The sequence below is a fragment of the Roseomonas sp. HF4 genome (assembly GCF_005222755.1).
Lineage (GTDB): Bacteria > Pseudomonadota > Alphaproteobacteria > Acetobacterales > Acetobacteraceae > Neoroseomonas.
In genome coordinates, this window is record NZ_STGD01000007.1 from 221,411 (window position 1) to 274,811 (window position 53,401).

Below are 53,401 nucleotides of genomic sequence, written 5' to 3' on the forward strand. Positions count from 1 at the left end.
GGCTCGACATGCTGCGCCCGCGCCTCGCCACAGCGGTCGTGATTGGCTTTCACCGCGCCGCGACGGCGCCGGCCGAGGTGGCAGGTTGGCCCGCCATCGGCCTCGGACAGACTGCGGATGCGCGGCTCGGCCAGCGCGTGCTGTCGGTGCTGCGCGCGCGCATGCTGTTGCGCCGGCTCCGACCGCAGCTGGCCGGCGCGACCGTTGTGATCGCACGGCAGCTGGAGATGCTGGTCCTGGCGCGGAGCGCACGCGACCTCTACGCACGCGATGCCGTGCTGGCATACGAGTGCCTTGACATCCACCGCCTGATGGTGGGGCGGTCGCCGGTCAGCACCGCGCTGCGCGGACTCGAAGGGCATCTGCTGCGGGGTGTCGATCTGTTGATCGTCAGTTCGCCTGCCTTCATCCGGGAGCACCTGTCCGCCGCACACGGCCTGCGCCTGCCGCCGGTCTGCCTGGTCGAGAACAAGGTCCTGCGAAGCGACCATGCCGCGCTTCCCGCGCCGGTGACGAAGCCGCCCGGGCCACCCTGGCGCATAGGATGGTATGGCGTGCTGCGATGCCGGCGCAGCCTCCTCCTCCTGGCCGCCCTGGCGCGGCAGCTACCGGGCCAGGTCGTCGTGGATCTGCGCGGTCGCCCGTCCCGCGCCGCCATCCCGGACTTCGACGCCATCGTCGCGGCGGCGCCGGGCCTGAACTTCCTCGGCGCATATGACCGCCGGCGCGATCTGGCCGACATCTACGGCGCCGTACATTTCACCTGGGCGATCGATTTCTATGAGAGTGACGCGAACTCACGCTGGCTGCTGCCGAACCGGCTCTATGAAGGCGGACTGCACGGCGCCGTTCCAATCGCGCTCGCAGCCGTCGAGACCGGACGCTGGCTGGCAGCGCAGGATGCCGGCATGCTGATCGAGGAACCACTCTCTGACGCATTGCTGCGATATTTTTCCGACCTGCGACAGGACGCATATGTGATTGCCGCGGCGCGGGTCGCCAGTGTCCCGCGTGGTGCCTGGCTGGATGAAGGCCAGGACGGCGAACGACTCGCAGCGGCGTTGCGTATCCGACGCCACGCGCGGCGCCAGGCCACCTCAGCCGGTCCGTTGGAGCCGACGCCCCGCTGAGCGATCGGGAACGACGATCGACCCCGCAACCAGCTTCTCCAGCCGATCGCAATAACCCTCGAGGCTATGGCTCGCCTCGATCCCGGCGCGCGCGTTCCGCCCCATCGCGGCCGCCGCCTCCGGATGGTCGAGCAGGTGGCGGATGGTTGAACGCAGACCCTTCACATCGTGCGGTTGCGTGAACAGGCCAGTGATGCCCGGCACGAGAAAATCGGGCGGTACCTCGGTGCGTGTCGCAACCACGGCGCGGCTCATCGCCATCGCCTCGGCGATGACGGCGTAGCCGCAGGCATGCCTTGCCGGATGCAAGGGCACGACGACGAAGCGCGCGCGGCGATAGAGTTCCCGCAGGCCGGCATAGTCTCCGTAGGACCGGATCTCGACATTCGCGGGCCATTGCGTGGGAACACCGGCGGCCGCGACCGGAACCCAGGTGCTGTCGGCGGCGATCCGGAGATCCACCGGGAGCTCGCGTGTCGCAGCGGCCAGCGTCGTGTAGTCGCGATTGGCCGCGCCCGCGCTGGCGATCGGCCCATCATGCGCGAAGGGAGCACCGGCAAAGTAGTGCGTATCCACGCCGTATCCGGTGGCGTGGCACCGCGCATCCGGAATGCCGAGGACGGATTGCGTACGCGCGCGCAGGGATTCAGACAGGCAGTGAAAGTGCACGTGCCCAAGGCGCCGCAGCACGGGCGCCAGCAACCGAAGCTTCCGCGACTCCAGGTGATGCCCGTGGAACATCATATGGATCGGAATGCGGGATCGCCGCGTGAGGGACAGGAGGGCGAGCGGGATCCCGATATCCTCCCCCGATGCAAGGATCGCGTCGAAGCCGTGCGCGCGCTCCAGCACGAGCGCCGCAAGGCCCAGGCGGGGCCATCCGAGCCGGCGCAACAGCTTCGGGATGCGCCCGCCCTCCTTCCCAGGCGACGAAAGGGACAGCAATTCGCCGCCGAAGCGCGCCAGGAAGGCCTGGAACTCCGCGCGCGGGCGCGGCGCCTCGTTCGCGGATCGCGGCGGGTGGGCGCCGGACAGCACCCAGGCATAGCGCGGCGATGCCATGCGCGTGCTGCCCGTCTCCGATCCGCATTCGTCCATCAGAGGCACGCGCGTGGCTGCCGCTGCACGGGTGCGCGCCAGGACAGGAGCGGCTCCCGGCTGCGCGTGGCGCCCGATCGCGCGACGCGGGCGTAGTCGGCCCCATAGGCGGCAATGACGAAGAGCAGGAAGGTCCCGATTGCAAAGGGGTAGGGTGCGTCCACCTCGCCGAAGGTGCGGGCGACGAGGCAAAAGAGCGCAGCGACAAGCGCAGCAGTGGCCGGCGTTCGGTCCGCCATCGCCAGGCGCAGCATGCGCTGGACCGCGAACGCGATTGTGAGCAGCAGCGCAGCAACGCCAAGCCACCCGACCTCGACCGCGAATTCCAGCACCGTATTGTGGAAGTGGAACCCCATGCGAGAGCCGATCCCGAAATCCCGCCAGATCGATTCCACCAACGGGTCCCCCTGCAGCCAGAAGGCGTAGTAGCCGGTACCAAGCAGCGGACGCTTGTCGATCTCGGCCCAGGCAGTCCGCCACAGAACGGTGCGACCCGTCAGCGTGGCGTCCTTGCCGAGCACTTCGGTCACGAAGCCCGTCATCGCCTCGCCCAGCGTGCCGTTCATCGCGAGTACCAGGACGACCACGACCGCCGGTGCGGCGAGAACGCCGAGGCTCGCCCCCAGCAGCAGGCGCTCGCGCGACCGCAATCTCGCGAAGATGGCCGTGAGCACCAGCACGCCGAGGGACGCGATGGTGGTCAGCAGCGCACCGGCTGAGCGCGCCATGAGCAGCAGCGGAATGCTCAGCAGGAAGGACACCACGGCGAGCAGCCTGAACGGCCTGCCCTGGCCGCGATCCATCAGTACCGCGGCGGAGAAGATCGCGAGCAGCGACATGAACAGGGCCATCGTGTTCTTGCCCGCGAAGATGCCCAGGAACACGGTGGCTCCGGTCATGCCATCCACGCCGTAGCGGCCGAAGGCGAGCGACAGCAGGGCACCGAACAGCAGGCTGACCGACATTGCCGAGACGAAGGCGCGCGGCCGAAGGAAGCCCGCCGCCAACGAGGCGATTCCGACGGTCAGCAGCAACTGGACCGCCGCCCGCAACGTGACCTGGGGCGCTTGCGACCACACCACCGAAAGCAGCGCGACGGCCGGCACGACCCAGATCCCGGCCGAGCGGAACACGAGGCGCATGCACAGGCTGGCATGCGGCGCCACGACCAGGCCCCAGGCCAGGAGAAACAGCAGTGCGCCCAGCGAGGACCCGCCGAGCGTGACGATCAACCCGATGACGCTCAGGACTGTCGCCAGCCACGCCAGGTCGGCCGCGGGCCCGTCGCGGCCGGTGTCGAGGCAATGCTGACGCATGAAATCGTCCTCTCCGCCGACGGGCGCGGCCTTGGCGATGGGCGGGCAGCCAGCGCCCTTCCCGACCTCAATGCCGGCGGGGCGTCAGGGTTTCCTGCTGAGCATCCGGGAGTCAGATGCCGGGTGGCGCAGAAGATTCGGTCGGCGATGGCTCGGGCGCGCGAAGCAGGCTGCGGATGGCGCGCGCCAAGTCCTCGAGCTTCGCCGGCTTGTGCAGTCGCACGCAGTTCGGCAGGGCGATGTCGCGCAGCGTTGCGGGCGATATATCGCCCGTCAGGATCACGGCCGGGATCCGCTGCCGCAGCCGCTCGCGCAGGGTCACCGCGACCTCGGGACCATCCATGCCGTTCGGGAGGTTGTAGTCCGCCAGCAGGAGATCCGGTCGGAGCGCTCCCTCCGTCACCAGCTTCAACGCGCTGACGCCATCGCGCGCGGTTTCCGCGCGAAATCCCTCCTGCAGCAGGAAGAATTTCAGGGCATCGCACAACTCGGGGTCATCCTCGACGACGAGGATGGTGGCGCCTTGAGAGACGTCTTTCGCCGCGTCGACCGCCTTCGGCGCTGCGTGAACGGGTGGCGGATCCGCCTCCGCAGACGGTAGCGCAACTTCGATCGTGAAGCACGAACCCTTGCCGACCCGCGAGCGAACTCCGATCCGGCCGCCCAGCAGCGCCGCCATGCGCCGCGCGATCGAGAGACCGAGGCCAAGCCCCCGGCCGCGCTCGCGTGCAGGGTTCGCGAGTTGGTGGTACTCGTCGAAGATCGTATCGGTGGCTTCGTCGGGGATACCGATACCGGTATCCCATACCTCGATACGAAGGTTCCTGCCACGTCGGCGGCATCCGAGCAGGACCTTTCCGCGCGTGGTGAACTTCAGTGCATTCGCGAGAAGGTTGCGCAGGATCTGCTCGAGCAGCCGCGGGTCGCTGTCGATCTTGAGGCTGCAGGGCACGACGCGCAGTTCCAGCCCTTGGGCCTCGGCGAGATAGGTGAATTCATTCCTCAACTGCTCGAACACGGCGTTGATGGGGAAGCGCACGATTTCGGGCCGAATGGTGCCGGCCTCGATCTGGTTGATGTCGAGCAGCGTGTTGAGCATGCCCGACATCGCGCCCAGCGTTTCGCCCAGGCGGGTGACGAACTTCCTTGCATCCTCGCTCTCGACTGTCCTGGCCAGCAGTCCCTGAAGCAGCGAGAGCGTCTGCAGCGGCTGACGCAGATCATGGCTGGCGGCTGCGAGGAAGCGCGACTTCAAGGCATTTGCCAGTTCCGCCTGCCGCTTCGCTTCCTCCAGCGCCTCGGCGGCGCGCTTGCGTTCGGTGATGTCGACGAAGGTGATGACGACGCCTTCCACTCCGCCACCCTCGGTCCGGTACGGCAGGATCCGGCGGAGCAACCATGAATCCTTCGCACCCGTGATTTCCCGCTCCAGCGCCGCGTGCGACTGCAGTACCGTCCGGGCGTCGGTCAGCAGGTCCGGATCCGCGGCCAGCAGCTTCAGGTCCCTGAGCGGCCGGCCGATATCGCCGGGGATCACGCTGACCACGTCCTTGGTGGCCGGGGTGAAGAAGCGGATTCTCAGCGCGCTATCGAGGAACAGCGTCGCGACATCGGTGCTGTAGAGCACGTTCTGCAGGTCGTTGGACGTCGTGCGCTGCCGCTCGAGCGTTTCCTGCAGCTGGGTGTTGAGGGCCGTCAGCTCCTCGTTCAGGGATTGCAGCTCTTCCTTGGAGGTGAGCAGCTCCTCATTCGCCGACTGATACTCCTCGCTGGCCGACAGCGCTTCCTCATTGATCGCCTTCAGTTCCTCGTTCGAAATCTCGAGGTTGTGGATCGCGCCCTGCAGCTCCGCGCGCGTCGCGTCCAGGTCGTGCTGCAACTCAGCCAGGTTGGGCTGGTCCTTCGGCGCGGCTGCGCCGTCGTTCTTCTGCGTTGCCTTCGGCTCCTCCACGAAGCAGACCAGCAGCAGCTCCTCGGTGTCGCGCCGCGCCGGCTGGACGTCGATGCTGAAATGGAGCGTCTGACCGTTGTGCTTCACCTGGCCGCCGGAAACCACGACCCGCGCCTTGTCCTGATTGACCTTCTGGATCGCTGCTCTGAGCTTCGTGCGCACGCCGCGCGGCGCCATCGCCAGCAGGTCCTGTGTCGGCGGCCCGGAGGGCACGCGCAGGAAGCGCTCGGTCGGCCCCAACGAGTAGAGGCATTCCTGCTTGTGATCGATGAGCACCGCCGCGGGGGCGAAGGCGTCCATGATCATCCGGCGGCAAAGCTCGGCATAGCTGGCGCTGCGCGCCGCTGTGTGTCCCTTCTCGGGTGCCGGGCCCGCACGCTCGCCAATGCCGGGACGAATCAGGAAGTCCAGTTCGCCCGGCCGTCTGCGACCGACATGCCTGTAGACGCGCGCCGCCTTGGATACGGGCTCGAAGCGGCCGCCAACGCTGCCGACGGTCTCTGCGTTGCCGAGCAGGAGGATGCCGTCCTTGCGCAGGGCGAAGTGGAACAATGCGATGACCTTCGCCTGCGCTTCGGGGCTCAGGTAGATCAGGAGATTGCGGCAGGACACCATGTCGAGGCGCGAGAACGGCGCGTCGGCCAGCACGTCCTGGACCGTGAAGATGATCATGGCGCGCAGCTCGGGCGTGACCCGGTAGGAATTTCCCTCCTTGATGAAGAAGCGCGAGAGCCGTTCGGGTGAAACGTCCGCGGCGATCGCTTCCGGGTAGAGGCCGTCCCGCGCACTCGCCACCGCGTCGGCATCGGCATCGGAGGCGAAGATCTGGATCCTCACGTTGCGTTGCGTCGCCGCGATTTGCTCGCGGAACAGCATCGCGAGGGAATAGGCCTCCTCCCCGGTGCTGCACCCCGGAACCCAGACCCGCATGGGCTGATCGACCGGCTGTCGCTCGACCAGGTCGGGGATGACGTGCTCGGCGAGGTACTCGAAGACCTGCTGGTCGCGGAAGAAGCTGGTGACGTGGATGAGCAGGTCCTTGGAAAGCAATTCGAGTTCGGCCGGATTGCTGCGCAGGAGTTCGAGATACCGGTCCTCGGCGCCGATCTCGAATTCGGCCATCGCCATCCGCCGCGCGATCCGTCGCCGCAACGTGCCGGGCTTGTAGAGGGAGAAGTCGTGCGGCGTCTTCTCGCGCAGCAACGCGACGATCTCGGGCACATGGTCTCGCGCCGGCCCGTCCGGCGTCGCCAGAATGGGCCCGGACGTCGGCGCTCCTCGCCGCTGATACTCGAGCAGTGCGGTCGGGATGTCGGCCACCAAGCGCACCAGATCGACCGCGCCGGTGTCGATGGCGCTGCGCGGCATGCCGTCGAACGCGGCCTCCTCGGGGTCCTGCGCGATGACCAGCCCGCCCGCGTTCCTGACGGCGGCGATGCCGAGGCTGCCGTCCGTCCCCGTGCCCGACAGGACCACGCAGGCAGCCTGGATGCCGGCTTCCGCGGCGAGCGAATGCAGCAGGAAGTCGAACGGAAGGCGCGCGCCGTGCCGCGCCTGCGGATCGGAAAGATGCAGGACGCCCTGACCGACGGACAGGTAGGCGCCAGGCGGGATGACATAGAGGTGGTCAGGTGCGATCGGCATGCCGTCTCGCGCCTGCAGCACCGTCAGGGGGGTGTGCGGCGCGAGTAGTTCGACCAACATGCTCTCATGCACCGGATCGAGGTGCTGGACCAGGATGAGGGCCATGCCGGACCCACCGGGCATGGCATGGAGAAGGTTCCTGCAGGCATCGAGGCCGCCGGCCGAAGCGCCGATCGCGACGATCAGGAGCCTCCCGTCGTCATCCGCCCGTTGCTCCGCCGAAGCCGGGCCAAGCGGGGGCCGCGGCATTGCGGCCTTTGCCTCGTGCGATCGGATTGTGGGATGCCGGGTGGGGTGCTTCAGGACGTCCTCGCATCACCATGTTGGATGGACAGCAGGCCAGCATGCCGATCTCCGGCGCCGCCAGCCTCCGCGAAACTGATGGATACCATCAATCTGGGCGGCGATCTGAATGCATTCGTGTAGGCTCGTCGGAGATTTCTTCCTGGTGCCAGCACCTGCACTGAGGCGTGAGGCGTGGTTTGCGATATAGTGCCCCGGCTTCGGCCTCGGCCCGCCGCAGCCGCCGGGGACCGGAATGAAGGATCGACGCAACAATTCCGCGCATTGGGACCGCGACACCTGTCGTGTCCTGGGTGCATCAGGAGGCCGCATGACGACATGGGTGCAAACGGGCGCGGCGCCGGGCGGAAGCCGCTGATGAAGCGTCTGCGCGTCATCGTCGTCGAGGACAACGCCGTTATCGGGATGCTGCTGACCGAACTGATCACCGCAATGGGTCACGAGGTCTGCGCCCTTGAGCGGACCGAGGATGATGCCGTGTCGAAGACCCTGCGATGCAGGCCGGATCTCATGATCGTCGATGCACAGTTGGGCAAGGGCAGTGGCGTCGCCGCAGTCGAGGCGGTGCTTCGGACCAGGTCCGTTCCCCACATCTTCATCAGCGGCGCCGCGGTCGATGTGCATCGGACCGACAGTATCGTGTTGCGGAAGCCATTCATCGAATCCGACCTGGCGCTGGCGATTGAACGCGCTGTGGGCACCGCCGCTGCCTGACGCGGCGACGGTGCGGCTGGCGCGACAGGCATCACGCCGCGCCGCCTTCCGTCCGGATCTGAGGACGCATCACCGCGTCACCGGCTGAGTAGCCCAGAAACCCCGGTGGGGGTTGCTGGGGGGGCGGACCCCGCACCCGCCGTCGCCTTTGGTCTAGTTGATGACCCGATCGACGGAGCGGCTGATGGATGTGCCGGGAGGGTTTCCGCGCCGGCCATCGGATTGCGCGGGGTAGGCCCCTGAATTGTTGGTCCCCGCCGCACGATCGACGGCGCGTTCAGCGGCCGTCCCAGGGGGATTCCCCGGGGTACCCTCGCTCGGCCCGGCGCAGCCTGCCGCACCGAGCAGCATCAGGCTTGTCGCGATGATTCGGAGGTCGGTCATGGGAATGTCCTTATGTGGGGTGTCGTGGCGATAATCCGGCATCGGACGAATGGTCTCCGTGCCTGACGCAAGTGCCGCCGGCCTTCTCGCACGACATGCCGGCATGCGTGTCGGAGCGACCGAACGGCGCGGGGTTGCCCCCGCGCCGTCCCGTGGTCAGCCGGCGGCGTAGATCACCGAGGACGCAGCATCGAGTACTCGAAGGCGGGCCGACGCTGGAGGGACTCCTTCGTCGCGCCCGACAGCACGATGTGCTCGTTGGCACCGTTCCAACGCAGATCCGCCAGCGGCACGGTGACCAGCCGACCACCCATGCCGAGGAAGCCGCCGACCTGGATGATGGCCACGGGGCCCGATGGCGGGGGGGCCACTGCCGGCGGCGCGCCCGGAACCAGGGGCACCGTCGTCGACGCGGCCGGCGCCGCTGCCGTTGCGGCCGAACGGGGCATCGACATGCCCGATGGCGGCGTGATGAGGATGTCCTCGACCTCGCCGATCGCCTCATCGCGCTCATTGTAGATGCTGGCGCCGATGATCTGGCTCATCCGCGGCCGCGCCACGATGGCGGAGCCCGCTGGCGCCAGTGCTGCCGGAGCGCCCGTCGCCGGCGCGGCGGCCGATCCCGTCGCGCGGTCCACCGCGCGGCCGACGGCCGTGCCCGGCGGGTTGCCCGGCGCCCCATCCGGGACCGCCGGCGTGGCCGCCGGACGGCTCGCCGCCGCGGGCGGTGTCGGGGTCGACTGCGCCAGCGCGATCATCGGCGAGACCATCAGGCCGGCGGCGAGGGTCATCGGCATCAACTGCAGTCGCAGATTCTGGTTGGGCTTCATGGACGTGTCCTTGATGTTGGAGGCACGCGCACCGCGCAATTGCGGAGTGCTCCCGACTTCAACGACGCTGGGGCAGCGAAGTTGCGTCGCTCGACCGCGACGATGGTGTCTGGCGCTCCGCCGATCGGGACCGGGCAGCTCGCCCGCTGGCGCGCCACCGGCCTTCGCCGGAACTCTGCAGGAATGCTGCCGTCTTCGACGACGCGACTGCATCAGCGCGCACCGCCGATCACGTTGTCGCGCCATGACGATGGGGATGTCGAGGCGAGCAATTGCCGGCGCGGCGGCGGACCACGAACACGACGGGATCCCTGGCCGGCGCGAGCACCGCGGGTGAAGCCGAACCCGAAAGGCTCGCGAAAGGGCAATGTCGCAACCCGAACCCACCAAGGCGACTGCCTCGCCCTGCCGGCACGACCCCTGAGGGCCCCGCGTGCCGTCCAGCCCGGTCGCTGCCGGGCGTCGCAGTTGCGCCGGCCCCGCGGGGGGGCTGTGCGGGGCCGGCGCGGCCGGTCGGAATGGTGGCTGTCTTCAGCTCGCCCAACCACGACCGACAACCAGGGAAACGACGAAGAGGATGAGGAAGACCACGAACAGCACCTTCGCGATGCCGCTGGCGGCCGACGAAATGCCACCGAAGCCGAGCACGCCCGCAACGATGGCCACCACCAGGAAGATAAGGGTCCAGTACAGCATGGCGCTCTCCGGAAAGGCTGTGCATCCGTAACGTCCGCTACCGCCCTCGGTGCGCGGCACGCCGCCGGAGGCAGCCTCCGGCGGCGCCGTCAGCCCTGCGACAGGGTCAGGAGGAGAGGCCGCTCTCCCAGGCCTTCACCTGCTCCTCGGCCTTCTCCTTCGCGATGCCGTAGCGCTCCTGGATGCGGCCGACCAGCTGGTCGCGCTTGCCTTCGACGACCGTCAGGTCGTCGTCGGTCAGCTTGCCCCACTGCTCACGGACCTTCCCGTTCATCTGCTTCCAGTTGCCGGCGATCTGGTCCCAGTTCATCGCGGTACTCCTCTTCCGTTGGCACCGCCGGTTCGGCGATACGTCAGGAACGCCAACGGGGTCGTTGGGTTGCGGCACAAGCCTCCGGGGTCACCCGATTGGCGGCCGGCCCGCCGTGATCGCCTGGTAGGTCGCCACGGCCAGCGCCAGAGGCTGGAAGGGCTTGGTGACAAGGAATGCCGGCTCGATCCGCTCCGCGGTCAGCAGCCGCTCGGGATAGGCCGTGACGAAGATGACCGGGACGGCCACGGCCTGCTGAATTCGCGCGACGGCGGCGATGCCGTCCCCGCCGCGCCCAAGGTTGATGTCCGCCAGGATCAGGCCGGGACGATGCCGTGCGGCGAGTGCCACGGCGTCTGCCTCGTTCGCCGTCACGGCCACGACCCGGTGGCCGCAGGCCTCGACCAGGCGCCGGATATCCATGGCGATGACGGGCTCGTCCTCGATGATGATCACGTCGGTCACGGTTGCGGCGTGAAGTGCGGCGCGCGCCGCCTCGATCTCGGCGCCGGCGTCCTCGGCGGTGATGCCGACCACCATCGCGGCGTCTGGCAGGCGCAGGTCCTCGAGCGCGGTGAGGAGCAGGAGCTGCCGCTGGCGTGCGGACATGAGTCCGCCCTCGCTCGGCGCCGGCGCAGCCTGCGAAATCGCCGCGTAGAGAGCCAGCCGCGGCGGCATGTCGGGGATCGCGCCGCGCAGCACCTTGGCCACCAGCGCGTCACCGCTGTCCTGCGCGCCGGTCAGAGCGCGCGCGTAACGTCGCGCCTGGGGCAGCGCGTGCCGAAGGTCCGCATGTCCGGACTCGTTCACAGTGTCGCCTCCGATGGGTTCGCGCCTATGGTCGTCGACATGCATGCCTCGCGCCGCGCCGTTGCATGACGGACGGTCCAGTCGATTTTCGCAATGCTTTAGTGGCGCTCATGCCGCAGATGCGCGCATTCGCGCGTCTCCTGGCTCGTGACCGGGCGCGTGCGGACGACCTGGTGCAGGATGCCGTCCTGCGCGCGATGACGCAGGAGGCACAATGGAAGCCGGGCTCGGACCTGCGCGCCTGGGTGTTCCGCATCCTGCGCAACGGATTCCTCGGCCAATTGCGCCGGGGCGGCACGGAACAGCGGGTGCTGCTGCGGTTCGACGCGGCGGCCTCCTCCGCTCCGGCACAACTCGACACGGCCGAGCTGCGCGAACTTGACCGCGCGCTCGACGATCTGCCGGCGACGCAGCGCGAGGCGCTCGTGCTGGTCGCGGCACTCGGCCTCTCGATCGACGAGGCGGCCGTGATCAGCGGCGTCCGGGCCGGCACGGTGAAGGCGCGTATCTCCCGCGCCCGCGCGACGCTCGCGCAACGTTTCCAGGGCACGGATTGACATGCGCGGCCGACCGCGCGGCGAGGGAGGCTGCATCGCACCGTCAATGCGTGAGACTTCGCAAGGTTGCATCGCCGCGGCTCGGCACCGGGATGCCACAATCGACAACGGGCGATGCAACCAACCGGCGGGCTTGTGCATTGAAGCCTCATGCCGCTGTACACAGACGCGCGCGCCCTGGCGCCAGGCCACCCCGTTCCTGCCGATGCGAAGGCGCCGGCGTGCTTTGCCGACGACCTTGTCGCCCTGCTGCCACGGCTGCGGGTGCAGGCCCTGGCTCTGACCCGCAACCGCGCCGACGCCGACGACCTGGTGCAGGCGGCGGTCACCAGCGCCCTGGCCGCGAAGGACAGCTTCACCCCCGGAACGAATTTCGGCGGGTGGATGTATCGCATCCTGCGCAACCGCTTCCTTTCGGACCGACGGCGGGCCCGCGAGACGGTGGATGTCGATGACGCCCCACCCCAGGCGCTGTCCCGCCCCGGCAACCAGGAAGACAACCTGGCGCTGCAGGAACTGCGCAGGCATCTCGCCCGATTGCCCGCGGACCAGCGCATGGCGCTGATCATGGTGTCCGTACAGGGCCTCAGCTACCAGGAAGTCGCGACGGCCATGGGCTGTGCCGTCGGCACTGCGAAATGCCGGGTCTTCCGCGCGCGGCGGCAGCTCGAGGTGTGGCTCCTCGGCACCGATGGAAGCCGGCGCGCGAAGGTGGTGCCGCTCACGGCTGGCGCATCGCCCGGGACGAAGCGTAGGCTGCCCGCCAAGGCGCCCGCTTCGAGACCCGCCGCACCGTAGGACCTGATGGACGAGAGCGAAGACAGCGGCGAGGACCCAGAGGCGCAGGTTCCAGGCGACAAGCAGCGCCCTCGCTCGCGTACGGCGCCGGCGCTGGATGATGCCTTCGACATTTGGCTGCGGCGGGGGCTGCACGCGATGTTCGATGAAATCGCGCAAGAACCCATCCCGGACGAGCTGCTGCGCCTGATCGAAGCGGATCGCCGGAAGTGATGCCGGGCGGCCCGCCAAAAGCGGCCCGCCTGCCCGCTGCAAGACGCTTCGTGCCGGGTCTCCGCGGCAGGCTCCTGGTGTTCATGATCGCGGCGTCCATTCCAATCATCGGCCTCGCGGGGGCCGATGCCTGGGGCGATTTCGAGCGTGTCCTGGCCGGCGCGCGCCAGGATGCGGCGCTGCTGCGGCAAACGGCCGCGGCGCGCCACGGCGCCGAGATGGACGTGGCGGAGGAGATGCTGCGGTCCCTGGCTGCCAGACCGGATCTGCTGGCGATGACGCCCGAAGCCTGCGACGCCGCATTGGCCGCCGCCCACGACCTATTCCGCGACCGGTACGCGAATATCTGGATCCTGGATGCCGGCGGCCGTTTGCAATGCAGCGCGCTGCCGGCCGAGCATGGGGTGGACTACAGCCATCTCGACTATTTTCGACAGATCAAGGCCGATCCGCGGGCCACGCTGGGCGGCTTCACCATTGGTGTCCTTTCCGGTCGTCACGTACTGCCGAGCGCGGCGCCGATGCTGGCACCGGATGGCACCCTGCGCGCGGTCGTCGCGACCAGCGTGGTTCTCGACTACCTGATCAGGACGCAGCGCGCCGCAGCGATCGCGGACACCCACCACGTCTGGCTGATCGACCGCGCCGCCACCGCGGTCACATTGACCGCAGCCCCGGAAAGCGCCCTGCCGGAAGCCGGCATTCTGGAACGCATCGCCAGCGAGGGCGCCCAGACTTTCGAGGGTCCGGCGCGTTCCGGCGGGACGCATGTCTGGTCCGTCGATCTCGTGGAGCCCGGTCTGCGGCTGATGGTGGGCCTGCCGATGGATGGCATCCGGCGTGCAGCGCGCGAGGCGCTGGTCGCCCACCTGCGCGACCTTGGGCTGTTCCTCGGTCTCTGCATCGCCGTCGTGCTCCTTGGTGTCGAGCTGACCATCGCCAGACCCATGCAGCGCCTTGCCGCGCGGGTGCGCGTCTGGTCGCCGGGTGATCCGTTCAGTCCGGTTGGGGGGACCTACGACCCGACCGAGGTGACGGACCTGGACACGGCGCTGCTGGTCGCCAGCGATGCAATCGGCAGGCGGGAAGTCGAGCTGCGGGAGGCGGTCGCGCAGCGGGACCTGGCGATGGAGGAAATGAACCACCGCGTGCACAACAACCTCCAGATCATCGCATCGCTGCTCAGCATGCAGGCGGACGGCGCGCGCAGAGCGGACGTCCGGGCGGAATTCGCCATCGCGCGGGATCGGGTGCGGGCGCTTGCGACATTGTACCGCCACCTGTCGTTGCGGGCGAAGCTGGATCGCCACGTGCTCCGTCCGTTCATCGAGGATCTCTGCCGACAGATCTGCGGGGCGGACTGCGCCGCGCCGAACAACCCCGTTGCCCTGGCAGTCGAAGTCGATGCGTTCGAGATCGAGGCCGACCAGGCGGATTCGCTCACCCTCCTGATCACGGAAGCGGTGAGCAACGCGGTGCAGCACGCCTTCCCGGACGGCCGGACCGGCACCATCACCGTCTCCCTCCGACGGGAGGGTGATGACGCGCTGCTCCGGATCGAGGACGACGGCATCGGCCTGCCCGCGGATGCGGAATGCGGGGCCGCACTGGGCCTGAAGCTCATCCGGGGATTCGCGACCCATCTCGGCGGAAGCGCGGAGATCGGGGGCGCGGGAGGCACGCAGGTCGTCGTCCGCTTTCCGATCCTGCCGGGCCAGGCTGGACCACGGAGAGGGCCGGCGGCGTGACGCCCGTCGCGCACGCCGCGGCAGGCTACACGGGATCGACGGGCCTACGGGAAGATGACAGCCGGGCCAGCGCGGGCGGCTCGCGCCCGAGCCGCCGGGACAGCCAGCCCAGCGAGACCTTTGCCGTCACGATCAGGCCGGACAGGAAGCCGCTCTTGAAGACGGACATGACGTAGCGGCGGCCGGTCAGGACCGGGTGGACGAAGACCTCGCCGCCAAGCCCCTGCAACTCGGATTCATGCGTCGGCGGCCACCAGTCGTAGCGGGTCAGCCGGCCGAAGGAAGCAAGGTCCCGCAGGCGGAAATCATGCAGCGCGAGTTCCGTGCCCACGAAGGCCTCGCCGATCGGCCATTCCCTGGCATGCGGCAGGTCATAGACGCGGCCTTGTTCGCGACGGCGCTCCGCGAGGTGACGCGCGGCACGGGCCGAGAACACCGCCGCACAGATCAGGCAGGGCCGGATCGCCGCGCGCGGGTAGAACCGCAGCATGGTGTGGGTCCACCAGTAGAGGTCGAGCGACTTCAGGATGGGCTCGCCGACGAAGTCCACGCCTTGCGCGCGACATTGCGCGATCAGGTCGTCGAGCCCGGAAGTCGGTACCGCATCGTATTCGACGACCGCGATGTAGTCGTAACCCGGGTGCAGATGCTGGAAGTAGTAGAGTGGGTAATCCGCATTGTACCACAGCAGAGCGCCCTTCGAGACCGCGGCGAAGCCCAGCGCGACGACATCGGCCTCGCGGTAGCGGATCACCCGGTCGAAATCGATCGGCCCGGCATCGTGGCGCGTTTCGTCGATCATCAGGAAGACGTCGGCCGACGGCGCGGCAGCGACGACCTGCGCCAACCTGCGCCGGACGAAATCATCGATGAAGAAGGCCTTGAACACCACGGCGTAGCGTCGCGTCGTCGTCATCGTGGTTTCCAAACCCCCTGGATCCGCAGGCGCTTCCACGGCTCGTTCTGCGAGGTAACGAAATTGCGATGGCTTCGGTTGCCCAGGAACCGGTCTCCCGTTCCCCGCCGGGCCCCGCGCCCATGGCCGCGACCCTTGCCTCGTGCCACGCAACCCGGGGCACCCGCAGCGGTTCACCTTGTGGTGCCGATCCCGCGGCCCGCGAACCATGGATTCTGCGCGTGCCAGGCGATGCTGCCCCCACTCCCGGAAGCGAGGATCGCATGATCGCGCCGAAGCCGCGCATGGCCGCCCCCGCGGCGCGCAAGGTCGCGCTCGGCGTGATGGTGCTGTCCGGCGCGAATGCCTTCCGGCTGGTCATCCAGTTCCTGCTGTTTCCCGTGCTCGCAAGGCTGCTGAGCCCAGCCGAATTCGGCCTCGTCGCGCTCGCCATGCCTGTGGTCTTCGTGGTGATGACGATGGGCGAGGGCGGGATGGTCCCGGCCGTGGTGCGCGCGCCCGACCCGCTCGGCCAGGTGGAAGCGACCATGTTCTGGGTGGCACTGGCCAATGGCACCGTGCTCGCCCTCCTCCTCATGGCGGCGGCGCCCTGGATCGCTGCCGCGCTCTCGCATGAGGAGATCGCCCCGATCCTGCGCTGGCTGGCACCAACGCTGGTCCTCGGCGCGCTGTGCAGCGTGCCCTCGGCGCGCGTCCAGAAGGGCGGGGCGACCTGGATTTTCGCGGTCGGCGAAGTGGCCGCGACCGTCGCCGGTGCGGCGGCGGCGCTCCATGGGGCGCTCGATGGATGGGGCGCCTGGAGCCTGGTGGCTCAGCAACTGGTGCTCTGGACCGTCAAGGCGGTTGTGCTGCTCTCCCTCGCCGGCGCACGCGCGCGGGCCCGGCCCGGCCGAAGGGCTTTCGGCTACCTGGTTCGCCATGGTGCGCCGATGCTGGGCACGAACCTGCTCGCGCTGGTGTCGCGATCCGCCGATTGCGTGATCGTCGGCCGGTTGCTGGGTGTCGAGCCCCTGGGCCTCTACGCCCTGGCCGTTCAGATCGTCCGCATCCCCGAGGCAGTGCTGGTGGGGCCGGTCTTCGTGTCGCTGCTGCCAGCGATCGTCCGGCTCGATGCCGACAGGCCCGCGGCGGCGCGTCTCTTCGCGACGGCGCTGCGGATGATGCTGACGTTCGCGGCTCCGATGATGCTGGGCCTCGCCGTGGTCGCAGATCTCGCCGTTGCGATCCTGTTGGGTCCACGCTGGGCCGGGACCACTTCGGTATTGATGCTGCTGGCACCGGCGGCGATGGCGCAGGCGGTCGGCTGGCTGTCGATGGCGGTGCTGCTCGGCCGGGGGCGGTCTGGCCTGCAGTTCCGCGTCGCGCTGCTCGGCACCGCCCTGACGCTTGCAGGCCTCCTTGCCGGCGCCGCCCATGGCCTGGCCGGCGTCGCCGCCGGCATCGCGGTCGCGACCTTCGCGGGGGGCGGCGCCTATCTGGTCGCCGCGATGCGGGAACTGCGCCTGTCGCCGGGCGCGCTGGCCGCTGCCACCTGGCCACCACTGGTCGCGGCGATGGTGATGGCCGGCGGCGTTATTGTGCTGCGGCGCCTGCTGCCGCCGAGCCTCGACGCGCTTCCGGCGATAGCGGTCACGATCCCAGGCGGCGTCCTGCTGTATCTCGGCGCGCTGGTCGTGCTGGCGCCGGCAACGCTCGCCGCCGATCTCCGGCGCTTCCGGCGGCGCGCCAGCCCGCAGGGGGGCTGAGGCAAGGTCAGCCCGCCGCCGCGGGGACCGGCAGGCCCACCTGCAGCGGCCCCGCCGCCTCGTCGGGATACAGCCGCATGCGCGCCGGGTCACAACGGTTCAGCACCGCACCGAGGAACAACGCGTCGGCCGCCGCAGTGCGCGACAGCGCCTCGGACAGGATGGGCTGCGACGTGCTGCCCCAGCGCGTGACCAACACGAACCCGTCGACGATGTCGCTGAGCCGGACCGCCGTGTTCCCTGCCAGCAGCGGGGGCAGGTCCAGCACGACGATGTCGTGGCCCTCCCGCAGCCGCGCGAGGACTGCGCGTGCCGAGGCGGTGCTCGGCGGCGGCCGCCCGTGGCCACACACATGCGACTGCCCGATGAAGCGCAGCCCCGTGTCCGAATCCAGCCACGATGCCTCGGTCAGGCTGGCCTCGCCGAAGGCGAGGTCCTGCAGCCCGATCCGCTGGTGGGGCCCCAGCATCTTGGTCAGCCAGGGAGCGGCGGCGTTCCAGTCGACCAGGACACTGCGCTGGCCATCAGCCGCAAGAGCGAAGGCGAGGTTGGCGGCGAAGGTGCTCGTCCCCTCATCCCCGACCGCCGCGACACAGCCGATCACCCGAACGTCGCGCCCACGCGCCGATTGCCGCGCCGCGGCGACGCGCACACCATGCACCGCCTCGGCGATGCCCGAGTCGGGATCGCGCAGCGCCCGCAGGAAGGCCGCCGGCACCAGCCGCTGTCCGCGCGCCGCCCTGGCGCGCCGCGCCTGACGCCACCGCCAGCCCTTCGCGAAGCCCAGCGCACCCTGCCGGGGCACCGCGCCCAGGCATTGGAGGCCCGTCGCCCGCCGCAGCTGCGCGACCGTACGCACCGTCCCGTCCAGGGCCTCCCGCGCGACGGCTGTCGTCATGCCGAGCGCCAGTCCGAGCGCAAGGGCAACCGCGAGGACGATTGCCGCGCGCGGATGGCTCGGATCGATCGGGGCGAGCGCCACGGCGGCCACGCGGGCGTCCGAGATGGGATAGGACTGGTCCTGCATCGCCTGGGTGAAGCGCTGCAGGAAGGTCTCGTAGATCTGCCGATAGGCGTCGGCCGAGCTTTGCAGGGAACGCAGTTCGCTGCGCTCGATGTTGGTCTGGGCGGCAATCGCGATCTGCTCGGCCAGCCTGTCCTGGATCGCCCGGAGATTGGCTTGCGCCACCTCGTAGTCGCCGCGGTAGGTCTCGGTCAGGCGGGCCAGCTCGTTCTGGATACTGCGCTGCAGCTCCGCGACCGCGTTGCGCTGGAGGACGACCGCCCCGTGGTTCGGACCCTGCCGCGCCGTCAACTCCACCAGGCGACGCGACCCGTCCAGGAATTGCTGCCGGAGCCCGGCCATGACGGGGTTCTGCCCGAGGTCGGAGACGACGCCCTCCGTCACGCCGTTGACGGTGTTCGCCTGCGCGCGCTGGAAGCGCGCCTCCGCCTCGGCCAGGCGGGCGCGGGCGGCGGCGACCTGGACGTTCAGCTCGCCGACCTGCTGCTCGTTCAGTAATCCGATCCCGGCGCCGGTCCCGACATCGACGATGTTGTTCCGCGCCTTGTATTCCTGCACCGCCCGGTCGGCCGCCACGGCCTGGCCGCGCAGCTCGACGATGCGGGTCTCGAGCCACCCGCCGGCGCGGCGCGTCGTCTCCGAGATGGCAACAAGCTGCTGTGCCATGTAGGCCTCGGTCACGGCATTCGCGAGCCGTGCCGACAGCGCGCGATCCGCCGTGCGCACGCGGACCTCGACCACGGAGGTGGTGCCGATGCGCCAGACCTCGAGCATGCGAGCCAGCGCGGTGCCCGCCAAGGCCTGGCCGCGGAGAGTCGGATCGATCGCGGCATCGCCAGCGCCCGTCAGCCAGCGCTTCGCCGCCGTGACCATCGCGCGGATGGCTCCGGGCGGCGTCGGCCTGAAGGACGGATCGCTGTCCAGCTGCAGTCGTTCCACCACGCCGCGCAACGTCGCCGGGGAGCGGATCAGTTCCACCTGGCTCTCCACATAGGCGCTCTCCGACTGCCAGTCCCCGCTCGACTGCTGGCCGCCGACCGGATGGGCGCGGCGCGTGTCGATGGTGAGGGTCGCCACGGCCGTGTACTGCGGCGTCGTGGTCGCCAGGTAGCCCGCGCCAAGCACAACCCCAACTGCGGCACAGCCCGCAATGAGCACCAGGCGTCGGCGGAGGAACGCCACGCCCGCGGGCAGCCAGGCGAACGGGGCGGCGTCCTGACGCGGTGGCACCGAAGGGTTCGGCGCCTGCGGGGCCGCGAAGGGGAAGTTCAGCATCGGGCGGTTACTCCTTCGCTCCGTGTCACGGGCCGTGCGCGGCCGCCATGATCAGGAATGGATTCAACGTGCGTCGTGCGTCGGGGATGCATCGGCGTGCCAGGGGAGGGCCGCTGCGGCGTAGGGCGGCGATGGGGCGGGGAGGCTGCGTGCCATCGGGCCGGGGCGCGGCTGCACGTAGCTCGTGATGAACCCGAGCGCCCAGGAGAGGTGCATCGTCATCAGCGCCAGTCCGGCGGCCATCAGCCGTGCGTCGCCGCGCCGGATCGTCTGCAGCATGCCCCACGCGATGCAGGATGCCGGGTAGACGAGCGCGAGCGCAGCCAGCGCCGGTGCAACGGGCGCCGCCGCGATCCCGGCGGCGCAGCCGCCAAGCGCCAGGACCGGGATCATCTGCCGCGGCCGCGGCCGCAGGTGGTGCTTGCGCAGCGTTCGCGCCCGGCCGGTGCCATGGCGGAAGTACTGTCGCGCCAAGCCGTCGAGACTCTCGCGCGGGTAGTAGACGACAGGCGCTTCGGCGCACATCCAGATGCGCCCGCCAGCGGCGACGGCGCGCAGGTCGAGTTCGGCGTCCTCGTTGTGGGTGAAGCTTTCGTCGTAGCCGCCGATGGACCGGAAGAATGCACGGTCGAAGGCGGCGTGATGGCCATGTTCGACGAAGCCCGAAGCGCCGCCCATGCGGTGCGCGGCCCCGCCGTTGCCAAGGCGGCTGCCCTGCGCCGCCGCGATCGCGTGCTGCAAGCCGGCGCCCACCCGGGCCTCGGTTCGCATCGGCACCACCACCGATGTCGCGCCGGTCCGCAGCAGCGCAGTCACGCACAACCGCACGAAGCCCGGCGGATACACCGCATGCGCATCGGCGCGCAGCAGCACGGTCGCACGCGGTGAGGCCAGCTGCGCCGCAAGGTTCATTGCCGCCGACTGGATGCGCCGCGGATTGCCGAGTGGAACGACGGAGGCGTGCCCGGCACGGAAGGCCCCGACCCGCTCCGCCGTCCGGTCCGTGCTGCCGCCGTCGAGCACCAGGATCTCGTAGGCGCCCTCGGGCCATTGTCCGACGAGGGAGGCGAGGCACTCCTCGATGTAGCGTTCCTCGTTCAAGGCGGGGATGACAATCGAGACGAAGGGATGCCCGACCCGTAAAGTGCCAGGCGCATGGGGAGTCCGGTCGTCCGACCGGGCGGCCGTGACGCGATTCATGGTGTCCATGGCTCAGCTCCCGGGATCTTGGAAGGCGCGTCGCGGTGGGTCATGCGGCGCATGGCATCGCTTCCGCCGCCACGGCATGCAGCGCGCGCAGGCGATCGATGACGGCGGCGTAGGCCGCCTTGGTGGAGAAGCTCTCGCGTGCCACCACCAGCGCCGCCGCGGCGCGCGTGGCGCGGAGTTCCGGCGACGCCAGGAGGCGCAATACCTCGGCCGCGAAGGCTTCGGGCGTATCGGCCAGGGCGACCGCGCCGCGCAGCAGGCCATCCACGCCCTGCGCCGTCACGGTCGTGGCGACCACCGCCTTGCCCTGGCCCAGTGCCTCGATGAGCTTGATCTTGAGGCCCGAGCCTACGCGCAGCGGCGAGACGACGACGTCGGCGCACCGATAGACGGCCGCGAGATCCGGGACGCGCCCAAGCGGCGTTGCGCCCGCCGGCCAGTCCCCCGCCGCAAGGGCCGCGCAGACCGTGCCGGCGATCACGATCCGCGCATCGGGCCGGGCGGCACGGATCTTCGGCCAGATCTCCGCGAGGAACCAGCGCAGCCCGTCCACATTGGGCGCCGTACCGCTGCCGACGAAAAGTAGCCCGTCCCCTTCGCCCCGCTGCGGCGCGGCGACCGGCTCGACCCCCATCGGCGCGACAACGACCGACCGGCCGGGCGGGAGCATGCGTCGTGCTGCGGCCGCCTCGTCATGCTGGATCGCGATCACGAACTCCGCGCCGGCCAGGAGTTCTGCTTCGGCGGGGGCGGCAAGTGAGGCGACGCTGTCAGGCGTGCCGAGCGCCGCAAAGGCGGAAGGCCGGCTCGAGAAGAGATCGTGCATGACGACCGCGGAGGCCGCCCCGGGCCTCAGCGCATACGGAATACCAGGGGTGAGGAACGCGTAGTCCGCAAGGACAACGTCCGCCTCGCCGCGTGCCTCGGCTGCGATGAAGAGGAAGTCCGACGCCGTCCAGGGCGCCGCAATCGCATAGGGTGCCGGCCGCGCGAGCGACGACAGCAGTGTGATGCCGGCCCTGCGCGCCAACCTATCTGCGATGCCAAGCATGGCGCGCAGAGCGATGCGCGGATCGCGCGCGATGAGCACGCCGCCGATGCGGAAGGTCCCGCGCATGGCCACGCGGTCGAAGATCTCGCGATCGCCGGCGATCCGCAGGACCGGGACGCGCCCCAGTGCGGCGGGCGAGGGGCAGACAAGGTGCAGCGCGAAGCCCGCTTCGCGCAGGGCGCTGCACAGACCTAGCAGGTAGGCGGAACTGCCGTTGGCACCGGCGGTCAGGCGCTGGCGCGACAGCACGCAGACGACGGGGCGGCGACCGGCCTCCAACTCCAGGCGCGCGGCCACGGGTCGTGGCCGGCGCAGGCGTGCGATGATGCGTGCCGGTGCCGCAAGGCGGGCAACGATGGCAATGGCTCGCGGCTGCTGCGCGAGCACGGCCAACGCCGCGAGCGGGCGGCGTGCCTTGAGGCTGGCGATCGCCAGCTCGGCCGCCCCCGCGATCCGGATGCTGGCGAGCCGCGCATCCAGCGCCGCGCGCAAAGGCGCAACCGCATCTGCGCCCGCCCAGCCACGAAACCTTTCGTCCGCCCCTGCCATGGCGTGCAGCGCGGCCGGTGACAGGCGGTGGGAGATGGACCCGCTGTGGCGGCGGTAGAAGTAGAGCAGTTCAGGAACCAGGCGGAACCGCGCGCCACGAACAAGCAACCGGAGGACGAGATCGAAATCCTCGGCGATGTGCAGGCCCTCGGCGTAGCGGATACGCCAGGCATTCAGCACTTCGCGCCGTATCAGCGGCTTCAGGTAACCGAGCGGTGCGGCGCGCGCGAATAGGCGGTTGGCCCGCAGGTACTGGCGCGCATCGATCCAGGACGGAGCGGCGGCAAGGCCGCCGCGCAACATGCGCCGCGGTCGGGTGCGGTGGTCGTCGTCGAACACCAGCAGGTCGTCGGCGACGATGTCCGCGTCGGCGGCTTCGGCCGCCGCGACGAGGCGCCGCAGGCGGTCCGGGTGGATGATGTCGTCACTGTCCACCACGGCGATCCATCGGCCCTGTGCCATTGCCAGGGCGCGGTTGCGGGCGGCGGCGGGGCCGACGTTCGAAGGCAGGCGCAGGATCAGCAGGCGGGTATCCGTGCGCGCGAACGCTTCGGCGATCGCGACGCTGCCGTCGCTCGAGGCATCGTCGACGAACAGCACCTCGATGCAGGCGAGGGACTGCGCGAGGATTGAGCGGAGCGCGTCGACGAGATGCCGTTCGCCGTTGAAGTTCGCCACGATAACGCTGACGAGCGGGCTCATTCGCTGGCAGCCGGAATGCTGCCGTTGACGCTCATCGGCATGATCGGTGCGTAGGCACCGACCGGGCCCTGCGCCAATTGCGCCGGCATCGCGACGGCCCGGATGAGGGCCATGATGGCCTCGCGATGCGCGGGATCCGAGATGCCGTTGAAGATGCGAACCAGTTCGGCTGCATCATCGCCGGTCCTGCGGACCGGGGGGCTGGCGAGCAACGCGTGCGGTTCGTTGAGCAGGATGCCGGCGCGAACGCCGAGCGCCCCAGCGATCGCCAGCAGCCGGCTGGCGGCGATGCGCGACGCACCCACCTCGTAGCGCTGAAGCTGGACGGAGCTGATGCCCACGGCCCCGCCGAGAGCCTTCAACGTCATGCCTGCCGTTCGGCGCAGTCGGCGGATCTGCACGCCGACCGCACGGTCCGACTCAGCCGGCGCGCGCTTGTTCGCGAACGGCGCGCGACGGTCCCGCGGCGCCAGTTCGGGGGGTGTCAGCGGGCCCGTCACATCGCACCACGGCGTGCGAGGACAGCCGGGATGGTACGCAGCAGGATCGTGAGGTCGAGAAGAAGCGACCAGTCGCTGACGTAGCGGATATCGAGGGCCACGCGCTGCCTGTAGCTGGTGTCGCTGCGTCCGCTGATCTGCCAGAGACCGGTTATGCCGGGCCTCGTCGCGAGGTATGCGCTCCCGCCAAGGACGCCGTAGTGCTGCTGCAGTTCCTCGGGCACCACGGGCCTTGGCCCGACGAGGCTCATCTCGCCGCGCAGCACGTTCACCAACTGCGGCAGTTCGTCGAGGCTGGTCGCCCGCAGAAGTCTCCCAATGCGCGTTATGCGCGGGTCATCAGCGAGTTTCCGCCGCGCGGACCATTCACGTGCGGCCTTGGCGTCTGTCGCGAGATGAGTCGCCAGCAGCCGGTCCGCGTCCGTCACCATGGTGCGGAGCTTCATGCAGCCAAACGGCCGGCCGCCGAGCCCCACACGGGTATGCCGATAGAAGGCTGGACCGCCATCCCGGCGCACGAGGACGGTCAGGATCAGCAGAAGCGGGGACAGGATGAGCAGCAGCAGCGTTGTGCCGAGGATATCCGAGCCGCGCTTGAGAGCCCGCGCCAGGCGTCCGGCCGGACGCAAGGGCGCAATGGGATGCGGTATGGTCATCAGGGTGGCGATGCGCGGAGGAAGCGAGGACAGGGCTGTGCCCTGGATCGGTGACGCCGACATGCGGTGACCCTCGAGAAAGGAATACGAGCCATCACATTTCGTGAAGCGGCTTGCGTTCAGAACGCTCGAGGGGAACAAAGGGTTCTGCGTATTTTCAGAGATACTTTATTCGTGATCTGCCATTTGCGAAATTTCGGCAAGCCAAGTATCGGGACGTGAGAAATACAAAACGGCTTTATATTCAAGAAAAAAATATTTCATTGCGGTAATCTTTTGAAGGAAAATTCCGCAATATTTTCGAGAATTTTTGGAGTATGGGAAATGCAGTGAAAAATAACGTTGGCAGGCAGATCGCCAATCCGAAGTATGTAAATCGAATGTCGCAGATTCGTGATGCTCATATTGCGAGAAGTTTTTGGCGACATACACTGGTGCCATCAGCCGTTTCGCCGCATCTCCGTCGGCTCGTCGGGGTCGGACCCGCGCAGGTTCCGCCATGCGCGGCAGGCCCCGCTGGTCCGTCGGATGCTTCGATGGCCGTGCGCGATTACGAGATCGCAATACGCGCGATCGGATCAGCAATCGCGCCAACGCGCTCTGCGACGATGGCGCCGACATCGTTCTGCCACTGCCACAGGCCGTTCGTCTGGCCGGAGAAACTCCGTTCACCGCCGACCGCCTCGCGGGAGACGAAGCCCGCCGCAAGCCCGATGCCAAGCAGGCCCGGTACGGGATCGCCGGCCATGTCCAGCACGCGGCACTGCCCATCGACGAGCGGGCGCGATCCGGGACCGTGAGCCTGCAGTCGGATCGGCTGGCCCGACGCCGCCAGGACCGGCAGCGCACGCGGCCGATAGCCCAGGGCGGCGATGACCAGGTCGGCAGAGTCGATGATCGATTGCGCGACGGCATCGGACTCGACCCCGAGGCGATGCAGCCGCAATCGCGGTTCGGGCGCGCGGCCACCGATGCCACGCGCCGCCATCACGAGTTCGCGTGATTCGAGGCGAAAGCCCGCGAAGCGGAATACGAAGCCGCTGACCGGGCAGATGTCGTCCGGTCCGAACTCGTCATAGCCGTCGGCGAGGGCGTCGGCGGCGGACGCATAGAAGACCCGCAGCGGCCGCCGATGGAGCACGGTGACCGCGCCCGTCGCGAAGCGCCCCCCCAGGCCCGACCGCAGCAGGGCGCAGGCGCTGGCGAGAGCACTGCTGGAACTACCGATGATGGCGACCTGTGGGTCGGGAAACATCTCGAGCCGCCGGCCGACAGCCTCGAGACCACCCGTCGCCAGGACATCGCCCGACTGCATGAGCTTTCTTGCATGCAGCGGCAGGAGCGGCATCCCGGCCGCGTGCTCCACCTCGAGCCGCGCGAGAGGCTGAACGCCGCCGGTCGCCAGGATCACGAGGCGCGAGATGATCCGGCTGCGAGCGCCGTCACTGGCCCGGACGATCGTCGTGCACCACTCCCCACCAGGGGTCATCTGCGTATGGACCGCCTTGCTGCCGAGGAGGACCTCGCTGCCGGCCGACGCGTTCAGCAGGTCGTGCAGCGCGTTGCCCACCACCGCCATGAAGGCACCGACAAGCGGCAACGGCACGGATCCGCGCCCGTAGGACGCGACGGCGGCGGTCGCAGGGTGATCCCGCAGGGCGGCCAGGCGCGGATGCGCATTGCCCCGGACGCAATCGACGATCGTGTCCGCGCTGCTGTCGGAATTGATCGCGTAGGTGCCGATCAAGCCGGCCCCGATGGCCTGCCCCTGCTCCACGACCGCCAGCCCATCGGCGAGGAAGCGGTCAAGCGAGCCGGTCCGGCAGGCAGACACGAGCGGCGCGAGCCCGGCCGGGCCGCCACCGACGATCAGGGTGTCGAAGCTGCGGGTCGGGACATCGGCGTCCGGCGGCTGGGTTGCGCGGACCAGTTCCAGTCGCGGCATCATCGTGTCGCGGCGCGAGGTCATGTTCATTGCGGATACCCGGAGGTTTGTGCGGCGAGGGCGATCGGTCGCGTATCGGCCATCTTGATCGCGGGTTCCCCACAGGTCCGCGCAAAGACCTTGCAGACCAACTCGATATCAGCCGGCGTGACGAAGTCGGACATGGGCAGCGCAATGATCCGCCTGCTGATGTCATTCGTGATCGGCAGTTCACTGCCGACGCAGGTCTTGCGGAAGAACGGCTGCTCGGCGATGTGGGGAACGAAGTAGCGGCCCGCCCCGATCCCCTCCCGACCAAGCGCTGCGACGACCGCCGGCACCCGCCCAGCCAATGCCGTGGGTAGCAGGACCGAGACAAACTGGTGCGCGGTGCGCCGGCCGGTCATCCGCTGGAACGCGAAGCCCGGTAGCAGTTCGCGATACAGCTCATACATCGCGTGACGGTGCGTGGCGATCTGCTCAAACGCCTGCAGCTTGGCCAAGCCGAGGAGCGCGGACACCTCATCGAGCTTGCTGTTGAGGCCGGGCATGGTCGCCGAACGCGGCTGGCCGAAGCCGAAATTGCCCATCACCCGGATCGCCGCGATGCGCGGGTGATCGGCGCTGTAGACCAGCCCGGCCTCGGCGGTGGCGAAACTCTTGGTCGCGTGCATGGAGTAGACGAGCGGATGCCGGCACCCCGCGCCGAAGGCGCGCCCATCGGCATCCAGGCTGCCGAGGGAGGCGGCTGCGTCGACGACCACCGGAATGTCGTACACCGTCGCGAGCCGGTCGTAGCGCGCGAGGTCGAGGCAATTGCCGAAGGTCGCATTCGGGAGGATGAGCGCGATCTCGTCGCCATACCGGTCCAGCAACGCCTCCTCGGCCTTGGCATCCGGCAGCCAGGTGTCGCCGTCGATGTCGCACAGGAGCGGCGTCAATCCGCACCAGAGCGCAGCATGGGCGGTTGCGGCAAAGGTGAAGGACGGCATCAGCGCGTACCGGCCGCGCGGTCGCCAGCCGACGGCCTGCTTGACGGCGAGCATGAGCCCGAGCGTCGCGTTGCCGACCGTCACGCACGCGCCTTCGGCGCCGAAGATCTCCGCGACGAGCCCCTCCTCCAGGCGCGCATTCATCGGCCCGTAGTTCGAGAAGACGCCGCTCCGCTCGATCTCCACCAGCGCATCGGTAAGTTCGGAAAGCCTCGGTGGATTGGGACGAATGAGCGGGATCCGCGTCGTAGCGACGTCCGATTCATTCTTGGCCTTGCGATGCCGCGGCGGCCGGGTGCCACACGGCTTCTCAAGCCGCGCAGATGGGTGCTGATGCAACGTCCGGCCTGCGACGTGACGCTTCGCCCGTTGCTCCGTTGCAGCCGGAGCGGCACCTGGAACGGCGTCAGTTCGAAACGATGTCACTTGAGCTCGAGCTCCCAAACACGTTCCATCAGCGCGTACTTCTGGCGCTGGAGATCCGTGAGTTCCGGACGCCTCGCCTTGCCGCGCGTGAAGTAGGCGTTGACGCAGACGAGATCGCCCTCGAAGCCCTCCACGTGTTCGATGCGCCGCAGACGAAGCCCGTACCCTCCGACAAGCTCGACCAGGTCGTGCAGCAGCTTTTGGCCCTTGAACACGGGATAGAGCCAGGCTTCCGCCTCGATGCCGATCACTCCGTGCAGCAACTCGCCGAAGCCTGTCAGGACCTGGTGCTCGTAGCCCTCCACATCGACCTTGATGATGTCAGGGGTCGGCACCTGGCCTGCGCGATGCAGATCGTCGAAGCGAACGCACTCGACGGATGCCTGGCGCACCGCACCATAGAGCCGCGCTATTCCGTAGCCTGCCAGGACGGCGGGATCCGGGGTCAGCAACGATGAGCAGCCTGGCCAGTGCGCGACGTTCAGCGTGTACGCGCCCGGGATCGCGGCCAGTCCCTGCTCGACCACCAGCGCGTCGGGAAACGGGGACAGGAGGGGCCGCAGGCGGGCCGCCTCTTCGGGGTTCGGTTCGAACAGCACAGGCCGAACGCTGCGGCGATGCGCGAGCCACTTCTTCTGCACGCCGCCGGCCGCACCGATGTCCACTAACGTAATGCGGCTCCTCAACGGGACGCCGGCCGTGGTGAGAAAGTTGAACATGCGGCGTCTCCGACGGCGTTCAGTGCGCCTTGGCTGCGGCGGGCCGCCCATCGGGGGCCAGCGCCTGAGCGCGGACGCACGTGGCCATGCCGGACGTCGTGGTCGCACCCCTCACATGCGCGGCGGCGTTGCCCCGCACCGCAATCGCAATCGCATCGATCACGCCGCATATGGCGGGTCGTTCTCGATGGCCGGCATCGCGGGTGAGACGAATGCCAACAACCGGCGAGGGCCTCGGCGGCGGCTGCCGAACTGACCGCGTCCGTGGCCTCATGATCTACTCCTCCTCGGCCGGGGCATTGAACGCCCCGATGAGCGCGTGCCGGTGCTCTGCTGGCTTCCGGATGAACGTGCTGGGCAGGAGATGGTTGCGCATACGACGATAGTCGCGACGTCACCATGCGATGTAGGCGCATCGGAGGTGCTGAACCGCGCCGGGTTTGTCGGCAACTGTAATCAGGTTGCGGCCTCGGATCTGGTTGTCGCTGGTGACGCCAGAAGAGAGGAGCCGTCTGGTCCTGATCTCCAGAGCTGGTCCGGCTGGAGCGCAATTTTTTCGGGCACTCTGACCGAGGAGGGAGGATGCTATGAAGAGGAAGCGGTATTCGGACGAGCAGATCGCCTTCGCGCTGCGGCAGGCGGAAAGCGGGACGGCGGTGGAGGAGGTGTGCCGCAAGCTCGGGGTGTCGGAGCCGACGTTCTACCTGTATGGACTGCTCCCCTTGCGCAAGCGTCCTGTGCGCATGTTGTCGTAGATGCCGCGCCGCGGCACGCGACCCAGCACGCGAAACCCGTGGTTGTGGGCGTCGAACAGCATCTCGTGCGTCTGCAGGAGGTAGGCCCGCACCAGGAAAGCCCGACTGTGGCAGAGCTTGAGGTGGGCGACCTGCAGCTTGGTGCGCTCGCCGCCGATAACGGCGTGCTCCTCGCTCCAGTCAAACTGAAACGCCTCGCCCGGGCCGAAGGCCAGCGGCACGAAGACACCGCGGCCGGAGGTCTGCTGCTGGCGCAGCCAGTCGTCCCGCCATGCGCGCACAAAGGCAGCCACCCGCCGGTACGAGCCATCATAGCCCAGCCCGGCCAGTTCCGCATGGAACTGCCGCGCCGTGCGTTTCTGTTTGCGCGGCCTGCGGGCATCCGCCCGCAGCCAGGCTGCCAGCCGCTCGGCGAAGGGGCCGAGCTTGCTGGGGCGATCGGGCGTCCTGAAAACAGGCTCCACCGTCTCGGACCGCAGGTACCTGCGGATGGTGTTCCGCGACAGACCGGTCCGGCGGGCGATCCCACGGATCGACAGGTGCTCCCGGAAATGCCAGCGCCGGATAACGCTCAATAAAGCTATGTCCAACACTCCCGCTGCCCCCGCCAAAAAGGCCAAGGCTAGCGTCCGAACATGGGTCAATTCTCAGCAGCAACTTCACCCCAAACCGGCTCAGTTCTAATTGGCAATCAAAAATCACGCTCCCAATAGTTCGGGAATTCCTAGAGTCCACACGACCTGGAGGGGCACTTTCGCGGCGTGGTTACCGCAGATAGGTCTGGCGGACTGCTTCGTCCGCTGACAGGGACGCAGAGGTGCCTTCAAGCTGCACCACGCCAGTCTCGAGCACATAGCCATAATCAGCGACAGCTAGGGCGGCCAAAGCGTTCTGCTCAACCAGCAGGATTGCTGTGCCGCCCACTCGGACATCGGAAAGCTTGCGGAAGATCTCGGCGATGAGAAGCGGAGCGAGGCCGAGCGACGGCTCGTCCAGCAGCAGATAGCGAGGGTGCGACATCAGCCCACGACCAATCGCGAGCATCTGCTGCTCGCCACCCGAAAGGGTTCGCGCATATTGCTGTCGGCGTTCCTTGAGGCGGGGAAACAGCGTGAAGACCATATCGAGGTCAGAAGCAATCCCGGCGCGATCGCTGCGCGTATAAGCTCCAAGGGCGAGATTCTCCGCCACCGACAGTGACGGAAAGAGTTCGCGGCGTTCCGGAACCAAGGCGAGTCCATGTCGCACGACCACATCGGCGGCCAGGCCATCGAGCCGCTCGCCGTCCAGCATTATGCTGCCGCCCAAGGGCTTCAACAGGCCCGCGATCACTCGAAGTGTCGTGGACTTTCCCGCACCGTTCGGACCGAGCAAGGTGACGATGCTGCCCTTGGGCACCGTAAATGATATGCCCTGCACAACGCGGGCGCTGCCATATCCTGCTTCCAGTCCCGCGATCTCAAGCGACATCCGGACCGCCTCCCAGATAGGCCGCGATGACTTCAGGGTTGCGGCGTACCTCGTCCGGCGTACCCTCTGCGAGCTTTCGTCCGTAATTCAGGACCGTAATCCGCTCGGAGACTCCCATCACAACGCGCATGACGTGATCGATCAGCAGGAGCGTGAGGCCGAGTTCCTCACGCAGGCGCAGCAGCACCGAGCACAAATCCTCCGCCTCTGCGGCGCGCAACCCGGCCGCGGGCTCGTCCAGCAAAAGGAGCCGCGGACCAACCGCCAATGCGCGCGCCAGTTCGAGCCGTCGCTGCTGACCGAGGGCAAGGTCACCGGCCGAGGTGGTCGCCTGAGCCTCGAGTCCGACGAGTGAAAGAAGCTCCTCCGCCCGCCGCGAAGCCTCGCGCTCGACCCGGTGGAATCTTGGGAGGCGCAGCGTGCTCGCCAAAAGTCCGTAGCCGAGATGACGATGCAGACCGATCAGGACATTGTCGCGTGCTGAGAGGTCGGTGAACAATTCCGTATTCTGGAAGGTGCGCGCGACACCCCGTTCGGCAATGCGGTGCGGCGGCAGCCCGGTCAGAACCTGGCCATCAAGCGTGACGCAGCCGGTCGTGGGCGCGTAGAGCCCAGTCACGAGATTCACCAGCGTGGACTTGCCAGCGCCGTTCGGACCGATGACCGCGTGAATCGAACGTGGCGCGACATCGATCGATACCGCATCGAGTGCGACGAGGCCGCCGAACCGGATCCCGAGCGAGTCGATCTTCAGGGCGGCGGCATTCATCGCCACGCCCTCAGGCGGGAGTAGAGCCCGGCGATGCCCTGCGGCGACACGACGACGAACACGAGCAACAGCAGGGAAAAGACCAGCGCCATGTAGCGGCCGAGCGCCCCCATCGTCTCGGGAAGCAGCACGAAGACGGCCGAGCCGATGATCGGGCCGAAGGGGTTCAACACACCCCCGATGACCGCGATGGCGATAAGCCGAACAGACTCCAGGATGCCGAACTGCGCCGGATCGAGATAGGTCGTCAGCAACGCGAACAATCCTCCGCCGAAGGCGCCGAAGAACGCCGACAGCGCGAAGGCGAACGACTTGTAGTGCAACACCGGGATGCCGACAGCGGCGGATGCAACCTCGCTCATGCGCAATGCGGCGAATGCACGACCAATGCGGGACGTCGACAATGCATGCAGGAACCAGATGGTCAGCGCAGCGCAAGGCATGATGACTGCGTAGAGCTCGATGGGCCGCGTCAGGATCCGCGTGCCGACCTCGAGCGGCGGGACAGGCAGGCCTACCGCCCCGCCGGTCCAGTCCTCGAGGTGGATCAGAAGGAGTTGCACGATGGCGCAGAGTGCCATGGTGGCGAGCGCCAAGTAGTGGTCGGCGACGCGAAGCGACAGCAGTCCGAACAGATAGCCCACCCCGGCAGCCGCCAGCGAGATGCCAGGCAGGCCTATCCAATGAGGCAGGCCGGCCATGGCGGCCAGCTGCGCTGTTCCGTATGCACCGAAGGCCGCGAAGCTCGCCTGGGCGATCGATATCTGGCCGGTGAAGCCGACCACGATTGTCAGCCCCGCGACCATGACCGACGTCGAGCCGATCATCGCCACCAGGAAGACGATGTGCGACGGTGCGAAGAACGGCAGCGCGACGACTGCCCCGACGAGGGCAACGATCAACAGGCGCGATATCATACCTTCCTCGACTCCGCCTTGCCGAACAGGCCCCGAGGCAACAACAGCACGCAGAGAATGAGCAGAGCGTAGGAGATGATGTCCTTCATCGCGGTCGAGACGTAGACGCCGGCGGCAGTCTCGGCGATGCCGAGCAGGATACCCCCGGCTACGGCGCCAGGCAGGCTGTTGAAGCCGCCGAGGATCGCGGCGGCGAAGCCCTTGATCCCAATAGTGCCCATGTCCGGCGACAGCGTGATCAATGGTGCCACCAGAATGCCGGCGACGGCAGCCAGGACGGAAGCGAGCCCCCACAGGCGCGCATGAACACCGGGCACCGAAATTCCCACAATCGCCGCGCCGGTAGGGTTCTCATACACGGCCACGATGGCTCGGCCAAAGCGCGTGAAGCGCAGGATCACGAAAAGCCCGGACATCACGGCCAGAGCCACGCCCACAACGGCGAGGTTGGCCGGCACGAGCATCAGGTCGCCCATCGTGAACGGCGCTGGTGACAGCAGGAAGGGCACTGGCCACGGCAAGGGGCCCATGGAAGCACGCAGGCCTTCGCGCAGCGCGCCGCCAATCGCAAGGGTCGCAATTACCATCACGAGCAGTGGTGCGCGGCGCAATGGCCGCATGACGCCGCGCTCGATCGCAACGCCGAACGCCGCCGACACGCCGAGCGAAAGGAGGACCGCAATCGCAAATGGTGCGCCTAAGAAGACCTGGGCGATGACGACGACATAGGCACTCATGGTCATCTGGTCGCCAAGGCCGAAATGCACCACGCGCGTGCCGCGGTGCAGCACGACGAAGCCGAGCGCGACAAGTGCATAGACTGCGCCAGCCGTAATGCCGGAGATGAGAATTTGGCCTAGCACGATCAAGCCTTCAGTTGCGAACGGCGTCGAGAACGGCAATTCCCTTGATCTCGATGAGCGCCTCCGGCCGGATCAGCCCTGCGACCTGAACACCGGTCGCGGCCGGAAACGGATGGCGGAAGAACTCGCGACGGACATCGGCCGTCTTCGAATACCCTTCAAGCGTGACGTAGTAGTCGGTCGTCTCTACGACGTGGTCAAACGAGGCTCCTGCTGCCTTCAGGATCGGCTCCCATTTGCGGAAGATTTGCCGCGTCTGCTCGGCTATGTCGCCGACCCCCACGATCCTGCGGTTCTCGTCGGTCGCCGTCGTGCCGCTGATGAAGAGCAGGTTGCCTACACGGATGGCAGGCGAGAAGGTCAACCTGTCCGACCAGGGGCCGGGCATGATGGCGTCGTAGCGGGTCATGGCGTGCTGGCTCCTGAAAGCTTGGCCGCTTCCTGCTGGCGCAGCATGAAGCGCTGGATCTTGCCCGTGGTGGTCTTGGGCAGGTACGCGACGATCTCGATCTCGCGCGGGTAGGCATGCGCGCCAACCTCGCGCCGGGCGGTCGCGATCAGGTCCTCGCGCAGCGCCTCGCTGTCGGCTTGGCCCGGCTTCAGCACGACGAACGCCTTGATGAGCTGTCCGCGCGCGGCGTCGGGCTTGCCGACAACGGCGGCCTCGGCAACCGCGGCATGGGTGAGCAGCGCGCTCTCGACCTCGAAGGGGCCGACACGGTAGCCGGCGGACTTGATCACGTCGTCCATCCGGCCCTCGAACCAGTAGTATCCCTCAGCATCCTCGTGGCCGATGTCCCCGGTCACGATCCACCCCTGGCGGCGTAGCGCGGCCTCAGCGTCCGGATTGTTCCAGTACCCGAGCGCATAGATGCCGTCGGCAGGCGGATGGGTGGCGATCAAGCCCGATGTGCCCCAGGGCTGAACCGCACCGAACTCGTCGACGATGGCGATCCGCTGTCCGGGCAATGGCTTGCCCATCGAACCAGGGCGCACCGCGTCGCGATCCACGAAGCGGTTCCCGATCGGCAGGCCATGTTCCGAAGATCCGAACTGATCGAGAGGCGTGACGCCCCATACTCGGCGGAAAAAAGTGACGCACTCGGCATTCAACGGCTCACCGCAACTCATGATGCTGCGGACCGCGATGCCAGGGCGCCGCACGGCGTCCTCGCCCAACGCCATCAGTCCGCGCAGCAGGGTAGGCACCGTGCCGAGCATCGTAATGCGGTGGCGCGCCAGTAAGTCGAGCGTCGCCTCCGGCGTCGGGTTCGCCTCCCACATGTAGGCCGACACGCCTGCCGCCAGCGCGACCGAGTAGCAGACGAGGCCATAGCCCCAACCCGGATCACCGGTCGGCCAGAACACGTCGCCGGTGCGAAGATCCCCCGCGTTGCGAATCGCAGGCCAGATCGCGGCGGGAAAATTGGTCGCGATGGCCACGGCCTTGGGCGGCCCGGTGGAGCCCGAGGTGAAGAGAAGAACGGCCGGATCGGTCCGCAGCCGCGGCGCCGGAGCGAAATCGGTCGAAGCCTTCGCAAGCGCGGCGCGATGGTCCACGTCTCCCGCCGGTACCCCGCTGCCATCATCGCGTGGCACGGTTACAACAGTGACGGGATGCGGCCAGGCCTTCGGCATGCGCTCGCGCACATCGGCATGGGTGACGACGACCCGCGCCTGGGCATCGCCGATGCGGCGCGCTGTCGCCTCGGCCCCGAAGCCCGAGAATATCGGCAGGTGGATCGCACCGACGCGGAAGGCGCCGAGCATCGCTATGATCGCCTCGGGCACGCGGGGCAGGATGCATGCGACGCGGTCGCCCGGCCTGACGCCGAGGCCGCGCAGCATGTCTGCATGCCGCGCCGAGGCCTCGGACAGCTCGGCGAAGGTGAAGGCGCGCTGTGTGCCATAGCGCCCCTCCCAGTGCAGCGCGACGTGTCCGGAAGCGGCGTGGCGGTCCACCAGCGTCTCCGCCAGGTTCACCGTCGGGCGCCCGGTCCAGCCGAGCTCCTCGACAATGCCCGCCCAGATCACCGCCGCCTCGCTCATGCCGACGGCCCCCGTGCGCGCATCAGATAAAGGTGGCTGCCTTCGACCACGGTCTCGCCTGTCTGGTTCGTCAGTGTGACCTTGAAGCGGATCCGCCCGGTATCCTTGCCGGGATCGCGCAGGACCTCGGCGACCTCGAAATGGCTGGTCAGCACGTCGTCGGCAAAGACCGGCTTCCTGTAACGGAAGCTCACCTCCAGCATCGCGACCATGCTCGCCTCGAGCAGCGTGGAGAGCTTCGTTGCACCGAGCGCGCTGTAGCCGGCGACGAGCAGACCGTGCGCGAGCGGTCGGCCGAAGCGCGTCCCTGCCGCATACTCCGCATCGTAGTGGATTGGGTGCGCGTCGCCCGTGATTCGCGCGAAATCGAGGAAATCCTTGACCGTGCAGGTCGAACGCGCGCCGGGGAACGACTGCCCCGGCGCGAAATCCTCGATGTAGAGCTGCCGCGCCTCGGCCATGGCGGTCAGGGCTGCGCCTGCAGCCGCTGCTCGATCAGCTTGCGCGACAGGTCGGGCTGGAACTCGAGCACGCGCGCCTGAAGGTTTCCCTCGCGGCGGTTGGGGCCGAAGGTCGTGGGCAGGCCGACGCCGGTCTCGAAGTTGGAAAGACCTTCCAGCGCGCGGATGAAGCCGTCGCGCGAGAGGTCACGACCGGCCTTGCGCAGGCCCTCGGCGAAGACCATGGCGCCATTGTAGCCCAGGCAGTCGCCGAGATCCGGGCGGTTCTGCCGCGCGAGGTCCGGGAAGCGTGCGGTGAACTTCTGCACATAGGCCTGCATGCGCGGATCCGTTGGCCGCTCCGGGAGGTCGGCCAGCGTAATCACGTTCATCACGCCGACCGCCGCTGGCCCGACGGTCGCCGGATAGGTACGGTTGGACGTCGCGTTGGAGCCGATGATCTTCGCCGTGAGGCCGAGCTGCCGTGCCTGGCGGGTGATCGTCGCCGCGGGCGCAGGGAAGCCGTAGATCACGATGACGTCCGGCTCCGCCTGCCGCATGCGCAGGAGCTGCGCAGTGAAATCGGTATCTGTAAGGTTGAAGACCTCGGTCGCGACGAGAGGCTTGCCGCGCGCACGCATCTGCTCCGTGAGGCTCTGCCCGCCGCGGCGGCCGTATTCGTCGGTCTGCTGCGCCAGCGCGACCTTCTGGCCGCCCAGGACATCAAGCACGAAATCGGCCAGCGCCTTTCCCTGCAGCCTGTCATTCAGTGGTCCGGTGCGGAAGACGTTGTTCTTGTACGGCTCGGTGGCCGCAGGGCTCGAGAAGATCGAGACCAGCACCGGGACGGCTGCGGCGGCGCGCAGCGTCGGCTCCATCGCCTGCCCGATCGCGCTGGAGGATGGGCCGAAGACGGCGAAGACGCGTTCATCGTCCACCAGGCGGCGGAAGCCGGCAATGGAGCGCGCCGGCGTGCTCTCGTCGTCGATCGAGACGATCTCGATGCGCCGGCCATGGATGCCGCCGGCGGCGTTCAGCTCGTCGAAGACGATCTGCGCGCCGGAGAGGTTGCCCTGGCCGAACACGGCCTGGACCCCGGTGAGGCTACCGAGCACGCCGACCTTCACGGCGCTGTCGGTGACGCCGGTGCGGTCCTGTGCCGTGGCCTCCCGCGCCCCGACGGTAACGAGGGCGAGGCCGGCGGCACCGGTTGCGAGCTCGCGACGCGTGATCATGACGGTGGTCTCCCTTCGTCGTGGCGTTGAACGAGGACATGCCGGCGGGCGAAGTGCCCGCCATAGGCGTAAGGCGGTGGCCAGGGCAGCGGCGCACCGAGCGCATGCGACCAGTGTCTGGCCCACCAGGGGTCGTAGAGTGCGGCACGGCCGACGGCGACCATGTCGGCGGCCTCATCCGCGACGATGGACTCCGCCTGCGCCGCCTCGGCGATTCCGCCGACCGCCATCGTCGCGATAGCCGCTTCGGCGCGGATGCGGCGCGCGAACGGCACCTGCCACATGGCGCCCGCCGGCGGACGGGACTGCGGGTCGGTCTGGCCGGAGGATGCCACGATCAGGTCGCAGCCGGCGTCGTACAGCGCCGTCGCGATCCTGACCGCGTCTTCTGCCGTCAGCCCGCCATCCAGCCAGTCGCTGCAGGAAAGGCGTGTCGTGACGGGCATGCTGTCGGGCACGGCAGCCCGCACAGCGCGAAGGATCGTAAGGGGGAAACGCAGACGATTCTCAAGGCTGCCCCCGAAGCCGTCGGTCCGACGGTTCGACAGCGGCGACAGGAAGGAGGAGACGAGATAGCCATGAGCGAAGTGCAGCTCGATGAGGTCAAAGCCCGCGGCGACCGCACGCCTTGCGGCTGCGGCGTGCTGCGTCGCTATCGCGAGGAGATCGTCACTGGTCGCCTCGCACGGCACCTGGTTGGCTTGCGACCATGGGATCGGCGATGGCGCGAGCAGTGGCCAGTTTCCATCTGCAAGGGGCCTGGAGAACCCTTCCCACAATGGCCGGGTGGAACCCTTCCGGCCCGCATGACCGATCTGAACGCCGATGCGGGCGGGCGTGTGCGTGTGGATGGACGCGACTATCCTGCGCCAAGCCTCGGTCTGCGCATCGTTCCACAGTCCCGGGCAGCCGGGCGTGATGCGGGCTTCCGGCGAGATGCAGGTCATCTCGGCGACAACCAGACCCGCACCCCCAAGTGCATGCAAGCCTAGGTGCATGGCGTGCCAGTCCCCCGGCACGCCGTCCGAGCACATGTACTGGGCCATGGGCGAGACGACGAGGCGGTTCGCGAAGGTCACGCCTCGTAGGGTGAAGGCCGTCAGGCAGCTTGGCGTCCCGTCGCGTGGCCGGGTCACCGCGTGCGTCTCGCTTGCTGAGTTCCCGGCGAAGGGAAGCATGCGCCGCATCCCTCATGTCGACGCCATTCCAGAACCACGCGACGCAATCTGTAAAGGGGGGTGTTCGATCGCTGCGCGCTGTTGCAGGCTTCCGGCCTAGCGAGGAGCGCGCATTGCATGGTGGGCTGGCGTGTCGGGATCGACATCGGGGGCACGTTCACCGACGTCGTGGCTGTACATGAGGCGGGCGAGGCACCGCGCAGCGCAAAGGTACCGTCGCGTGCCGTGGATCCGGTGGGAAGCATCACGGCGGCCATCGCGGCGGTAGGCTTGAGACCGGACGAGATCGAGGACCTCATCCACGGTACCACGCGTGTGACCAACGCGATTGTGGAGGGCCGGCTTGAACCTGTGGCGCTGATCGCGACCGACGGCTTCGAAGACATCATCGAGATCGGGCGACAAAGCCGGCGGGATTTGTACCGCCTCGACGTTCCGCCGAAGCCGACGCCGCTCGTGCCCCGCGATCGGCGAATTGCTGCCGGCGGCCGGATTCTGCACGACGGCACGGAACTGCTGCCCCTGACGCCGGAAGACGCGAACAAGGCCGCTGCGCAGGCGATAGCGAGCGGCGTGCGGTCCGTCGCGATCGCCCTGCTTCATGCCTATGCCAATCCCGCGCATGAGCAGGCGATCGCCGCACGGCTGAAGGAACGCATACCCTTCCTGTCGTTGTCCCATGTCATCAACCCGGAGGCGCGTGAGTACGAGCGAACCATCGCGACGGTGCTGAACGCGGCGGTCATGCCCCTGGCCGGCGAGTACCTGGCGCGACTGCGCGCAACGCTGCCGGCGGAAACGCGGCTCTCGGTGATGCATTCGGCGGGCGGCATGGCTTCCCCCGAGGCGGCTTCCGAGCGTCCGTTGCTGATGGCGCTGTCCGGGCCGGCGGCCGGGGTCGCCGCCGCAGCGGCCGTCGCGCGCGAGACCGGGGAGCGCGCAGTGCTGTCCTTCGACATGGGGGGCACGACGACAGATGTCGCCCTCATCCTGGACGGCGAGGCCGAGATAACCGCCGACGCGAAGCTCGCAGACCAGCCGCTGCGGCAACCGATGGTCGCCATTGAATCCATCGGCGCCGGCGGCGGCTCCATCGTCCGGCACGGGCCAGCAGGGCTGAGCATCGGTCCGCAGAGCGCGGGCGCCGAGCCGGGACCCGCCTGCTATGGCCGCGGCGGCGAACGGCCGACGGTATGCGATGCGAATGCGATCCTCGGCTACCTGAACCCGCGACGGAAGCTGGGCAGCGAGATCATGCTGGACCGCGCCGCGGCGGCGGCCGCGCTCGCACCTCTGGCGGAGACGCTGGGCGTCACGATCGTGGAACTCGCTCTCGGCGTGTTGCGCGTGGCGGATGCGACGATGGCCCGCGCGCTGAACAAGATCACGGTCGAGCGCGGCGTGGACGGTCGCGGCGCGACGCTGCTCGCCTTCGGCGGCATGGGCCCGATGCATGCGATCGGGCTGGCCCGAGCCTACGGGATGTCGCGCGTGCTGGTGCCAGCCTTCTCTTCGGCCTTCTCGGCGCTGGGCTGCGTGGCGGCGGAGACCAGCTATACCCGCCAGCGCACCTTGCGCCTGCCCGGTGATTGCTTCGACCTCTTTCGCCTGGCGTCCGTGCGCAGCGCGCTCGCTGACGAACTCGGCGCACCTTTTCTCGAACAGGGGCACGCAACCGAGGCGCTGGTGGTCGAGGAGACGGCACTGATCCGCTACCGTGGCCAGTCCTACGCCGTGGATGTCGCGATGAACGGGATCGGCACCGCGGAAGAACTCGCGGCAGCCTTCGAGGCACGTCACGATGCGTTGTTCGGCTTCGCATCCGGTGAGGCATGGGAACTCCTGGGCTTGCGCGTTCGTGTCCGCGCGCCGCGCGAAGCACGCATCCCGCACGCACCGGTCAGCGCCGCGCCGGCATGGCCATTCGCGACGGACCCCTGCTGGTTCGCACCAGGCGAGCCCGTGCAGACGCCGCGCTACGATCGCGCGGTCCTCTCGCCCCGCGACGTGATCCACGGACCGGCGATCATCGAGGACGACTGGTCCACCATCGTTGTGCCGCCGGGATGGCGAGGGACCCCCGACGAAAGGGGCAACATCCTTCTGACCGAGGAGGCCGCGTGACCACGGCCATGCCAGACCCGTTCCAACTCGAGGTCCTTCGTCACGCATTGACCGCGATCGCGGAGGAGATGTCGTTCGTTGTCATGCGATCAGCGCGTTCGCCACTGCTGCGCGAGGCGGGCGACCTTTCCTCGGCGCTGACCGATGCTCGCGGGCAACTTGTCGCGCAGGGACGCGACATCCCCGTGCATCTCGGCGTGATGTCGTTCACCGTCGGTGCCTTCCTCGAGCGCGTTCCGGCAGAGCGCCTGCGGCCCGGCGATGTCTGGTTCACCAACTTGCCGGAACTTGGCGGCAATCACCTGCCGGATGTGAAGGCCATTCGCCCGGTCTTTGCCGAAGGCCGGCTCGTCGGCTTCGCGGTCAGCCTGGCGCACTGGGCGGATATCGGCGGCGGCTGGCCTGGATCCTACCTCGCGGGCGCGACGGAATCCTTCCAGGAGGGGCTGCGCATCCCGCCGCTCCGCGTGGTCACTGCGGACGGACTCGACCGGGAGAAACTCGCCGTCATCCTGAACAATGTCCGAGGCCCGGCGGAACGCGAGGGCGACCTCCTGGCGCAGGTTGCCGCGACGCGCACAGCCGAACAGCGCCTGCAGGCACTTTGCGCCGCAGAGGGCGCGGCCACCGTCGAGGCGGCAATGGATGCGCTGCATGACCGCTCCGAGGCAGCGATGCGGGCGGCCATCGCATCCCTGCCGCAGGGCGTCTTCGAGGGCGAGGATTTCCTCGATGACGACGGACCTGGGGGCGCGCCGGCCGCCGTTCGTGTTCGCATCACGGTGGAGGACGACCGGGCGACGTTCGATTTCTCCGCGACGGACGATGCGCTGTCGGGCCCGCTGAACACGACGCCGTACGTTACCGCGGCGGCGGTCTACTATGCGATGAAGGCGATCGCCGGGCCCGACATCCAGCCGAATGGCGGTTGCTATCGGCCGCTGACGATTACGACGCGTCCTGGTTCCCTGCTGCAGCCGCCGGCTGAGAAGCCCCTGGTCGGCGGAAATCATGAGACATCGCAGCGCGCGGTCGATGCCATCTTCCGCGCCTTCGAGAAGACCATTCCCGAACGGCTGGCGGCCGGTGGATCGACCACGGCGGGGCTGCTGATCTTCGGCGGAGCCGGGCGCGACGGAGCGTGGAAGACGCTGTACGAGCCGCATGGAGGTGGTGAGGGCGCGCGTTTCGATCGTGGAGGCTCAGCAACCACCCGCGTCCATCTGACCAACACCAACAACACGCCGGCGGAGGTGATCGAGGCCGAATTCCCCATCCGCATCGGCTACCAGGTGCTTCGGCGGGGCTCAGGCGGCGCCGGGCGTTTCCCCGGTGGCGACGGAATCGTCCGCGAATACCTCGTCCTGGCGGAGAGCCTGTCCCTGACGACCATGTTTGAGCGGCGCGTCGTCCCGCCCTATGGCATGGCCGGCGGCCAGCCCGGCGCACCGTTCAAGTGCATCCTGAAGCGGCGCGACGGGAACGAGGAGGAGTTGCGCGGCAAGGCCAACCTGATGGTGTCACGGGGCGACCGCGTCGTGCTGCACACCAGTGGCGGGGGTGGATACGGCGCCAAGGCACGTGGCGGGTGAGGATCTTGCCTGACGGCCGAAGGCTTCGCCTTCGGCCCCTCAGACACCAGATTGCCGGCCGGGCGCATCCCCAGCCTTGTCGGCCTGCAGCCGCCGCAGGTCGGTCCTCGGGCGGCTTGGTTTTGCGCGTCAGCTGACGCTGCGGACGAAGACCTCTCGGACACGGTTCAGACGTCCCAACCGCCATCCACCACCAGTTCCTGCCCGGTGATGTTCCGTGCGTCCGCGCTGGCGAGAAACAACACCGCGTTCGCCACGTCCTGCGGTTCCGTCAGGCGTCGCAGCGCCATGTCCTCGAGGTATTCCTCATAGACCTGCTCGTAGGACCAGCCACGTGCGCGCGCCTTCTCATGGCAGAGCTTTTCGAGCCGCGGGCTGCGCACGATCCCGGGGCACACGGTGTTGCAGTTGATGTTGTGCTGCCCGACCTCGAGCGCGACGGTGCGGGTCAGCCCGCGGATCGCCCATTTCGATGCACTGTATGCGGCACGGTTCTTGTAGCCGCGGAGGCCCGCTGCCCCGGCGATGTTCACGATCTTCCCGGAACGCTGCGCGATCATGCCAGGGACAATGAGCTTGATCGGCAGGAAGAGGCCGCGGATGTTGGTCTCGATGACCGCGCTGAAATCGGCTGCATCGATGTCCTGAACAGGAGTTTCGATGGGCCCCGTTATGCCCACGATGTTGACCAGGATGTCGATCCTGCCGCCGAGGAACGCGTTTGCGTTCCGTACCATCTCCGCGACAGACGGTTCTTCGACGACGTCGCAGACGCAGGTCCCTGCGCGCCTGCCGGTGCGCCGGACGCGGTCGGCAACCTCCTCCAATGCCGTGATGTCGCGCGCCGCCAGGAATACGTCCGCGCCCTCGCGCGCAAGGGTCTCGGTGATCGCGGCCCCCATACCCTTGGCGCCGCCCGTCAACACCGCGTTCATTCCCGAGAGCTTCATCGCATGATCTCCATATCCAATCGTGAACGCCGTGCGCGATCACCGATAATGTGACCGCATTCCTGCGGCGCGCGTGCGTGCGGTATTCCAAGCCGTTGAGCGCCTTCCGCGCAGGACCAGACGAGTCGATCAGCGGCGAGTGGCGCGGCGGTGCCAAAGCGCTGCTGCGTATGACCAAACGAACCTTGGGCTTGGCGATCCCTGCATGGCGAAATCTCAGCATGGCCGCCCGGCAGACGGAAGTCGCCGCCGTTCGGATCACCCTGCGCGAATTGGCACGAGATGATGCGCCTCGAACAGTCGAGTGCGGCGGCTCGCCAGGACATTGAAGGGTTCCGCAAGTTCGGCCGCGGAGACTCGGCAGCCTTCACAGTTCAGGCGGGGCAAGCCCACTTCCACCTGACGCCGGCTGGCCGCCGATGGCGCCTTCATCGCCGCGGCGGCCGGCGAGGAGGTGGTGCCGACCTCGGACTATCGCGAGCTTCGGGAGCAGATCCGGGAACTGCAACGCCGGCGCGACAACTGGACGCGCGAGGCCGAGTGTCAATCGGCACGCAGAACGTGACCGGCCGGAGCGGCGACGTCATCATCATCGACGATCCGATCAAGCCGATGGATGCGGTCTCGGAGGCGGAGCGCCGGCGCGTCAATGAGTGGTTCGACTCGACAGTGATCTCGCGGCTGGATGATCCGGCGTCTGGCGCCATCGCGGTGGTGATGCAGCGGGTGCACGAGGAGGATCTCTCCGGGCATCTTCTCAACAAGGGTGGCTGGCATCACTTGCGCCCCCCGCCGTCGCCACGGAGGACGCAGACATTCCCGTGGATGCGCACCGCGTCTGGCGTTGGCGGCGAGGCGACCTGCTGGAGCCCGGACGCTTGGCTGCCGAGCAGTTGGAGGAGGCGCGTCGGCATCTCGGCAGTCATCTGTTCGAGGCGCAGTATCAGCAGGATCCCATGCCCGCCGGCGGCACGCTGATTCGGGTGGAGTGGTTGCGCTCGGTGCCGGAGGGAGAAAGCCCAGACCATGAGCGCTACGATCAGGTGGTGCAGAGCCTGGACGTGGCGAGCAAGGCGGGCGGCAAGAGCGACTGGTCCGTCTGCACCACCTGGGGGGGTGCGCAGGCGGCAATATGTTCTTCTGCATGTCCTGCGCGAGCGATTGGAGTTCCCCGACCTCCTGCATCGCGCCGCCGAGATCGCGCAGCGCTTCTCGGCTCATCGCATCCTGGTGGGGGATGGCAGTTCGGGTTCGGCGCTGGCGCAGGCGTTGCGCGCGCTCATGACGTGTCCTGTCATCGTCATCAAGCCGAAGCTGGACAAGTCTGCCCGGGTGCAGCGGGCCTCGGCGGTGTTCGAGGCGGGCCGCGTCCTCCTGCCGACCTACCCGCCGTGGCTGCCCGAGTATCGCCGGGAGTTGCTGGCGTTTCCGGGCAGTCGGCACGACGATGAGGTCGATAGCACATCGCAGTTTCTGATCTGGGCGGAAGATCGCGCGCCGCCGATCCCGACGATCGGGGCAATCAGCATTCCGAAGGAGCCATCGCCGGATCGGTGGGAGACACGCTGGTAGAAGACGGACGTGCCCGAACGAGTGGCCCTCACCACGTTCCGAGCCGCTGACTTGGCGGCGGGGGCGAAGGATTTCTCGCTCATCTTCTCTCTCCTTGGGGGTTACGATGAGCCAGAAATCCTCCGTTCCTCAGCGCCGCCAGTCTGTCTCAAGGGTGCTCACGCCGGACAAGGCGCCGATCGACAAGGACGCGGATGTTCTGGACGCGATCTTCTGGAACTCCCCGCTCAAGATCCGCCGCGCCATCCACGAAAACGGTTACGGCTTCGACAAGATCCACACGCACCAGGTGCCGCAGCCACCCGGGCCGGGCATCAAGCTCGCGCGGCGGCGGCTCGTGATCACGACGCTCGGGCGGGACGTCGCAACCGTGAAGCTGGAGTTCCATATGCGCGGGCGCGACATGCCCGGGCGGCAGAGCCGGGCCTGGGTGCGCTTCCCGGATGTCGGCTGGAAGGTCGTCTCGGCGCATGTCTCGGTCACGGAGAGCAAAGCCCCCTAATGACGCGCCCGCTCTTGCGGCGTCCGCCGAAGCGCCTAGCATCCACGGCATGGGCTTCGCAGGGGTCGGATGGACATCGGCACCGCCGCGCCGGGGACACAGCAGGCACGGCCACGAAGTGCTGCGGCACGCCGCCGGTTGCGCGTCGCCGCCGCGCTCACGGCGGTTCTCGCCGTGGCCGGCGGCGCGGCGACCTGGCTGCACCGGCAGTTCACCACGGTCTTCGTGGACGATGCGCGGATTGCAGCCGACATGGTCGCGCTCGCGAGCCGCCTGCCCGGCTGGGTTACCGCCGTCGAGGTCATAGCCGGCGATACCGCCGCCGCCGGGCAGGTACTGCTGCGGATCGACAGCCGTGAGCCGGAGATCGCGCTGCGCGAGGTCGAGGCGCGCATCGCCGGCCTCGCCGCCCGCCGCGCGGAACTCGAGGCGCGCCACGCCATGGTGGACCGGCAGACCGGCAGCCAGGAGGATTCGCAGCGCGCGCGGCTCGAGGCTACGCGCGCGGCCCTGCCCGCGGCGATCGCCGAGCGCGCCTATGCCGAAGGCGAATTCGCGCGGGCCCAGCAGCTCATGGGCACCGGCAGCGGCACGCGCCAGCGGCACGAGCAGACGCGCGCGCAGCTCGAGACTGCATCCCAGCGCGTGCTGGCCGTCGCTGCCGAGATCCGCAACGTCGAGGCGCAGCTCGCCACCGCCGGCGCGGCGCGGGAGGAGCTGACCGTGCTGCGCCGCCAGATCGAGGCGATGGAGCCGCAGCTCCGCGAGCTGGGCGCGCAGCGGGACCGCATCGCGCTCGAGATCCGCGACCGCACCATCCTGATGCCCTTCGACGGCGTGGTGGACCGCGTCTTCGTCGACGCAGGGGAATACGTGACGCCGGGCCAGCGGCTGCTGATGGTGCACGACCCCGCCCGCGTGCGCGTCGAGGCGAACGTCAAGGAGACCGAGATCCGCCACTTCCGCCCCGGCACCCCCGTGCGCCTGCGCGTCGATGCCTATCCCGGGCGACGCTTCGAGGGCACGGTGGAACGCGTCGGCGCGTCGGCGACCAGCGAATTCGCGCTGCTGCCCACGCCGAACCCGTCCGGCAACTTCACCAAGATCACGCAGCGCCTGCCGGTGCGCATCGCCCTGCCGCCGGGGGCAGCGGACGGGCTGCTGCGCCCGGGCATGATGGTCGAGGTCGAGGCCGCAGCGCGTGAGTGACGCCGTGGCCGCAGGCCCGGCGCGGTCTGGCTGGGCCGGGGCGCCGATCGAGGAGATGCAGGCGCGCTGGGGCACGCCCTATCGATTCCTCGTCACCTTCGCGGCGATGATCGGCACCGTCGCGACGATCCTGTCCGCCACGATCGTCAATGTCGCGCTGCCGCAGGTGATGGGCGCCTTCGGCATCGGGCAGGATCATGCGCAGCTGATCTCGACGGCGTTCCTCGCCGCCGTCACCTCGACCATGCTGCTGAACGGGTGGCTGGTGGACCGCTTCGGCTGCCGCATCACCTATGCGGCGGCGATCCTGATGTTCATCGCTGGGTCGGTGGTGTCGGGCTCGGCGCCGAACGAGGGCGTGCTGATCGCGGGGCGCGTGCTGCAGGGGGCTGCGGCGGGGATGGTCCAGCCGCTCGGCATGCAGATCATCTTCCAGGTCTTCCCGGCGGAGCGGCGGGGCTCGGCCATGGGGATCTATGCGGTCGGCGTGGTGCTCGCGCCTGCGCTGGGGCCGACGCTCGGCGGGCTGATCGTGGACGGCTTCGGCTGGCGGTCGGTGTTCTTCCTGGGGGTGCCGGTGGCCGTGCTCGGCCTCGCGCTCGGCCTCGCCTTCATGCCGGGGCCGTCGCGCGACGGGCCGCGGCAGCGCTTCGACGGGCCGGGCTTCGCGCTGCTGGTCACGGCGCTGCTCTCGCTGCTGACCGGGCTGTCGAGCGGGCAGCGGGAAGGATGGGCGTCGGACCGCGTGGTGATCGAGCTCGGCCTCGCCGCAGTCGCGGCGGTCAGCTTCGTGCTGTGGGAGTTGCGCACCGATGCCCCGATGCTCAATCCGCGGCTTTTCGCGGTGCGGGGCTTCGCCTGCTCGGCAGCGGTGGGGCTCGTCTATGGCGCGTCGCTGTTCGGCTCGACCTATCTCGCGCCGCTGTTTGTGCAGACGATCCAGGGCTACACGCCGACGCGGGCGGGGCTCCTGCTGATGCCGGCGGGGCTGGCGATGGTGCTGGTGTTCCCGATCGCGGGACGGCTTGCCGACCGGATGCCGCCATGGGCGCCGATCGGGGCGGGACTGTTGCTCTTCGGCTGGTCCGCCTGGCTGATGGGCGGGGTCGGCACGGACACACCCTTCTGGACCTTCGCGCTGTGGATCCTCGTCGGGCGCGTCGGCTTCGGCCTGGCGATGCCCAGCATGAATGCCGGCGCGCTCCGCGCGCTGCCGCCGCGCTGGGTCGGGCAGGGCTCGGGCGCGGTGAATTTCGCGCGACAGTTCGGCGGCGCGATCGGGGTGAACCTGCTCTCGATCCATCTGGAGCGGCGGACGCAGTTCCACGCGAGCGCGCTGACCTCAACGCAGGATGGCGGCAGCGTGATGCGCGAAGTGCTCGCGGAGTTGGAGCGGCTGCTCGCGCAGGAGGGCATCGCGGAGGGCGCGCGCCAGGCGCTCGCCGAATCCCATCTCGGCCAGATGCTGCTGGCGCAGGCGAGCATGCTCGCCTTCCGCGATACCTTCCTGGTCATCGCGCTGTTCTGCGCGCTGGCGCTGGTGCCGGTCGCGATCATGCGCCGGCCCGCGCGCGAATGACGTCGCCACCGCGCATGCCCTGGGCGCTGCTGGCCAAGGCGTTCCTCGGGATGTTTGCCGCGTCTTCGAGCGGCACGACGCGCGCCCTTCCTGATCGAGATGGCGCGCGACCTCTCGACCAGCCTGCCCATCGTCGCGAACCTGATGGCGATGACGTCGATCACCTGGGGAATCACCTCCCTGATCGCGGGCGCGGGCTCGGATCGTTGGGGCCGGCGGCCTTTCCTGGTGGGCGGGCCGATCGGCCTTGCGCTTTGCATGGTCGGGGTGGCGCTGTCCGGAGACTATCTTGGAGTTGCCGTCGCGGTGACGATGGCCGGCGCCTTTGCCGGCGGCTTCACCGGCGTGATCATAGCGGAGCGTCCACCTGCACGCAGGACCGGCAACGCGGCGAGGCACTCAGCTGGGTGATGGCGGAGCAGTCGCTCTCCCTGCTCGTGGGTGTGCCGCTCGCGGCCTGGATCGGCAGCTTATAGGCTGGCGGGGCGTGATCCTGTGCGTCGGCACGATCGCGGTTGCCGCGGCGCTCGGCCAGCTGGCGACGACACGGCGGCCGGTGGCTGCGGCGGCGCAGCCCGCGGCGCGGCCAAGCCTGCGCGGCGCCATGTCCGGACCCGCGCTGCGGCTGCTGGCGAGGGTGTGGCGGAAAGCGTCTGCTATGTCTTGTCGGTCGTCTATTTCGCAACCTTCCTGCAGACGAGATACGGGCGCTCCCCCGCGCAGGTGGTGATCCCGCTGGCGGACGGGCTCGGGGACCGGCTGTAGGTCGTCGCCAGCGCGATGGCCGCCTCGGCCGGCGCGGCACTGGCGCTCTATGGCTGGCGGCTGCGGCGTCGATCGCGGGGGCGACAACGGCCCTGCTGCCAAGGCGACGCCGCGCCCGAACCTCATCCTTGTCGGTACGGCGACGCGACCGCACACTGGTATGGCTTGATCAGGGGAAAGCGCACGCATGCGGCCATCGGTGATCGTGCTCGGAGCAGGGATGGTCGGGGTTTCGATCGCGCTGCATCTGGCCCGGCGTGGGCGCGACGTGCTGCTGGTGGACCGGCAGGGACCGGGCGAAGGCGCCTCCTTCGGCAATGGCGGGCTGATCCAGCGCGAGGCGGTGCACCCGCACCCCTTCCCGCGCGAGGCGTCCGAGATCCTGCGCATCGCGCGCAACCGCTCGGTCGATGCGGTGTATCACTGGGGCGCCCTGCCGGGGCTGGCATCCCCGCTGCTGCGCTACTGGTGGCATTCTGAGCCGAAGCGCTATGCGCGCGTGGCCGAAGCCTATGCCGCGCTTATCCGCACCTGTCTCGACGAGCACCTGGCCATTGCGCGCGGCACGGACGCGATGGCGCTGATGCGACCGGTCGGTTGGCTGCGCCTGCATGCGGACCCGCGGCGCCTCGAGGCCGCGATCGCCGAGGCGGAAGCCGCGCGACGCGAGCATGGCGTGCATTTCGTCGCGCTCGACAGCGCGGGGCTCGCAACGGCCGAGCCGCACCTGCTGCAGCAACGGGCGGGCGCGATCCACTGGACGGACCCGGTCTCCGTCACGGACCCGCAGGGGCTGGTCCTCTCCTATGCGCAGCGTTTCGCCGACGCCGGCGGGCGCTTCGTGCACGGCGACGCACGGACGCTGACACGTACTTCGTCCGGCTGACGGGTCGCGACCGCGGACGGGGTCGCCGAAGCGGCCGAAGTGGTGATCGCGCTCGGTGCCCATGCGGACGAAGTGACGCGGCGCTTCGGCTACGCGCCGCCGCTCTTCGGCAAGCGCGGCTACCATGTGCACTTCCGCCTCGCCGGCAACGCCGTGCAGAACCACACTATGGTCGATACCGAAGCGGGCTTCGTGCTGGCGCCGATGCGCGCCGGTATCCGCCTGACCACGGGCGCTGAATTCGCGCGGGTGGACGAAGCGCCGACGCCGGTCCAACTCACCCGCGCCGAGCCGCTGGCGCGCGCGCTGATGCCACTTGCGGAGCGCATCGAACAGGCGCCCTGGATGGGCGTGCGGCCCTGCCTGCCCGACATGCTGCCGGCCATCGGCAGGCTGCCCGACCAGGCCGGCGCCTGGTGCGCCTTCGGCCACGCGCATCAGGGCTTCACCCTGGGCCCGACGACAGGCCGCCTGCTGGCGGAGATGATGGACGGCGAGACGCCCTTCATCGACCCCGTCCCGTACGATCCCAGCCGGTTCTGAGGCTCGCCATGCGCATCGCCGTCCTGCAGTTCGCGCACGAGACCGTCACCTTCCTGCCCTTCGACACGACGGAGGAGGATTTCCGCTATCCCGGATCGCCGGCCTCGGGGGAGGCGCTGCTGGCTACCGCTCCCAAGGGATACATGGGCGGCTTCGTGCAGGTGGCGCGCGAGTATCCGGACGTCGAACTGGTCGGTATCGAATCGCCACTCTGGCCGAAGACCGGCACAGGCTCGGGCTGGATCACGAACGAGGCCTTCGAGGCCTTCCTCGGCCGGCAGGTCGCGCTGCTGCGGGAGAACGGGCCCTTCGACGGTGTCTACCTCGCGCTGCACGGGGCGATGGGCGTGCGCGGCGTGCCGCGGCCGGAGGCCGAGATCGCGCACCGCGTGCGCGAGGTGGTGGGGCCGCAGGCGCGCATCGCCGCCACCTTCGACCCGCATGGCAACGAGGATGAGGACTTCCTCCGCCACGCCGACATGGCGTTCTGCGTGAAGTACTTCCCGCATTACGACATGCATCTGCAGGGACAGCGCGCAGCGCGGATGCTGGTTCGCGCCATCCGTGGCGACTTCGCGCCGGCGACCGTCACGCAGAAGCTGCCGATCCTCTCCCCCACGGTGCTGCAATGGACTGGCGCGCCGCCGTGGTCCGACCTCGTGCAGCGCGCACTGGTCTGGGAGGCCCGCGAGCCGGACCTCTTCGTCAACGTCTACTTCGGCTTCCCGTGGAGCGACGTGCCGGATGCCGGCATGACCATCCAGGTGACGACGAACGGCAAGCTGGAACTCGCGCGGCGCGTGGCGCGCGACATGGCGGAATGGGCGTGGCGGCGGCGGGCCGACCTGCTGGCCAGCGCGAAGGTGCACCGGATCGCGGACGGCGTGGCGCTGGCGAAGCAGGCGGTAACGGAAGGGCGCGCGCCGGTCGTGCTGGCCGACCACAGCGACCGGTCCGGCTACGCGACATGGCTGCTACGGGAGATCATCGCGCAGGGACTGTCGCGCACACTGGTTGCAACGATCGCGGCGCCGGAGGCGATCGCGGCGCTGCACGGCGCGAAGCCTGGCGATGCGGTCGAGGTCGAGATAGGCGGGCGCGTCGATCCCTCGGCGGGCGAGCCGGTGCGGATCGCAGGCGAGGTGCTGTTGGTCGCTGGCGCGACATCGGCGCGCGCGCGGGGGCGCGGGCAGGACTGGATCGCGATCCGCTTCGGCGCGGGCAATGTCGTCGTGCTGAGCCCCTTCCTGGTGCAGATCATGGAGCCGGAGGAACTCTGGTCGCTCGGCCTGCGCGCGGCGGATTACGACGTCATCGCCATCAAGTCGCGCGTGCATTTCCGCCGCGGCTTCGACGACGGCGGCTTCGCGCCGACGATCCTGCTGGTCGAGCCGGAGGAGCCCTTCCTCGGCACCGTACGACTGGAGGCGCTGCCCTACGAGCACCTGCGGATCGGCGACTTCTATCCCTACGGCGGCCCCGCCAATCCCTTCGGTTGACAGGCCCCGCAAGCCCGCTACGCCTTGCGGCGAAAACGGGCGGAGGGAAGCCATGGCACGCCACCTGAAGCGGGGCCGCGACGTTGCGGCGCAGGCGGAGGACGACGCGAAGGTCCGCGCGACGGTCGAGGGGATCCTGGCTGACATCGCCGCGCGCGGGGATGCGGCGGTGCGCGAGATGTCCGTCCGCTTCGACAAGTGGGATCGGACGGATTTCCGCCTGACCGATGCCGAGATCCGCGATTGCCTGTCGCAGCTCTCGGCGCGCGACCTCGACGACATCCGCTTCGCGCAGGAGCAGGTGCGGAATTTCGCGCAGCACCAGAAGGACGCGCTGCGCGACATCGAGGTGGAGACGCTGCCCGGCGTCGTGCTGGGGCACAAGAACATCCCGGTGAATTCCGTCGGCTGCTACGTGCCGGGCGGGAAGTATCCGCTGCTCGCCTCTGCACACATGTCGGTGGTGACGGCGAAGGTCGCTGGCGTGCAGCACATCACGACCTGCGCGCCGCCCTTCGAGGGCAGGCCGGCACCCGCCATCGTCGCCGCGCAGCACCTGGCGGGCGCGGACGTGATCTACTGCCTGGGCGGCGTGCAGGCAGTCGGCGCGATGGCGCTCGGCACCGAGAGCATCGCGCCGGTGGACATGCTGGTGGGCCCCGGCAATGCCTTCGTGGCGGAGGCGAAGCGGCAGCTCTTCGGCCGCGTGGGCATCGACCTGTTCGCCGGGCCGACCGAGACGCTGGTGATCGCGGACGAGACGGTGGACGGCGAGCTCTGCGCGACCGACCTGCTCGGCCAGGCGGAGCACGGGCCGAATTCCCCGGCGATCCTGCTGACGAATTCCGAGAAGCTCGCGCGCGAGACCATGGCGGAGGTCGAGCGGCTGCTGGCGATCCTGCCGACCGCGGGGATCGCGCGGAAGGCGTGGGAGGACTACGGCGAGGTCATCCTCTGCGAGGACGAGGCGGAGATGGTTCGCGAGGCCGACCGCATCGCGTCGGAGCATGTACAGGTGATGACGCGCGACCCGGACTACTTCCTGGCCAACATGACGAACTACGGCGCGCTCTTCCTCGGGCCGCGCACCAACGTCTCCTACGGCGATAAGGTGATCGGCACGAACCATACCCTGCCGACGAAGAAGGCAGCGCGCTACACGGGTGGGCTCTGGGTGGGCAAGTTTCTCAAGACCGTGACCTATCAGCGGGTGCTGACGGACGAGGCGTCCGCCATGATCGGGGCCTATTGCTCACGGCTCTGCATGCTCGAGGGATTCGCCGGGCATGCGGAGCAGGCGAACATCCGCGTCCGCCGCTATGGCGGGCGCAACGTGCCCTATGCCTCCGCGGTGGAGTGAGCGATGGACCTGCCCCGCACGCCGTCCTTCCGGCTCGACGGGCGCCGCGCGCTGGTGACCGGCGCGGGGCGCGGCATCGGGCTCGCCGCGGCAGCCGCGTTGGCCGATGCGGGGGCGCATGTGACGCTCGCCGCGCGCAGTGCCGCCGAGATCGAGGACGCGGCGGCGGCGATCCGCGCCGCGGGCGGAGCGGCGGAGGCGCTCGTGCTCGACGTGCTGGACCTCGATGCCGCGGAGGCTGCGATCAGCGCGGCCAAACCCTTCGACGTACTGGTGAACAACGCCGGCACCAACCGGCCGAAGCCCTTCGCCGAGGTGACACGCGACGATTTCGACGCGGTCCTCGACCTCAACCTGCGCGCAGCCTTCTTCATGGCGCAGGCGGTGGCGCGGCGGCTGGTCGCGGCGGGGCGGGGCGGGTCGATCATCAACATCTCCTCCCAGATGGGGCATGTCGGCGCGCCGAACCGGAGCATCTACTGCGCCTCGAAATGGGCGCTGGAGGGGCTGACCAAGGCGCTGGCGGTGGAACTCGCTCCGCACGGGATCCGCGTGAACACGATCTGCCCGACCTTCATCGAGACGCCGCTGACGCGACCCTTCTTCGAGGACGCGACCTTCCGCGCGAGCGTGCTGTCCAAGATCAAGCTCGGCCGCATCGGGCAGGTTGAGGACCTGATGGGGGCGATCCTGCTGCTCGCCGGCGATGCGGGCGCGCTGATGACGGGATCTTCCGTCGTGGTGGATGGCGGTTGGACGGCGGATTGAGTGCCCGCAACGCTTGCGCCGCCATGCGCATCGGCTGACACTTCGACGGTCGGGCGGGCCGCTCCGAGGGACTGTCAGGAATTCCGTGTGTGGCCGGTCATGATGGGAAAGAAGGAGCTCCCCCATGGCCCGACGGAAAGAGTTGATCATCCCTGACGCGATCCTGGACCAGTTGCTGTCTGGGTC

At 68.7% G+C, this 53,401-nt stretch carries 45 protein-coding genes and 3 pseudogenes (1 of these 48 only partly in view); 21 read left to right on the forward strand and 27 right to left on the reverse strand.

Translation table 11 applies throughout. From position 1 onward, the window contains the following. Nucleotides 1-1,130, forward strand: the 3' portion of a protein-coding gene (locus tag E8M80_RS13125) for a glycosyl transferase family 1 (RefSeq protein WP_137126147.1). It extends 79 nt beyond the left edge of the window; the window shows 1,130 of its 1,209 coding nt (coding positions 80-1,209); its start codon lies beyond the left edge, outside the window; it ends in the stop codon at nt 1,128-1,130. Here the strand turns inward: E8M80_RS13125 and E8M80_RS13130 are convergent. The 3 genes from E8M80_RS13130 to E8M80_RS13140 all read right to left on the reverse strand — a co-directional run bounded on the left by E8M80_RS13130 (nt 1,098) and on the right by E8M80_RS13140 (nt 7,388). Then, a complete protein-coding gene (locus E8M80_RS13130; protein ID WP_137126148.1) occupies nt 1,098-2,228 on the reverse strand; it encodes a glycosyltransferase family 4 protein in 1,131 nt (376 codons plus the stop codon). The two genes, E8M80_RS13125 and E8M80_RS13130, sit on opposite strands and share 33 nt — an antisense overlap. After that, nucleotides 2,228-3,544 (reverse strand): O-antigen ligase, encoded by a 1,317-nt coding sequence (locus E8M80_RS13135; RefSeq protein WP_137126149.1) that lies wholly within the window; start codon nt 3,542-3,544, stop codon nt 2,228-2,230. Before E8M80_RS13135 ends, E8M80_RS13130 begins: the two co-directional genes overlap by 1 nt. A gap of 112 nt (nt 3,545-3,656) precedes the next feature. Beyond that, entirely contained in the window at nt 3,657-7,388 is a 3,732-nt protein-coding gene (locus E8M80_RS13140) for a chemotaxis protein CheB (RefSeq protein ID WP_137126150.1), read from the reverse strand. A gap of 411 nt (nt 7,389-7,799) precedes the next feature. On the opposite strand from E8M80_RS13140, the gene E8M80_RS13145 reads away from it, so the two are divergent. Then, nucleotides 7,800-8,156, forward strand: coding sequence for a response regulator (locus E8M80_RS13145; protein ID WP_137126151.1), 357 nt, complete (start codon nt 7,800-7,802; stop codon nt 8,154-8,156). 557 nt (nt 8,157-8,713) lie between these two features. Here E8M80_RS13145 and E8M80_RS13155 read toward each other — a convergent pair. From E8M80_RS13155 to E8M80_RS13170, 4 genes are all read right to left on the reverse strand, one after another. Next, nucleotides 8,714-9,616: a PRC-barrel domain-containing protein gene (locus E8M80_RS13155; RefSeq protein WP_137126153.1), complete on the reverse strand. Its 903-nt coding sequence runs from the start codon at nt 9,614-9,616 to the stop codon at nt 8,714-8,716. Nucleotides 9,617-9,901: 285 nt separating this feature from the next. Next, entirely contained in the window at nt 9,902-10,066 is a 165-nt protein-coding gene (locus tag E8M80_RS13160) for a DUF1328 domain-containing protein (RefSeq protein WP_137126154.1), read from the reverse strand. A 106-nt stretch (nt 10,067-10,172) separates the two neighbouring features. Continuing rightward, nucleotides 10,173-10,376, reverse strand: a complete 204-nt coding sequence (locus E8M80_RS13165; protein ID WP_137126155.1) for a CsbD family protein — start codon at nt 10,374-10,376, stop codon at nt 10,173-10,175. A 90-nt stretch (nt 10,377-10,466) separates the two neighbouring features. Continuing rightward, nucleotides 10,467-11,186: a response regulator gene (locus tag E8M80_RS13170; RefSeq protein WP_240790019.1), complete on the reverse strand. Its 720-nt coding sequence runs from the start codon at nt 11,184-11,186 to the stop codon at nt 10,467-10,469. Nucleotides 11,187-11,251: 65 nt separating this feature from the next. On the opposite strand from E8M80_RS13170, the gene E8M80_RS13175 reads away from it, so the two are divergent. From E8M80_RS13175 to E8M80_RS13190, 4 genes are all read left to right on the forward strand, one after another. Then, entirely contained in the window at nt 11,252-11,743 is a 492-nt protein-coding gene (locus tag E8M80_RS13175) for a sigma-70 family RNA polymerase sigma factor (RefSeq protein ID WP_137126157.1), read from the forward strand. A gap of 150 nt (nt 11,744-11,893) precedes the next feature. Next, nucleotides 11,894-12,541 (forward strand): sigma-70 family RNA polymerase sigma factor, encoded by a 648-nt coding sequence (locus E8M80_RS13180; protein ID WP_137126158.1) that lies wholly within the window; start codon nt 11,894-11,896, stop codon nt 12,539-12,541. 6 nt (nt 12,542-12,547) lie between these two features. Then, nucleotides 12,548-12,754, forward strand: coding sequence for a NepR family anti-sigma factor (locus E8M80_RS13185; RefSeq protein WP_137126159.1), 207 nt, complete (start codon nt 12,548-12,550; stop codon nt 12,752-12,754). Next, the gene (locus E8M80_RS13190; protein WP_137126160.1) at nt 12,754-14,502 is read left to right on the forward strand and encodes a sensor histidine kinase; all 1,749 of its coding nucleotides are present in this window, start codon (nt 12,754-12,756) and stop codon (nt 14,500-14,502) included. The genes E8M80_RS13185 and E8M80_RS13190 overlap by 1 nt, the downstream gene beginning before the upstream one ends. A 25-nt stretch (nt 14,503-14,527) precedes the next feature. Here the strand turns inward: E8M80_RS13190 and E8M80_RS13195 are convergent, their stop codons facing one another. Next, nucleotides 14,528-15,418, reverse strand: coding sequence for a hypothetical protein (locus E8M80_RS13195; RefSeq protein WP_137126161.1), 891 nt, complete (start codon nt 15,416-15,418; stop codon nt 14,528-14,530). A gap of 263 nt (nt 15,419-15,681) precedes the next feature. Between E8M80_RS13195 and E8M80_RS13200 the strand changes: the two genes are divergently transcribed. Further along, on the forward strand, nt 15,682-17,163 hold the full coding sequence (locus tag E8M80_RS13200) for an oligosaccharide flippase family protein (protein WP_170979388.1): 1,482 nt from the start codon (nt 15,682-15,684) through the stop codon (nt 17,161-17,163). A gap of 7 nt (nt 17,164-17,170) precedes the next feature. On the opposite strand, the gene E8M80_RS13205 is transcribed toward E8M80_RS13200, so the two are convergent. From E8M80_RS13205 to E8M80_RS13240, 8 genes are all read right to left on the reverse strand, one after another. Next, complete coding sequence (locus E8M80_RS13205; RefSeq protein WP_137126163.1) at nt 17,171-19,462, reverse strand: Wzz/FepE/Etk N-terminal domain-containing protein; 2,292 nt, start codon at nt 19,460-19,462, stop codon at nt 17,171-17,173. Nucleotides 19,463-19,525: 63 nt separating this feature from the next. After that, complete coding sequence (locus tag E8M80_RS13210) at nt 19,526-20,671, reverse strand: glycosyltransferase family 2 protein (protein WP_206035627.1); 1,146 nt, start codon at nt 20,669-20,671, stop codon at nt 19,526-19,528. A 40-nt stretch (nt 20,672-20,711) separates the two neighbouring features. Then, nucleotides 20,712-22,973: a glycosyltransferase gene (locus tag E8M80_RS13215; RefSeq protein ID WP_137126164.1), complete on the reverse strand. Its 2,262-nt coding sequence runs from the start codon at nt 22,971-22,973 to the stop codon at nt 20,712-20,714. Continuing rightward, a complete protein-coding gene (locus E8M80_RS13220; RefSeq protein ID WP_137126165.1) occupies nt 22,970-23,473 on the reverse strand; it encodes a helix-turn-helix domain-containing protein in 504 nt (167 codons plus the stop codon). The genes E8M80_RS13215 and E8M80_RS13220 overlap by 4 nt, the downstream gene beginning before the upstream one ends. Then, nucleotides 23,470-24,192: a sugar transferase gene (locus tag E8M80_RS13225; protein WP_137126166.1), complete on the reverse strand. Its 723-nt coding sequence runs from the start codon at nt 24,190-24,192 to the stop codon at nt 23,470-23,472. The genes E8M80_RS13220 and E8M80_RS13225 overlap by 4 nt, the downstream gene beginning before the upstream one ends. Nucleotides 24,193-24,679: 487 nt before the next feature. Beyond that, nucleotides 24,680-26,104, reverse strand: coding sequence for an aminotransferase DegT (locus E8M80_RS13230; protein WP_137126167.1), 1,425 nt, complete (start codon nt 26,102-26,104; stop codon nt 24,680-24,682). After that, nucleotides 26,101-27,471: a DegT/DnrJ/EryC1/StrS family aminotransferase gene (locus E8M80_RS13235; protein ID WP_255467523.1), complete on the reverse strand. Its 1,371-nt coding sequence runs from the start codon at nt 27,469-27,471 to the stop codon at nt 26,101-26,103. Before E8M80_RS13235 ends, E8M80_RS13230 begins: the two co-directional genes overlap by 4 nt. After that, the gene (locus tag E8M80_RS13240) at nt 27,468-28,190 is read right to left on the reverse strand and encodes an FkbM family methyltransferase (protein ID WP_170979390.1); all 723 of its coding nucleotides are present in this window, start codon (nt 28,188-28,190) and stop codon (nt 27,468-27,470) included. Before E8M80_RS13240 ends, E8M80_RS13235 begins: the two co-directional genes overlap by 4 nt. A gap of 587 nt (nt 28,191-28,777) precedes the next feature. On the opposite strand from E8M80_RS13240, the pseudogene E8M80_RS13245 reads away from it, so the two are divergent. Then, nucleotides 28,778-28,894, forward strand: a pseudogene (locus E8M80_RS13245) (transposase); the annotation flags it as partial. Here E8M80_RS13245 and istA read toward each other — a convergent pair. The 10 genes and pseudogenes from istA to E8M80_RS13295 form a co-directional block, all read right to left on the reverse strand. Beyond that, nucleotides 28,894-29,529, reverse strand: a pseudogene (gene istA / locus E8M80_RS13250) (IS21 family transposase); the annotation flags it as partial. The pseudogenes E8M80_RS13245 and istA sit on opposite strands and share 1 nt — an antisense overlap. A 181-nt stretch (nt 29,530-29,710) precedes the next feature. Continuing rightward, nucleotides 29,711-30,415: an ABC transporter ATP-binding protein gene (locus E8M80_RS13255; RefSeq protein ID WP_137126170.1), complete on the reverse strand. Its 705-nt coding sequence runs from the start codon at nt 30,413-30,415 to the stop codon at nt 29,711-29,713. Next, nucleotides 30,405-31,184 (reverse strand): ABC transporter ATP-binding protein, encoded by a 780-nt coding sequence (locus tag E8M80_RS13260; RefSeq protein WP_137126171.1) that lies wholly within the window; start codon nt 31,182-31,184, stop codon nt 30,405-30,407. The genes E8M80_RS13255 and E8M80_RS13260 overlap by 11 nt, the downstream gene beginning before the upstream one ends. Further along, on the reverse strand, nt 31,181-32,086 hold the full coding sequence (locus E8M80_RS13265) for a branched-chain amino acid ABC transporter permease (RefSeq protein WP_170979391.1): 906 nt from the start codon (nt 32,084-32,086) through the stop codon (nt 31,181-31,183). The genes E8M80_RS13260 and E8M80_RS13265 overlap by 4 nt, the downstream gene beginning before the upstream one ends. Nucleotides 32,087-32,097: 11 nt before the next feature. Then, the gene (locus tag E8M80_RS13270; protein WP_206035628.1) at nt 32,098-33,003 is read right to left on the reverse strand and encodes a branched-chain amino acid ABC transporter permease; all 906 of its coding nucleotides are present in this window, start codon (nt 33,001-33,003) and stop codon (nt 32,098-32,100) included. Continuing rightward, entirely contained in the window at nt 32,975-33,373 is a 399-nt protein-coding gene (locus tag E8M80_RS13275) for a RidA family protein (RefSeq protein ID WP_137126173.1), read from the reverse strand. Before E8M80_RS13275 ends, E8M80_RS13270 begins: the two co-directional genes overlap by 29 nt. Further along, complete coding sequence (locus E8M80_RS13280) at nt 33,370-35,013, reverse strand: acyl-CoA synthetase (RefSeq protein WP_137126174.1); 1,644 nt, start codon at nt 35,011-35,013, stop codon at nt 33,370-33,372. The genes E8M80_RS13275 and E8M80_RS13280 overlap by 4 nt, the downstream gene beginning before the upstream one ends. After that, complete coding sequence (locus tag E8M80_RS13285; RefSeq protein ID WP_137126175.1) at nt 35,010-35,474, reverse strand: MaoC/PaaZ C-terminal domain-containing protein; 465 nt, start codon at nt 35,472-35,474, stop codon at nt 35,010-35,012. The genes E8M80_RS13280 and E8M80_RS13285 overlap by 4 nt, the downstream gene beginning before the upstream one ends. A gap of 5 nt (nt 35,475-35,479) precedes the next feature. After that, nucleotides 35,480-36,688 (reverse strand): ABC transporter substrate-binding protein, encoded by a 1,209-nt coding sequence (locus tag E8M80_RS13290; RefSeq protein WP_137126176.1) that lies wholly within the window; start codon nt 36,686-36,688, stop codon nt 35,480-35,482. Further along, entirely contained in the window at nt 36,685-37,875 is a 1,191-nt protein-coding gene (locus E8M80_RS13295) for a tRNA-dihydrouridine synthase (protein WP_137126177.1), read from the reverse strand. The genes E8M80_RS13290 and E8M80_RS13295 overlap by 4 nt, the downstream gene beginning before the upstream one ends. A gap of 108 nt (nt 37,876-37,983) precedes the next feature. Here E8M80_RS13295 and E8M80_RS13300 point away from each other — a divergent pair, with 108 nt between their 5' ends. Both E8M80_RS13300 and E8M80_RS13305 read left to right on the forward strand, forming a co-directional pair. Next, complete coding sequence (locus E8M80_RS13300; RefSeq protein WP_137126178.1) at nt 37,984-39,990, forward strand: hydantoinase/oxoprolinase family protein; 2,007 nt, start codon at nt 37,984-37,986, stop codon at nt 39,988-39,990. Beyond that, nucleotides 39,987-41,582, forward strand: coding sequence for a hydantoinase B/oxoprolinase family protein (locus E8M80_RS13305; RefSeq protein ID WP_206035629.1), 1,596 nt, complete (start codon nt 39,987-39,989; stop codon nt 41,580-41,582). Before E8M80_RS13300 ends, E8M80_RS13305 begins: the two co-directional genes overlap by 4 nt. 167 nt (nt 41,583-41,749) lie before the next feature. Here the strand turns inward: E8M80_RS13305 and E8M80_RS13310 are convergent, their stop codons facing one another. Continuing rightward, on the reverse strand, nt 41,750-42,532 hold the full coding sequence (locus E8M80_RS13310) for an SDR family NAD(P)-dependent oxidoreductase (protein ID WP_137126179.1): 783 nt from the start codon (nt 42,530-42,532) through the stop codon (nt 41,750-41,752). Nucleotides 42,533-42,582: 50 nt separating this feature from the next. On the opposite strand from E8M80_RS13310, the gene E8M80_RS13315 reads away from it, so the two are divergent. From E8M80_RS13315 to E8M80_RS13365, 11 genes and pseudogenes are all read left to right on the forward strand, one after another. After that, complete coding sequence (locus E8M80_RS13315) at nt 42,583-42,861, forward strand: hypothetical protein (protein WP_137126180.1); 279 nt, start codon at nt 42,583-42,585, stop codon at nt 42,859-42,861. 211 nt (nt 42,862-43,072) lie between these two features. Further along, on the forward strand, nt 43,073-43,510 hold the full coding sequence (locus tag E8M80_RS13320) for a hypothetical protein (RefSeq protein ID WP_137126181.1): 438 nt from the start codon (nt 43,073-43,075) through the stop codon (nt 43,508-43,510). Nucleotides 43,511-43,558: 48 nt separating this feature from the next. Continuing rightward, nucleotides 43,559-44,104, forward strand: coding sequence for a phage terminase large subunit (terL, locus tag E8M80_RS13325; protein ID WP_137126182.1), 546 nt, complete (start codon nt 43,559-43,561; stop codon nt 44,102-44,104). A gap of 154 nt (nt 44,105-44,258) precedes the next feature. Continuing rightward, nucleotides 44,259-44,606 (forward strand): AtzH-like domain-containing protein, encoded by a 348-nt coding sequence (locus E8M80_RS13330; protein WP_240790021.1) that lies wholly within the window; start codon nt 44,259-44,261, stop codon nt 44,604-44,606. A 69-nt stretch (nt 44,607-44,675) separates the two neighbouring features. Then, entirely contained in the window at nt 44,676-45,815 is a 1,140-nt protein-coding gene (locus E8M80_RS13335; protein ID WP_137126184.1) for an HlyD family secretion protein, read from the forward strand. Then, nucleotides 45,808-47,394, forward strand: coding sequence for a DHA2 family efflux MFS transporter permease subunit (locus tag E8M80_RS13340; RefSeq protein ID WP_240790022.1), 1,587 nt, complete (start codon nt 45,808-45,810; stop codon nt 47,392-47,394). Before E8M80_RS13335 ends, E8M80_RS13340 begins: the two co-directional genes overlap by 8 nt. A gap of 54 nt (nt 47,395-47,448) precedes the next feature. Further along, on the forward strand, nt 47,449-47,805 hold the full coding sequence (locus tag E8M80_RS13345; RefSeq protein WP_370287431.1) for an MFS transporter: 357 nt from the start codon (nt 47,449-47,451) through the stop codon (nt 47,803-47,805). 541 nt (nt 47,806-48,346) lie between these two features. Next, nucleotides 48,347-49,588 (forward strand): annotated as a pseudogene (locus E8M80_RS13350) (NAD(P)/FAD-dependent oxidoreductase). Nucleotides 49,589-49,596: 8 nt separating this feature from the next. After that, nucleotides 49,597-51,087 carry a M81 family metallopeptidase gene (locus tag E8M80_RS13355; protein ID WP_137126186.1) on the forward strand — a complete coding sequence of 497 codons (1,491 nt, stop codon included), beginning with the start codon at nt 49,597-49,599 and terminating at the stop codon, nt 51,085-51,087. A gap of 52 nt (nt 51,088-51,139) precedes the next feature. Beyond that, nucleotides 51,140-52,447, forward strand: a complete 1,308-nt coding sequence (gene hisD, locus E8M80_RS13360) for a histidinol dehydrogenase (RefSeq protein WP_137126187.1) — start codon at nt 51,140-51,142, stop codon at nt 52,445-52,447. 3 nt (nt 52,448-52,450) lie between these two features. Then, nucleotides 52,451-53,215 (forward strand): SDR family NAD(P)-dependent oxidoreductase, encoded by a 765-nt coding sequence (locus tag E8M80_RS13365; protein ID WP_137126188.1) that lies wholly within the window; start codon nt 52,451-52,453, stop codon nt 53,213-53,215. Nucleotides 53,216-53,401: the final 186 nt, after the last annotated feature.

Coding starts and splice junctions, on each gene's coding strand:
- E8M80_RS13175 (WP_137126157.1), top strand. CDS start 11,252: ATGACGGACGGTCCAGTCGATTTTCGCAATGCTTTAGTGGCGCTCATG.
- E8M80_RS13180 (WP_137126158.1), top strand. CDS start 11,894: ATGCCGCTGTACACAGACGCGCGCGCCCTGGCGCCAGGCCACCCCGTT.
- E8M80_RS13365 (WP_137126188.1), top strand. CDS start 52,451: ATGGACCTGCCCCGCACGCCGTCCTTCCGGCTCGACGGGCGCCGCGCG.
- E8M80_RS13260 (WP_137126171.1), bottom strand. CDS start 31,184: ATGAATGCCGCCGCCCTGAAGATCGACTCGCTCGGGATCCGGTTCGGC.
- E8M80_RS13275 (WP_137126173.1), bottom strand. CDS start 33,373: ATGACCCGCTACGACGCCATCATGCCCGGCCCCTGGTCGGACAGGTTG.
- E8M80_RS13210 (WP_206035627.1), bottom strand. CDS start 20,671: ATGGACACCATGAATCGCGTCACGGCCGCCCGGTCGGACGACCGGACT.
- E8M80_RS13225 (WP_137126166.1), bottom strand. CDS start 24,192: ATGTCGGCGTCACCGATCCAGGGCACAGCCCTGTCCTCGCTTCCTCCG.
- E8M80_RS13280 (WP_137126174.1), bottom strand. CDS start 35,013: ATGAGCGAGGCGGCGGTGATCTGGGCGGGCATTGTCGAGGAGCTCGGC.
- E8M80_RS13255 (WP_137126170.1), bottom strand. CDS start 30,415: ATGTCGCTTGAGATCGCGGGACTGGAAGCAGGATATGGCAGCGCCCGC.
- E8M80_RS13140 (WP_137126150.1), bottom strand. CDS start 7,388: ATGCCGCGGCCCCCGCTTGGCCCGGCTTCGGCGGAGCAACGGGCGGAT.
- E8M80_RS13145 (WP_137126151.1), top strand. CDS start 7,800: ATGAAGCGTCTGCGCGTCATCGTCGTCGAGGACAACGCCGTTATCGGG.
- E8M80_RS13240 (WP_170979390.1), bottom strand. CDS start 28,190: ATGTTCAACTTTCTCACCACGGCCGGCGTCCCGTTGAGGAGCCGCATT.
- E8M80_RS13205 (WP_137126163.1), bottom strand. CDS start 19,462: ATGCTGAACTTCCCCTTCGCGGCCCCGCAGGCGCCGAACCCTTCGGTG.
- E8M80_RS13300 (WP_137126178.1), top strand. CDS start 37,984: ATGGTGGGCTGGCGTGTCGGGATCGACATCGGGGGCACGTTCACCGAC.
- E8M80_RS13230 (WP_137126167.1), bottom strand. CDS start 26,104: ATGAACATGACCTCGCGCCGCGACACGATGATGCCGCGACTGGAACTG.
- E8M80_RS13195 (WP_137126161.1), bottom strand. CDS start 15,418: ATGACGACGACGCGACGCTACGCCGTGGTGTTCAAGGCCTTCTTCATC.
- E8M80_RS13130 (WP_137126148.1), bottom strand. CDS start 2,228: ATGGACGAATGCGGATCGGAGACGGGCAGCACGCGCATGGCATCGCCG.
- E8M80_RS13190 (WP_137126160.1), top strand. CDS start 12,754: ATGCCGGGCGGCCCGCCAAAAGCGGCCCGCCTGCCCGCTGCAAGACGC.
- hisD (WP_137126187.1), top strand. CDS start 51,140: ATGGCACGCCACCTGAAGCGGGGCCGCGACGTTGCGGCGCAGGCGGAG.
- E8M80_RS13185 (WP_137126159.1), top strand. CDS start 12,548: ATGGACGAGAGCGAAGACAGCGGCGAGGACCCAGAGGCGCAGGTTCCA.
- E8M80_RS13310 (WP_137126179.1), bottom strand. CDS start 42,532: ATGAAGCTCTCGGGAATGAACGCGGTGTTGACGGGCGGCGCCAAGGGT.
- E8M80_RS13335 (WP_137126184.1), top strand. CDS start 44,676: ATGGACATCGGCACCGCCGCGCCGGGGACACAGCAGGCACGGCCACGA.
- E8M80_RS13285 (WP_137126175.1), bottom strand. CDS start 35,474: ATGGCCGAGGCGCGGCAGCTCTACATCGAGGATTTCGCGCCGGGGCAG.
- E8M80_RS13165 (WP_137126155.1), bottom strand. CDS start 10,376: ATGAACTGGGACCAGATCGCCGGCAACTGGAAGCAGATGAACGGGAAG.
- E8M80_RS13135 (WP_137126149.1), bottom strand. CDS start 3,544: ATGCGTCAGCATTGCCTCGACACCGGCCGCGACGGGCCCGCGGCCGAC.
- E8M80_RS13355 (WP_137126186.1), top strand. CDS start 49,597: ATGCGCATCGCCGTCCTGCAGTTCGCGCACGAGACCGTCACCTTCCTG.
- E8M80_RS13155 (WP_137126153.1), bottom strand. CDS start 9,616: ATGGCGCGACAACGTGATCGGCGGTGCGCGCTGATGCAGTCGCGTCGT.
- E8M80_RS13215 (WP_137126164.1), bottom strand. CDS start 22,973: ATGAGCCCGCTCGTCAGCGTTATCGTGGCGAACTTCAACGGCGAACGG.
- E8M80_RS13160 (WP_137126154.1), bottom strand. CDS start 10,066: ATGCTGTACTGGACCCTTATCTTCCTGGTGGTGGCCATCGTTGCGGGC.
- E8M80_RS13290 (WP_137126176.1), bottom strand. CDS start 36,688: ATGATCACGCGTCGCGAGCTCGCAACCGGTGCCGCCGGCCTCGCCCTC.
- E8M80_RS13200 (WP_170979388.1), top strand. CDS start 15,682: ATGATCGCGCCGAAGCCGCGCATGGCCGCCCCCGCGGCGCGCAAGGTC.
- E8M80_RS13295 (WP_137126177.1), bottom strand. CDS start 37,875: ATGCGGCGCATGCTTCCCTTCGCCGGGAACTCAGCAAGCGAGACGCAC.
- terL (WP_137126182.1), top strand. CDS start 43,559: ATGAGCGCTACGATCAGGTGGTGCAGAGCCTGGACGTGGCGAGCAAGG.